Origin of the sequence: Superficieibacter sp. BNK-5, from assembly GCF_047456055.1 — a bacterium.
Classification (GTDB): Bacteria; Pseudomonadota; Gammaproteobacteria; order Enterobacterales; family Enterobacteriaceae; genus Superficieibacter.
Genome location: NZ_CP179893.1, coordinates 1,430,402 through 1,488,072, shown reverse-complemented (window position 1 = coordinate 1,488,072; position 57,671 = coordinate 1,430,402). Strand labels below are relative to the sequence as shown.

Below are 57,671 nucleotides of genomic sequence, written 5' to 3'. Positions count from 1 at the left end.
CCGAAGCGGCGGCGCTGGCAGGCTATAGATGGTTAGGACGCGGCGACAAAAACACCGCTGACGGCGCGGCGGTTAACGCCATGCGCATTATGCTTAATCAGGTCAATATTGACGGGACCATCGTGATTGGCGAAGGCGAAATCGACGAAGCGCCGATGCTCTATATCGGCGAGCGTGTCGGTACCGGCCAGGGTGACGCGGTGGATATCGCGGTTGATCCTATTGAAGGCACCCGGATGACCGCCATGGGCCAGGCGAACGCGCTGGCAGTGCTGGCGGTCGGCGATAAAGGTAGTTTCCTGAACGCGCCGGATATGTATATGGAAAAGCTGATTGTCGGTCCAGGCGCAAAAGGCGCTATCGACCTCAATCTGCCGCTGGCCGATAACCTGCGTAACATCGCCGCCGCGCTTGGCAAACCGTTAAGCGAACTGACCGTGACCATTCTTGCCAAACCACGTCATGACGAGACCATTGCCGAAATGCAAAAACTCGGCGTGCGCGTGTTTGCCATTCCGGATGGCGATGTGGCGGCGTCTATTTTAACCTGTATGCCGGATAGCGAAGTTGACGTGCTGTACGGCATCGGCGGCGCGCCGGAAGGGGTGGTCTCGGCGGCAGTGATCCGCGCGCTGGACGGCGATATGAACGGTCGCCTGCTGGCACGTCATCATGTTAAAGGCGACAGCGAAGAGAACCGTCGCATCGGCGAAAACGAGCTGGCGCGTTGTCAGGCGATGGGGATCGAGGCCGGAAACGTGTTGCGCCTTGACGATATGGCGCGTAACGACAACGTGATCTTCTCCGCCACCGGCATTACCAAAGGCGATTTGCTGGAAGGGATAAGCCGCAAGGGCAATATCGCGACCACCGAAACACTGCTGATCCGCGGTAAATCCCGCACCATTCGCCGCATCAAGTCTATTCACTATCTGGATCGTAAAGATTCCGACGTTCAGCGTCACATCCTCTGAAAATATTTGTCCTGAAGAGCTTTCCAGCCTCACGGGGCTGGAAATGTTAACGCCGAGCGACGAAGATAAGGTAACGAAACCAAGAGGAGATCATCATGGCGGACTGGGTAACAGGCAAAGTAACCAAAGTAGAATACTGGACCGATGCGCTGTTTAGCCTCACCGTTCATGCTCCCGTTCAACCTTTCACCGCCGGACAGTTCACCAAACTAGGACTGGAAATCGATGGCGAGCGCGTACAGCGCGCTTATTCTTACGTCAACGCCCCGCATAATCCCGATCTTGAGTTTTATCTGGTCACCGTACCGGAAGGAAAGCTCAGCCCCCGACTGGCCGCGCTGAAGCCTGGCGATGAGGTTCAGCTTGTCAGCGAGGCGGCTGGTTTCTTCGTGCTGGAAGAGGTGCCCGACTGCCAGACGCTGTGGATGCTGGCAACGGGGACGGCGCTTGGCCCTTACCTTTCCATTTTGCAGGAGGGTAAAGACCTGGAGCGTTTCGAGAATCTGGTGCTGGTACATGCCGTGCGCTATGCGGCAGATCTCAGCTATCTGCCGCTAATGCTGGAGTTACAGCGGCGTTATGAAGGTAAACTCCGTATTCAGACGGTGGTCAGCCGTGAAACCGTCGCCGGTTCGCTGACCGGGCGCGTTCCGGCGTTGATTGAGAGCGGCGCGCTGGAAGAGGCTACTGGATTACCGCTTACTCCTGAAACCAGCCACGTGATGCTGTGCGGCAACCCGCAGATGGTGCGCGATACGCAGCAGATGCTGAAAGATACCCGGCAGATGGCCAAACACCTGCGCCGTCGTCCGGGCCATATGACCGCTGAACATTACTGGTGATCAGCGGAATTTAACATCCTGCGTATCTTTGCCGTACTTATTCTCGCCCTGGGTGCCGATAAACGCGCCCAGCTCGATTAACATCATTACCATCATCAGCGTGGGAATAAAACGTCCCACCATCCACTGCCAGATGCCGGGTAATATCGCCCAGTTGCCCGCTAACAGCATCCACGCCAGAATAAACAACAGCGCCCACAGGCCCGATTTACCGCGGTCGTGCAGACGTTTTATCACCACGGTAGCGGTAGGCCATTGCAGACAAACCAGCGCAAACGCGGCGATTTGCATATCGATCAGGTTGCTGCCTGCGAGGGTGAAAAGGCAAAACATCGCCACCAGCCAGATGACGATCCAAATCCAGAAATCACGGCGTCCAGTGCGCCCTTTAATTGAAAATAACCACTGCTGTAGGGTCATGTATTCTTCCTTATTATGTTATTGCGCGTAGTTTACCCTGAAGTCGTCAGTTTTTGACAAGTACGACGGTTATCGTTTTAATCGAAGCAGATTGGTAAAAAGGCGATGGTAATGAAGAGATGGGGAACACTGCTTTTACTCTGGCTGGCGGGCTTCACCGTGAGCGCATCCGCGTCGGCTGAAGAACCTGTCAGCGTGACCGCGCCCTATTTGCTGGCCGGTTCTCCTGCGTTCGAACAATCCATCAGCCAGTTTCGGGAAAAATTTAACGCAGACAACCCCGCCCTGCCGCTCAATGAATTTCGTGCGATTACAGGCGTGAAAGATCGTGTCAATTTGACGCGCGCCGCCAGTAAGATCAACGAGAATCTTTACGCCTCTACCGCGCTAGAACGCGGTACGCTGAAGATAAAATCCATGCAGATCACCTGGCTTCCCATTCAGGGACCGGAGCAAAAATCAGCTAGAGTCAAAGCTCATGAGTATATGAGCGCCGTATTGCGCGTGTTTATCCCGACAATGACTAAAGCGCAAAGCCAGCAAAAACTGCAAAAACTGCTTACGGCGGGGAAAGGTCAGCATTACTACGCTGAAACCGACGGTGCCATTCGCTATGTCGTGGCAGATAACGGCGAAAAAGGGCTGACCTTCGCCGTTGAACCGATTAAGCTGACGTTATCGGATAGCAACGAAGGCGACAATAAATGACGAAAAGCAAAGCCTTTGGGGTGATCAATCTCTATACTGACTCACAGACCATGCTGCCCTGAGGGGCGGCAATATTCCCTAACTCGCTTACAGCGTGGAGAATTAAAATGCGACATCCTCTAGTGATGGGTAACTGGAAACTGAACGGCAGCCGCCACATGGTAAACGAACTGGTGGCTAACCTGCGTAAAGAGCTGGCTGGCGTGACCGGTTGCGGCGTAGCGATCGCGCCGCCGGAAATGTACATCGACCTGGCAAAACAGGCCGCCGCGGGCAGCCACATTGTGCTGGGCGCGCAGAACGTCGACCTGAACCTGTCCGGCGCATTCACCGGTGAAACCTCTGCCGAAATGCTGAAAGATATCGGCGCAAAATACATCATCATCGGTCACTCAGAGCGTCGTACTTACCATAAAGAATCTGACGAGCTGATCGCGAAGAAATTCGCCGTGCTAAAAGAGCAGGGTCTGACTCCGGTTCTGTGCATCGGTGAAACCGAAGCCGAAAACGAAGCGGGCAAAACGGAAGAAGTTTGTGCTCGTCAGATTGACGCGGTGCTGAAAACTCAGGGCGCAGCGGCATTCGAAGGCGTGGTTATCGCTTACGAACCAGTATGGGCTATCGGTACCGGCAAATCTGCAACGCCTGCGCAGGCGCAGGCGGTTCACAAATTTATCCGTGACCACATTGCCAAAGCTGACGCGAAAGTGGCAGAGCAGGTTATTATTCAGTACGGCGGTTCCGTAAACGCGTCTAACGCGGCTGAACTGTTCACCCAGCCGGACATTGATGGCGCGCTGGTTGGCGGCGCTTCCCTGAAAGCTGACGCTTTTGCGGTGATTGTTAAAGCAGCCGAAGCCGCTAAACAGGCGTAACCGCGGTTGTCGTGCGTGCCGGGTGGCGGCTTCGCCTTACCCGGCCTACGACCGGTGGTAGACCTGCCGGGTGGCGATGCTGACGCATCTTACCCGGCCTACGGCAGGTGCACGTAATCGCACCCTGTAGGCCCGGTAAGCGCAGCGCCACCGGGCAGCGGCTAACGTCACGTTAATGCCGGGTGGCGATGCTAAAGCATCTTACCCGGCCTACGATGGGTGCACGTAATCGTACCCCTGTAGGCCCGGTAAGCGCAGCGCCACCGGGCATTCACATCTACAGTTTCCCCAGCAGGTTAAACCACACGTAATCCAGCGGCACCAGCAGCAGATACGTCACCACCGCCAGCGCCAGACACAGCAGCATTCCTGCGCGAGCCGGGACCTTGCCGAGCGCCATCGCCACCACAATCGGCGACGCCTGGTACGGCAGTAGCGGCGTCGAGTATCCCGCCACCTGAATCATAATCACGCTGAGCAGCGGAAAACCTGTCGCATCAGAAAAGCTCTGCGCCAGTGTGGTATACAGCGCCGGCACACCGTTGGCGGTCATAATAAAATTGAGCGCGGTGGTGATCCCGGTCAGCGCGAGAAAACTGGTGAAAGGCCGCGCCGGATCCAGCGGCATCACGTGCAGTAACGCATCCCCTACCGCGCCGCCAATCCCCGTTTCCGTCACGGTCAGCGCCAGCCCCAGAATGCCACCGACGTAAAAGCAGGTGCGCATATTGACGCCGGAGGCAAACTCTTCGCCGCTGATAAAGCCCACGCGCGGCAGCAGCGTCAAGCAGGCCGCCGCCAGCCCAACCCAGGCGGGGCCAATACCGTGCCAGCTCTCAGTCACCCATAACATCAGCACCACCGCCAGCAGCCAGGCGAGGCGTTTTTCCTCGCCGCTCATTGGCGCAGACGGCATCACTTCACGCGGCGGCTGCGGCTTACCGGGGAACAGCCAGCAGATCAGGCCGATCAGGATAAGCCCCTTAAGAATCCCTAACACCGGGGTGTGCAGCAGCAGATAGGGCACGTAGTTCAGATGGATGCCATACGCGCCTTCCGCCGCGCCGCTCATCACCAGATTTGGCACGTTGGCGGGCAGAATGGTCGCGGAAAGCTGGAAGGTACCAAAGCCGACCGCCAGCGCCAGACCACACCACGCGCGGCTGCCGTCCTGAATGCCCGCGCGAGCTGCCATTGCCGCCACAATCGGCATCAGCAGCGCGATACGTCCCATATTGGACGGCATCACAAACGCCAGCGCATAGCTGAGCAGCACCACGCTCGCCACCATCAGCAGCCAGGAATCGGTCAGCTTCGCCGATAGCGCCCGTGCAGCCCTGTCCGCCAGCCCCGTTTTGCGGATCGCCACGCCCAGCACAAAACCGCTGAACACCAGCCAGAAGGCCGACGAGGCAAAGCCACCGAAAATCACCTCCGGCGGGGCAATTTTGGCGATCATCGCGACGGCAAAAAACAGCAGCGCGGTGATGAACTCCGGCAGCAGCGATGTCGCCCAGAGTAAAATGGTAATGCCAACGACCACGGACGGAAGGAACAGCGGGTGGGTAAGCCAGAGCGACATGCCTGTCTCCTGATGTTTTTTTCAACAAGGATACGGGGACCGGCAGCGCGAGTAAACGCCAGAGTTGGTGGGGCTATCTACGTAACGGACGTTTATTACAGGGATTAATGATAGTGAATTTCGCCGAAGTACTCTGATAATACGTAATATCGGCAGTATTCAAAAGGCCGGTCGGCCCCGGCCATAAAGGTCTGTCTGGCCACAGATAAGATCGGTTTATTGGCGGCTATCTGTAGTTTTTCACATAATTCCGCAGAAGGTAAAATGGCCTCGACTTTTTCAATCGCCGAATCGCTGGTGACCTGCAACAGGGAATAGAGCGAAGTACGCTCCAGCGCATCGGCGGTTAAGGCGAGATCGGGGAAAAAGCTGAGATCGAGATAAATTTTCTCATGGTTAAACGGACGATTGTTCAGATAACGAATGCGCGAAATATAAAAATAATGATGATGCGCAGGGAGACTCAAACCATCCGCCTGGGCATCACGCGCCCGGCGCGGGGCAATCTCCAGAATACGGTTTTCGACGGCGACGCTGGCATCCTGCAAATCACTGGTGATGCCGCGAAACGTATGGCCGTAGCTCACCCCTTCTGGTTCGGCGCAGACTATTGAACCGCTGCCGCGCTGCGAAGTAATAATCCCCGCGTTAATCAGTTCGTTCCAGGCCTGCTTCACGACGATCAGCGAAACATTGTAAGTGCGGGCAATCTCTTTTTGCGTGGGTAACTGGTGACCGACAGGCAGCGCGCCGTTCTGGATCTGCTGGCAGAGGATAAAAAACAACTGCTTATAAAGCGGAGTAAAACTCGTTTTATCAACCTGCAAGCTGTCTACCTCATGTCTCAGCCAACAGGGGACGATCTTTCCGTCCCCGGCAGGATGACGACGCTACCCTGCGATTTGTCTGGCCAGTTCTGTCAAATCGAAATGATTCATACGATCCACGGTTGTTAAATAATCGGCAGGAAAGGCGTTCACACCGTGGAATGCGCCGGATATTGCGCCAACCATCGTGGCGACAGTATCGGTGTCATTGCCGATATTAACGCCGGAGATAATAGCATCAACGGCGGAATCCGGACAACATGCGAACAGACCGAAGGCTGCCGGGACAGCCTCGCTGACGTGCAACCCGGAGCCGATAATATCGGCGATGTCCACGATCGCGGTTTCCCAGTGACGATGCCGCTTACCAATATCAACGGCCAGTTCAATACGCCGGGCAACCGATGGCCCGGCAACCATCATCGCGCCCTGCTCCTGCGCAAGCAGGTATCCCCGTTGCGCGCCATATACTCCCGCCGCAATGATACTGTCGGCGCTGGTCTGCGCTTTTAACGCTTCGCTGGTCGCCGCCGCCATTGCCGCTGCGCCTGACATTGCCAGCACGTTGTTGTGCGTGAAACGGCAAATCTGTAGCGCGCACTGGATCGCTGCGTCAATATCACCGGGATGCAGCACCGCCGCAGGCCAGATTTTCATCGCCGCCCCGTTGGTCGCCTCGGCGTTGCCTTTATTGATGATTTGTACCGACTGCTTTTCCCCCTCCAGCTCGCCCTGCAGTGACGCGCGATTATCGTTAAAAATGGCTTTCATCGCCGCCCGCGTCGTCGGGCCGGTAAAGTTGGCGTAGTAAGGATAATCGAGCCATTGCTGGAAAGCTTCGCGCATCGCCTCATCACTGACGGCACGCTGATGGCGCAATAGCGCCTCCATGATGTACTTCGCCTGGATAAAGTCATCGGTACACATTCCTGCGTCGTTGCAACGTCCGAAGGTATCTGCCGGGGGTTTCTGAAAGGTGGTAACCCACCCGCCAAAGTAGTCCTTAATCTGCTGCTGAGTCCGGACTTCTGTTGCGGCACCCATCGCGTCCGCCGCGGCGGCACCTACCAGACATCCCAGAATTTTATTGTGATCAACGTGCATGATGACTCCTTATTTCACGGTAACGACTTGCGCCAGCGGATGACTGGACAAGAAAGTGTTGAGCTGGTCAGGGAACGGCAGTGCGGTCATCGCACCTTTTGCCGTCACCGCCATTGCGCCGCAGACGTTGGCGGTACCGATCGCCTCAGCCAGTAATGCCTGACGCCAGTTATCAGTCTGCGAGAGCGTAAAAAGCAGGCCGCCGACAAACGCATCGCCCGCGCCGGTGGTGTCCACCACCTCAACGTGCGGCGCGGGAAAGTAATATTCCCCCTCCGGGCAAATCAACAGTGCGCCTTCCTCTCCCAGGGAGATGATGGTGGTCTCGCACCCCAGTTCACGCAGAAAATAACGGGCATCCTGCCAGCGGTTAGCTCCGCTTAACTGGCACAGTTCATCAGCAGAGACTTTGCAGACAGACGCCAGCGCGGCGGACTGGGCAATCAGCGCGGGGATCTCACTGCTGTCCTGCCACATGGTGGTCCGTAAATTGACGTCAAACAGAACGTGGCCGCCGGCCTCGCGCATCCTTCTGGCCCCTTCCAGGCACGCTTCACGCGCGGGATGGTCAGTTAAGCCAATCGAGCTAAAACAGAACCACTCATTCTTGCGAAAGGGCGGCAGGTCCTGCGGCGAAACACAGGTGTCGGCCCCCGGATGGACCAGATAGGTAAAGCTGCGCTCCCCGTCGTCCGCCAGATTGACGATCAGCACCGCGCTGGTGAGCGCCGCGTCCAGTCTGAGGAAAGCGACATCCACGCCATTATCCTCAAAAACCTGCCGCAGAAAATGGCCGGCATCGTCGTCGCCAAGGCAACCGATAAAACCGCACGCGCCTCCCAGACGGGCTACGCAGACAGCAACATTCGCCGACGCGCCGCCGGGACATTTCAGATAGGTATTTTGCGTTTCCGGGACGAGATCAACAGACGCATCGCCAATCACCCAAATCTTATTCATGTGCGCCTCCTTATGCCTGACGCTGCGCCAAATCGCGCTGAATATCGCGGTAATAATGGTTATTAATCAGATACTTTTTCATCAGCAGCCCAACCAGCAGATGAAATATCGCCGGAATGAGCGTCATCATCAGCGCAATACCGGTCAATGAACGGGCGCTCTGCTCAACGTCGGCCTGATAACCAAAATGGCTCAGCAGGAAGCCCAGCACGCCACCCGCGACGCCCATACCAAATTTCTGGAAAAAGAGAATGCCGCCAAAAGCAAGACCGGAAACGCGCAGGCCGGTTTTCTTCTCGCCATAATCCACCGCTTCGGCAATGGAGGACCAGAACACCGGCATTTGCATATCGCAGAAAAAGTTAATGAGGAAATAGAACGCGAATGCCAGCACGAGGTTTTCCCGTCCGACGAAGAAATACATCAGTGCGCTCAGAATAAAGGTGATTAACTGGGTGTAGCGGAACATTTTTATTTTGTCCCAGAACTTCGTCACCCAGGTAGTCGCGATCATCGCCAGAATTGACGCCACCACGCCGGTGGTCAGGAACGGTGAAATCAGGCTATCGCCACCGTTGAGGTAATACTTAGCGTAATACGCTGCGACGGAGCCACGAATAACATAGCCGCACATCAGCAGCAGAATAACCACACCCAGAATAATCCACTGATCGTTACGCAGCAGATATTTGAACTGCTTGCCGACGGAGAGCGAGGTAATTTCCGGCTCGCTGCGTTCGCGGGTGGTCAGAAAACAGAAGATAAATAACACTGCGCCCATTGCGCCCATCAATCCCATTGAGAGTTGATAACCGAGCGCTTTATTGCCCTGCCCCAGCCAGACGGCCAGCATGGGCACAACGATGGTCACCAGAAAAGCGGCGATCTTGGTCATGACGAAGCGATAACCGTTAGCGCTCAAACGCTCGACGGGATCGCTGGTAATCACGCCAATCATGGAAATATAGGGGATGGTGATAGCGGTATACACCAGCGTCATCAAAATATAGGTGCCATACGCCCAGGCCAGCTTAGCCATATAGGCCATGTCAGGCGTGATAAACATCAGGTAGACAGCAAAACCAAACGGCAGGGCAAACCACAGCAGCCACGGACGATAGCGTCCCCAACGCGTATTCAGCTTATCGGTGAGAATGCCCATCGCCGGATCGATAATGGCATCGATCATGCGTACCACAACCAGCAGTACGCCGACATCTGCGGCCTTCAGGCCATAAATATCGGTATAGAAATAAGCTAACAGCAGCTGCATAGCGATAATCACGACGTTTATCGCCATATCCCCCGCGCCGAAGCCGATTTTTTCCACGATAGAAAGTTTCATGTCGATATTCCTTCAGGTGTAAAGGCGAAAACATCTCGAAGAACCCGCAATTTAACATCATGAAATAAAAACGTTTTTATATAGAAACTATCGTATTCACTGTTTACGATGGTTTCAGAGCGAGTATAGCCATCGCCTAAAAGATATAAAGGTATACCTTTATATCTTTTGATCGCGCTCACATAATTTTGTATAAATAACCGTCAATGGCGGAGGCATTTCCAGCCAGCAAAGGGTCAATGGGAAGGAAAGATCAAGAAGGGATAAAACACAGGAAAAAGCCTGTCACTTAACGATAAAGAGACAGGCACTATAGGTAAATTTCAGCGAGGACAGAGGGTTATAACGACGTGGCGTCCCGCCCGCGATCGCCAAACATTGCGCGCCAGCTACGCACATTTTCCGTCAGCCGATCGTCACGAAACAGCGCGCTGCCGGAAACGACCCGGTCGATGCCCTGCGCAATCAGCGGCGGCACCTGTTCACGCGCCAGCGAGCCATCAACGGTGATGATTTTACTTTCCCGCCTGTCGTCCAGCAGTGCCAGCAACCGCGCCAGGCGATCGTGTAAAGCCTCCGCGCTGACTTTGCTGCCGTAGCCCGGATTCACCGCCAGCAGTTGAATGACCTCCACCTCGTTGAGCACAGGCACAATCACCTCCAGCGGCGTTGCCGGACACAGGCTGATACCGCGGATCACCGGCATCTCGCCGCCGGTCACCGGTACGGTCTGCTGACCGAGCCAGCTTAGCGTATGATGCAGGTGAATATCGCCTTCCGCCTGGAGCGTGATGCAGTGCGCGCCTGCTTTTACGCAGGCCTGCGCCGTAGTCCATTGATCCGCCACCATCAGATGCACATCTTTAAGAAACGCCTGCGGCAGTTGTCCCACTGCCCAGGGGCCGACGGTGAACTGCGGGCAAAAATGACCATCCATCAGATCCAGATGCAGCAGCGGCGAGGCCAGGTCTTCAAGCTGTTGCAGATAATGGTGAAGCGAGAGCCACTGCCCGGCAAGGATACCGACGCTGAGCGGATAAGACTTCAGCGTCGCCACGCACTGTTCACGGCTGAGTCCGGCAAACTCGCGGTTCATGGGCGCTCCTCAGGGCATCAGGCCGATAAAAACCGTTTTCTTGCGCGGGCCGCTCATCAGCGGTTCGAGCTGCTCTACGCAGGCTTTGTAATGCGGCGTGGTTTTATGCAGCGCGACGGCCTGCTCATCCACGTAGGCTTCATAGATGTAGAACCGCGTCGGCGTATCCGGATCCTGAAGAACATCAAAACGCAGGTTACCCTCCTCCTGCACAGAACCGAGATGATTCTGGCGAAAGACATCAAGAAACTGTCCGATTTTGTCCTCGTGAACATTAATTTCCACCAGTGTGACGTGCATTATTCTCCTCCTGTATGCCTGTCTGAACGGTTTACTGCCTGGCCTTTTTCACTAAGAAACAGCTCATAAGCCCGTTCTGCCGTCTCATTTTTATGCACAACGGCATGGACCGCTTTGATCATCGCCACCGGATCCTCCGACTGGAAAATATTACGTCCCATATCCACGCCGCTGGCTCCCTGGTCGATGGCCCGCCAGCACATCTCCAGCGCTTCACGCTCGGGCAGTTTTTTGCCGCCAGCGATCACAATCGGCACCGGGCAGCCTGCCGCAATCCGTTCAAAGCCTTTATCGACGTAATAGGTTTTGATGATTTGCGCGCCAATCTCCGCCGCAATACGTGTCGCCAGGGAGAAATAGCGCTGATCGCGGGCCATGTCTTTGCCGACGCCGGTCACCGCCATCGTTGGCATCCCTACCCGCAGTCCCGCATCGATTAACTGAATAATATTTTTGATCGACTGATGCTCATACTCGGTGCCAATATAGACCTGGGCGGCGACGGCGCAGCTATTCAGCCGTACCGCATCGTCCATCGCCACCGCCACCGCTTCATTACTCAGTTCGGTTAAAATCGAATTCGCTCCCGAGGCGCGTAAGACCACCGGTTTATTGGTGGCGGGCGGCACCACGCTGCGCAATATGCCACGGGTACACATCAGAACATCCGTATGTTCAAACAGCGGCGCAATATTAATATCAATCCGTTCCAGCCCGGTGGTTGGACCCTGAAAATACCCGTGGTCAAAGGCTAACATCACCGTTTTACCAGTACGTGGATTAAAAATGCGCGACAGGCGGGACTGCATTCCCCAGTCCAGCGCGCCGCAGCCTTTTAAGGTAAAGGGGGTATTGGTTTGCGGTTTATCAGTATGGAAATCTTTACCGTCTTTGATGTCATCTAAATCAGCCATTATTTACTCCATCGCGAGATCAAAAATCGTATTTATCGATATTGTCTTTGTTGAACACCACGCGCTCCGGTAGCAGCACGATGCCGTTGCCTTTCGCTTCATAGCTGTAGCCCTGCACGCTGTTCGGTGACACTTCCACCTGCCCCACGCCCGGGATATCCAGCTTGTCTCCGGTATTCATCGGCTTGTTTTTCAGCAATGCGTTAGCGATGTGAACCGAGATTTTGCCCTGCTGCACCACATCCCACAGGCCAAACTCTTTGACGGTGCCGCGTTTCACATACGGGCGCATGACGTTCGGCGTACTGAAGCCGACGATGGCGATATTGTCGCGCTTCAGGTTTTCAGCAGCCTGCGCCGCGGCAGGCAGGGCGTTGGCATCAGGAGCGATAATGGCGTCCAGATCGCCATACGCTTTGATGATCCCTTCCGCCGTTTGCAGCGATTTAGTGGCATCGTTATAGCCAAACTGGGTAGTAACGATTTCCCAGCCCGGATGATCTTTGGCGATTTTTGCTTTCGCCTCATTCACCCACTGGTTCTGGTCGGTGACCGTCGGACTGGAGTAAAAGAACGCTACTTTTGCCTTCTCTTTGGTGACCTGATGCGCGGCCATATCCACCAGCATGCCGCCGAGCTGTTTCGGCGTGCCCTGATCGATGTAGTACGAGCGGCATTCCGGTTTGGTATCGGAGTCCCAGGTCAGCACTTTCACGCCGCGCTGCATGGCGCGTTTTAACGCCGGACACAGGCCGTCAGGCGACACAGCAGAAACGATAATCGCGTCATAACCCTGGTTAACGAAGTTATTCACCAGTTGAACCTGGCCGGAAACGCTCGGCTCGGTCGGACCATCGTAAGTCACATCAATACCCAGCTCTTTCCCGGCTTCCTTCGCGCCATTACCGCCGCTGGTGAAAAAGCCAACGCCCACCAGTTTGGGGATAAATGCGATGCGCTCTGCCGCCTGCACCGTGATGGTCGTGGAGGCGAGGCCGAGTGCGACGAGTAAGGTAAGCGTCTTCATGTTTTGTCTTGCCATTTTTCTCTCCATAATTTCAACACGACATCACGCCTGCCGCGCAGTGCGGCGACGTGAGATCCACTCAACGATTTGATGACGGTGCAGGCTGACGGAACGACCCACGACAACAACAATCAATAATGCGCCGGACAGCGCGCTGGAAATCTGGTTCGGCACGCCCGCCATTTGCAGGCCCTGCTGTAGAAAGCCCACCAGTAATACTGCTACGGCAGTGCCGATAATCGACCCCGAACCGCCATAAATATTCGCCCCGCCCAGCACCACCGCCGTTATTGCAGGCATCAGGAAAGACGTACCAAGATCCGAACGGGCAGAGCCAAAGTAAGAAACCAGCAGGACGGCGGCGATGGCAGAGGCAACGCCGGTCATGGCGTAAATGGTATACAGCGTGCGGTTCACCGGCAGCGCGCTGTACTGCGCCACGCGCGCGCTCTGGCCGATCAGAAAAATATTGCGCCCCACGTGGGTGCGGTGCATCAGCAGCCAGAAGAAGACGCCGCATACCAGGAAGAAGATCAGCGGAACAGGCATGCCGAACGGCGCGAGGTTGGCGAAATCGGTAAACGCGGCGGGGAAGCCGCCGATCCCTTCATAACCGGTCGCGCCCGACATCCCGGACAGCAGCAACGCGCTGCCGCCAAACAGATACATGGTGCCGAGGGTGATCACCAGCGGGTTAATGCCGGTGTAGATAATCAATCCGGCATTGATCAGCCCGCATAACGCGCCAAGCAGCAGCGTCAGGATGATGGCCAGCGGTAACGGCACGCCAGCCTGGAATAAGAAGCCCAGCGCGATGGCGCACAAGCCAATGGTCGATCCAAACGAGATGTCCATCCCGCCGCTGACAATCACCATCGTCAGCGGCAGAGCGACAATCCCGACACAAATAAAATCGCTGGTGCTGAACAGCAGGACATTCACGTCCAGCAGCCGCGGGTTAATGAAGCCGAAGGCCAGGATTTCCAGCACCAGTAACACGGCCAGAGCCAGTTCCCAGCTATAGCGTCGCCAGAGAGTCATTGTGCAATCTCCCGTTTTTTATTGTGTTGAGACGGTTTACGCACGGGTTTACGTTGCGGCGGCGCGGACGGCATAAAGCGGGCGTATTTCTGACGCCGCAGGTTTTTTTGCAGCGCGCGACGCAGGCGACCGTCGAACACCAGCACGCCGAGCAGCACCAGACCGGCGATAAAGTCATTCCACCAGGCCGGGATGCGCAGCAGCACCAGCACGCTGTCGATTTGCGTAAGGAAGTAGGCCCCGAGAATGGCCCCGATCACCGACCCGGAACCGCCGAGCAGACTGATCCCGCCCAGCACGCAGGCGGCAATGGCTTTCATCTCCAGCCCGGTGCCGGTCTGATTGGGGATAAAACCAATCTGCGAGGCAAAGACGATCCCGGCCAGCGCCGCCATACAGCCGTTCAGGGAAAAGGCAATAATCCGTACCATTTCGGTACGCACGCCGAGCTGACGCGCCCCCTGCAAATTATCGCCAGTGGCGTAGAAATGGCGGCCAAACGGGGTTTTTGCCAGCAGCCAGGCCATCGCCAGTAGCAGCACAAGCGTGAACCAACCGATAGCGGAAATGCCGAGGAAAGCAGGCGCGGAGAGCTGTTTCAGGCTGGCAGGTAAGCCTTCGATCCACTTGCCGCCGGTCCACAGCAGCATGATGCCGCGATACAGTCCCAGGGTGCCGAGCGTGGCGACAATCGCCGGGATTTTCAGCCACGCCACCAGCACGCCGTTAAAGAACCCCGCCGCCATGCCGAGAAGCAGCGTGGCAAAACAGGCGACCGGCAGGCTATATCCGTCATTCAGCATTAACCCGAGGAGTACCGCGCACATCCCGGTGGTCGATCCCACCGACACGTCGATATTGCGCGTCAGCATGACCATCGTGGCTCCCATCGCCAGCAGCATCAAAATCTGCGCGCTGCTGAAAATCATGGTCAGCGTCTGCATGCTCAAATAGTTGCCGTCCAGCGCGCCGGGGAAAACAAACAGGCAGACAATCGCCAGCAGCGCGGTCGCCTCCCGGTTATTTTGAATAAATTTCAACATGTTGCCTCCTTCGCGTGATGCTCGCCAAAAGCAACGTGCATAATGGTGTCGACGTTAATATCGTCACCGGACAGCGGCGGACCGCCCAGTTCGCCCTGGTGCATGACGTACACGCGGTCGGCCATCTGCTCGATTTCTTCCAGATCGGAGGAGATAAACAGCACCGCCACGTTCTGCTCGGCAATGCTGCGCAGGAGTTGATAAATATCGCTGCGGGCCGCGACGTCCACGCCGCGGGTGGGTTCATCGACAATCAGCAGTTGTGGAGAGGCTTCCAGACATTTGGCAATCAGCACCTTCTGCTGATTGCCGCCGGACAGCGTGCGGGCCGCCTGTTCTGCATCGTTGAGTTTGATATTGAGCGCCCGGTGATAACGCTCAAGAATGGCGTTATCACGCCGGGAATTAGCCCACAGGCCGCGCTGATTATGGGTCAGCGAACCGACATTCCAGGCCAGCGAGGCATCAAGATGTAATCCTGAAGACTGGCGGTCTTCCGGCAAATATACCAGCCCGTGTTGTAAACGCTGGCGCACAGACAACCCGCTGATTTCTTTACCGTTCAGCGTTATCTGTCCCGCCCGTAGTGGGCGGATGCCATAGAGCGTTTCAGCCAGCTCGGTGCGACCCGCGCCCACCAGCCCGGCAAGTCCAAGGATTTCCCCGGCGCGCACCTCCAGGCTGATATGCATAAAGCCTTCGCCGGTCAGATCGTCCAGCGTCAGCACCGTCGCACCCCGCTCGTTCCGTGGCTGGCTGCCGGGAAGTTCCAGCCAGAGCTTCTGGCTGGCGGAAAGGTTTACGCCGGTAGACGCGGGCGTGATAGCCTGAATAATCGCGTCGGTGGTCAGATCCTGCGTTTTCCCGGCCAGTGCGATTTTGCCATCGCGCATGACGCTGACGCGGTCGGCGAGCTGGCGGATCTCAGGCAGTTTATGGGAGATAAACACGATGCCGACGCCCTTTTTCAGTAAATCGCGCAGGCGGACAAACAGCCGATCGGTTTCGGCCGGAGTGAGCGAGGCGGTCGGTTCATCAAGGATTAAAATTTGCGAATCGCGCATCAACCCGCGCATGATCTCAACGATTTGCCGATCCGCCACGTCGAGCGTCCCGGCGATACTGGCGGGATCAAGCTGGCAGCCCAATGCCGTCAGCAACTGCTGCATTTTGTCGACCGACGCCTGACGCCCCCGCAGGCCAAACAGAATATTTTCCTGCACCGACAGGCTGGGGAATAACAGCGGCTCCTGTGGTACCAGGTAAATGCCCATCTGATGCGCTTTGAGCGGCGATAAATGCTGGCACCGCACGCCCGCGATATCGATGGTGCCGCCGTCGGGCGGCACAATACCGGCAATGATTTTCACCAGGGTCGATTTTCCGGCGCCGTTACCGCCAAGCAGCGCATGCACCTCTCCGGCATGGAGCGTAAAGTCGATGCCCTTCAGAACATCAACGCCGGAATAGTGCTTGCGGATGTCCTGCACGCAAAGCAGTGGGGGTGCAGAAAGATGACTGGGTTGCATTTTGCCTCCGCTCGCTCAATGATGAGTGCTGGATTGAACAAATGTTTTTTAGAAAACGAATTGTTCAAAACAGTAGTAGCAAATTGTTTACAAAAACATCACCAGGATCACATTTCATGAATAAATGAACTTTCTTGTGCAAAAAGTTCAGCCACTGTTAAATATTGTGGTGTAAGTCACAGCGAATTGTTGTGGATGACTGAACAATTGTGTTAATGAATTATAAATGTTCAAAGTGAAGCGCTATTATGACGACCAATGACAGCACCTTGATATCGGAATACGGAATGTGTGAAGAGGAGCAGGTCGCACGCATTGCATGGTTTTATTACCACGACGGCCTGACACAAAGTGAAATCAGCGAACGCCTGGGGCTTACGCGGCTGAAAGTGTCGCGACTGCTGGAGAAGGGCCACCAGTCGGGCATTATCCGCGTCCAGATCAACTCGCGTTTTGAAGGGTGTCTGGAGTATGAAGACGCACTACGCAGCCGGTTTTCACTGCGTAACATCCGCGTCCTGCCCGCACTGCCTGACGCCAATATTGGCATGCGGCTGGGGATCGGCGCATCGCATATGCTGATGGAGTCCCTGCAACCGCAGCAACTGCTGGCGGTGGGTTTTGGCGAAGCGACCATGACCACGCTGAAACGGCTGAGCGGGTTTATTTCCGCGCAGCGTATCCGGCTGGTCACGCTATCCGGCGGCGTCGGACCCTATATGACCGGCATCGGCCAACTGGACGCCGCCTGTAGCGTGAGCATTATGCCCGCGCCGCTGCGCGCCTCATCGGCGGAGATTGCCCGGACGCTGCGTAACGAAAACAGCGTCCGGGACGTGATGCTGACGGCGCAGGCGGCGGATGTCGCGGTGGTCGGCATTGGCGCTATCAGTCAAAAAGAAGAGGCGACGATTTTGCGCTCCGGCTATATCACCACTGGCGAACAACTGATGATTGGCCGCAAAGGCGCGGTGGGCGATATTCTCGGTTACTTTTTTGATGCCAACGGCGAGGTTATCCCGGAGATCAAAATTCATCAGGAGTTAATTGGCCTGAGTTTAAACTCACTCTCCACAATCCCAACCATTATCGGCGTCGCGGGTGGCGAAGAGAAAGCAGAATCGATCATCGCCGCCATGAAAGGCAATTATATCAACGCGCTGGTCACCGATCAGGCGACCGCCGCGCGAATGCTTCAACTGATTGAAAAATAATAAACAAATGAACGCTTACCTCTACAAGATGGAGCAGCAACTGACAGGAGTCCAGGTGACGACATAAATAGCCGAGGACAAACACATGGCTCGACTCTGTACCCACGCTGAATCAGGGCATTACCTGATGGCTCTGGACGCCGGTACCGGCAGCGTCAGAGCGGTGATTTTCGATCTACAAGGCAATCAAATCGCTGTTGGGCAGGCGGAATGGCAGCATCTGGCGGTGCCGGACGTGCCCGGCTCGATGGAGTTTGACCTGACAAAAAACTGGCTGCTGGCCTGCCAGTGCATCCGTCAGGCGTTACATAACGCGGACATTTCTCCCGCCGCGATTGTCGCCGTTTCCGCCTGCTCCATGCGCGAAGGGATCGTGATTTACGATGGCGACGGCGAGCCGATCTGGGCCTGCGCTAACGTGGATGCGCGCGCGGCGCATGAGGTCAGCGAGCTGAAAGAGCTGTACGACAACACCTTTGAAGAGAACGTTTACCGCTGCTCCGGGCAGACGCTGGCGCTGAGTGCCATCCCCCGCCTGCTCTGGCTGGCACATCACCGCCCGGATATTTACCGTCGGGCATCGACGGTGACGATGATCAGCGACTGGATGGCGTATATGCTCAGCGGCGAACTGGCGGTTGATCCGTCCAACGCCGGAACCACAGGACTGCTGGATTTAGTCACCCGCGACTGGAAACGCAGCCTGCTGCAAATGGCGGGTCTGCGCTCCGATATTCTGTCGCCGGTGAAAGAGACCGGCACGCCACTGGGGAAAATAACCCGACGCGCCGCGGAACAGAGTGGGTTACTTGCGGGTACGCCGGTCATTGTCGGCGGTGGTGACGTGCAGTTGGGATGCCTCGGCCTCGGCGTCGTCCAGCCCGCGCAAACGGCGGTTCTGGGCGGCACCTTCTGGCAGCAGGTGGTCAACCTCCCCTCTCCGGCGACCGATCCGAATATGAATGTGCGTATCAACCCGCATGTTATTCCGGGAATGGTACAGACCGAATCGATCAGTTTCTTTACCGGCCTGACGATGCGCTGGTTCCGCGACGCCTTCTGCGCGGAAGAGAAGCTGATTGCCGAACGGCTGGGCATTGACGCCTACACGCTGCTTGAAGAAATGGCCAGCCGGGTGCCGCCGGGCGCGCACGGCGTGATGCCCATCTTCTCCGATGTGATGCGTTTTAAGCGCTGGTATCACGCTGCGCCGTCGTTTATCAATCTCTCTATCGATCCTGAAAAATGTAATAAAGCGACGCTGTTTCGCGCGCTGGAAGAGAACGCCGCGATTGTCTCCGCCTGTAATTTACAGCAGATCGCCGATTTCTCGGGCGTACAGGCCGATTCGCTGGTATTCGCTGGCGGCGGCGCGAAAGGCAAATTATGGAGTCAGATCCTGGCCGACGTCACCGGCTTAACGGTACGGGTACCCGTAGTGAAAGAGGCGACGGCGTTAGGCTGCGCCATCGCGGCGGGCGTCGGCGCGGATATCTGGCCCTCGCTGGCGCTGACCGGCGAAAGCCTGGTGCGCTGGGATCGGGAGCATAAACCCGATCCCAAAAATCATGAGGTTTATCAGCAGGCGCGGGAGAAATGGCAGGCAGTCTATCTGGATCAGCGCGGCCTGGTGGATGACGGGCTGACGACATCGTTGTGGAAAGCGCCGGGGCTTTAAGCGGTGTCCGTTATTATTGCCCGCCGTCTGGTCCGGACGACTTCAGGATCGCGCAGTTGTGATCCTGAAGTTCCTCGGCTGACGCCAGATTCAACATCAGCACATTACGCTCGGTCGCCAGCAGTACCAGCGAGCCGTCGCTTTGCTGCGCCATTGCCAGCGCATAACGTCCCATATGCTCCCGTGCGCCGGGCACCTCTTCCGCCAGCATCATAAACGGGCTGCGCTGCGACAGCTCATTTTTCGTCACCCGGCGCGCCAGGTAATCGTGGCCGCGCAGACCACCTTCCAGCGGCAGCCAGCGGGTGCTGATGGTGGTCAGGTTATCGTTCAGGTGCGCACGCACATCGCGGCGCAGGCAGGAGATATGAATGTGGAAGTGGTTTTGCGTGCGCCCGAGGCGGGAATTGATGGCCAGCGAGACTGCCGAATCCGGCACGGGCGAACCGTTCTGTTCGCTCAGCACGTCGCGCTTTTGCCACGCCAGCCAGACGTAATCGGGCGTCTGTGGCTGGAGCAGCAGCGGACTCTCAATACCGTTGATCCGCTGAGTGGGCATCAGCAGGTATTGCAGCGGGCCGTTTTTATCTTTTAACAGCACGTAGCCTGCCCGCAGATCCGCTTCTTTACAGGGGGCCGGGTTATGGTGCTGCTGTTGTCCGGAAACGCATTGCGCGAAAGTGATATGCCTGAGGGCGTCAGGATTGCCAGAGTGCAACCAGTAAAAACCGCCTGCCGCGAGCGCAACTACCGCAATAAGCAGCACAACGATGACACGTTTAACGTTTTTCATTATCCGATCTCTTGATGCTTTTTGCCAAAGGGTACCGCATATTGATGACCAATTAAAAACGGCCCGCAAGGGCCGTTGAGATCGGTGGAAAGTTATGCCGGGCGGCGCTGCGCTTGCACCGGCCTACGAAAGGTATCAGGCGTTAACATCGGGGGCGTTATGCCGGGCGGCGCTGCGCTTACGCCGGCCTACGGGAAGGTGTCAGACGTTAACATCGGGGGCGTTATGCCGGGCGACGCTGCGCTTACGCCGGCCTACGGGAAGGTGTCAGACGTTAACATCGGGGGCGTTATGCCGGGCGGCGCTGCGCTTACGCCGGCCTACGGTGTCAATGTGCTTCTACCGTAGGCCCGGTAAGCGCAGCGCCACCGGGCAGGTTAGGTCACCCGCGCTTAACGCTTGCTAATCTGGTCAAACGTGCCGCCGTTAGAAAAATGCTCCTTTTGCGCTTTAGTCCAGCCGCCGAACTCTTCATCAATCGTGAACAGCTTCAGTTTCGGGAATTCGCTGTCATATTTCTTCGCGACTTCAGGATCGCGCGGACGATAGAAGTTCTTCGCCGCAATTTCCTGTCCTTCCGGCGAGTAGAGATACTTCAGGTACGCTTCCGCTACCGCCTGAGTGCCTTTCTTCTCAACCACTTTATCGACCACGGACACGGTCGGCTCCGCCAGGATGGACTCGCTCGGCGTCACGATTTCAAATTTGTCTTTACCCAGTTCATTCGTTGCCAGCAGCGCCTCGTTCTCCCACGCAATCAGCACGTCGCCGATACCGCGTTCAACAAAGGTATTGGTGGAACCGCGCGCGCCGGAATCCAGCACTTCGACGTTTTTGAACAGCGATTTCACGAACTCCTGTGCTTTAGCCTGATCGCCATTGTTATGGTGCAGGGCGTAGCCCCAGGCCGCCAGGTAGTTCCAGCGTGCGCCGCCGGAGCTTTTCGGGTTCGGGGTGATCACCGAAACGCCCGGTTTAATCAGGTCGTTCCAGTCATGAATTTGTTTTGGGTTGCCTTTGCGCACCAGGAACACAATGGTCGAGGTGTACGGCGCAGAGTTATCCGGCAGACGCTTGATCCAGTTTTTATCAATGCGTCCGCGCTCGGCGATGGCATCAACGTCATAGGCCAGCGCCAGGGTTACCACATCGGCTTCAATCCCGTTAATCACCGACGTCGCCTGTTTGCCTGAGCCGCCGTGCGACTGACGAATCACCACGTTATCGCCGGTCTCTTTTTTCCAGTGGGCGCTAAAAGCTTTGTTGTACTCATCGTACAGCTCGCGCGTTGGATCATAAGACACGTTTAATAGCTGAACATCCTTAGCCAGAACGCTGGTTGACGCCAGCAAAAGAGTTAATCCCACGCCCCACTTATTCATCGCCCACTCTCTGTATGTTGTGTTGTGATGAAGTTAGCGTGCCAGAAAGGCGATCAATGATTAAAGAATAAAAAAAGATTGGCTATAACCGGGAGGAATATAAAAAGGGGAAAACCCTCCCTCCGTAGAGAGAGGGTCTGAAATCAGACTTCTTCCATGCGGCCCAGCAACGCCTGTAGACGATCCTGCCAGCCCTGCTGCTGCTCGCGCAGATGATGATTTTCACGCTCCAGATCTTCACGGTTCTGCTGTGCAGAGTGAACTTCCTGAGACAGGTTGTTGTTCTTCTCTTTCAGCTCTTCGATTTCCATCTGTAACAGAGTGATGGTATCAATCGCCTGCTGTACTTTTGCTTCCAGTTTCTCAAACACTTCTAATGACATCGTCCTACCTCTCCTGAATTGCAAGGCGTTGATGGATATAAATCCTCGTCCCGAACACCGGCGACGCCTTAATGAATTAGCACACTACCATAGCTTCGATTGTATGAAGCCCCGCCCTTACTGTCCAGCGCCAACCCGCGCTGTTTGCGGATTGCGGCAATTTTCAGCCAAAACCTGATGCGTTCGTCGCAAATACCACTTAATTGTTAACCTATGCGTTAATGAAATGATTCAGCTCTCATTATTTTTCTGGCGGAAAAATACACTACATAGCGCGAAAACGCTCATTTTGTTGACGCAACACACACTTTTTAATTTCGATATTTCTCGTTTTTGCTCGTTAACGATAAATTAACATTAAACATACAATGCTGTATGGTCGTCTTCGACCGTTACGCACATAGTGCTTCTCACTTTGCTTTAGGATCGGATTATGAGCCAAACAACCACTCTGAAAGGTCAGTGCATTGCAGAATTCTTAGGCACCGGGCTGCTGATTTTTTTTGGCGTCGGCTGCGTTGCCGCATTGAAAGTCGCGGGCGCGAGCTTTGGCCAATGGGAAATCAGCATCATCTGGGGGCTGGGCGTCGCGATGGCCATCTACCTGACCGCTGGTGTCTCCGGTGCGCATCTCAACCCGGCGGTCACCATCGCCCTCTGGCTGTTCGCCTGTTTTGACGGTCGCAAAGTCGCACCGTTTATCATCGCCCAGTTCGCCGGCGCCTTCTGCTCGGCGGCGCTGGTCTACGGGCTTTACTACAACCTGTTCGCCGATTACGAACTCACGCATCATATGGTGCGCGGCAGCGTCGAAAGCCTTGATCTGGCGGGGATATTTTCTACTTATCCCAATCCACATCTCAATTTTGTGCAGGCCTTCGCAGTTGAAATGGTGATTACCGCTATCCTGATGGGCGTGATTATGGCGCTGGGAGATGACGGTAACGGCATTCCGCGCGGGCCGCTGGCACCGCTGCTGATTGGTCTGCTGATTGCGGTTATCGGCGCATCAATGGGGCCGCTCACCGGCTTCGCCATGAATCCGGCGCGTGATTTAGGCCCGAAAACCTTCGCCTGGTTTGCTGGCTGGGGTGATGTTGCCTTCACCGGCGGGAAAGATATTCCCTACTTCCTGGTGCCGCTTTTCGGACCGATTGTAGGCGCGGCGCTGGGCGCGTTCGGCTATCGTAAGCTGATTGGCCTGCACCTGCCGTGTGATATTCCGGTGGCAAAAGAAGAGAAAGACGCCGCTGCTGCCACGCAAAAAGCTTCGCTGTAATACGACTACGGGACTTATGACTATGACTGACAAAAAATATATCGTTGCGCTCGATCAGGGCACTACCAGCTCCCGCGCCGTCGTGATGGATCACGACGCCAACATCATTAGCGTGTCGCAGCGCGAGTTTGAACAAATTTATCCGAAGCCAGGCTGGGTTGAGCACGACCCGATGGAAATCTGGGCCACCCAAAGCTCCACGCTGGTCGAAGTGCTGGCAAAAGCCGATATCAATTCCGATCAGATCGCGGCCATTGGTATTACCAACCAGCGTGAAACCGCTATCGTCTGGGATCGGGAAACCGGGAAGCCAATCCATAACGCTATCGTCTGGCAGTGCCGCCGCACGGCTGAAATCTGCGAGCAGTTGAAGCGTGACGGCATGGAAGACTACATCCGTAAAACCACCGGACTGGTGATTGACCCGTACTTCTCCGGCACCAAAGTGAAGTGGATCCTCGACCACGTTGAAGGCTCCCGCGAGCGGGCGAAGCGCGGCGAACTGCTGTTCGGCACCGTTGATACCTGGCTTATCTGGAAAATGACTCAGGGCCGCGTTCACGTCACCGACTACACCAATGCTTCGCGCACCATGCTGTTCAATATTCACGAACTGGACTGGGATGACAAAATGCTGGAGGTGCTGGACATCCCGCGCGCCATGCTGCCGCAGGTTCACAAGTCCTCCGAAGTGTATGGCCAGACCAATATCGGCGGTAAAGGCGGCACGCGTATTCCGATCGCCGGGATCGCCGGCGATCAGCAGGCGGCGCTGTTCGGCCAGCTCTGCGTGAAGGAAGGGATGGCGAAAAATACCTACGGCACCGGCTGCTTTATGCTGATGAACACCGGGGAAAAAGCGGTCGCCTCTGAGCATGGTCTGCTGACCACCATCGCCTGCGGCCCGCGCGGCGAGGTCAACTATGCGCTGGAAGGCGCGGTGTTTATGGCAGGCGCATCTATTCAATGGCTGCGCGATGAAATGAAACTGATCAGCGATGCCTTTGACTCCGAATATTTCGCCACTAAAGTGCAGAATACCAACGGCGTCTATGTGGTTCCCGCCTTTACCGGTCTGGGCGCGCCTTACTGGGACCCGTATGCTCGTGGTGCGATCTTCGGCCTGACTCGTGGCGTGAATTCCAATCACATTATCCGCGCGACCCTTGAATCCATCGCTTTCCAGACCCGCGACGTGCTGGAAGCGATGCAGGCGGACTCCGGCATTCGTCTTCACGCGTTGCGCGTGGACGGCGGCGCGGTTGCCAATAATTTCCTGATGCAGTTCCAGTCCGACATTCTGGGCACCCGCGTGGAGCGTCCGGAAGTGCGTGAAGTGACCGCGCTGGGCGCGGCCTATCTGGCCGGTCTGGCGGTAGGCTTCTGGCAGAATCTGGATGAGCTACAGGAAAAAGCGGTGATTGAACGCGAGTTCCGTCCTGGCATCGAAACCACCGAGCGTAACTACCGTTACAGCGGCTGGCGAAAAGCGGTGAAACGCGCGATGGCGTGGGAAGATCACGACGAAGGATAAGATTTTCAAAAGTAACCCCGGTAAGCGTCGCGCCACCGGGGAGAATTTCCGGGTAATGGCTAACGCCTTACCCGGTTACCTGAACTGCAGGCGGTATCAGCTAAACATCGGCATCATCAGGAACAATTTAATCACTAATGCGTTGACGATATCGATAAAAAACGCGCCGACCATCGGCACCACCAGAAATGCCATATGCGACGGCCCAAAACGTTCGGTGATGGCCTGCATGTTGGCGACGGCAGTCGGTGTCGCGCCAAGACCAAAACCGCAGTGTCCGGCAGCCAGCACGGCGGCATCATAGTTTTTCCCCATCATCCGCCAGGTCACAAACACCGCAAAAAGCGCCATTGCCAGCGTTTGTACCGCCAGGATGGCGAGCATCGGCAGCGCCAGCGATGCCAGTTCCCAGAGCTTCAGGCTCATCAACGCCATTGCCAGAAACAGCGACAGGCAGACGTTGCCCAGCACCGAAACCGCGCGTTCAAATACCCGATAAAAACCCATTAACGCCAGGCCGTTGCTGAGCAGCACGCCAATAAACAGCACGCAAACAAAGGTTGGTAGCTCCAGCGCGGTTCCCGCTAACAGTTTCGCAATCACTTTCCCCAACGTCAGACAAATCGCGATCAGCGCGATGGACTCGATTAACACCAGTGAGGTGATCATGCGTCCGACATCGGGCTTTTCGAAGGCGGTCGGGGTGGCTAAATCATCAGGCGTGCCGTCCGGCGTGGGCGAGTGTTTGACCAGAAAACGCGCCACTGGCCCGCCAATCAGCCCGCCCAGCACCAGACCGAAGGTAGCGCAGGCCATCGCCACTTCGGTCGCGCTGGTGAAACCGTAACGCTCGGAGAAGAGTTTGCCCCACGCCGCCCCGGTGCCGTGCCCGCCGGAAAGCGTGATCGACCCGGCAAGCAGCCCCATCAGCGGGTCCAGACCCAGCGCTTTTGCCATACCGATGCCGATGGCGTTTTGCATCACCAGCAGCCCCACCACGGCAATCAGAAAGATGCCCACCACTTTGCCGCCCGCTCGCAGGCTGGCAATGTTAGCGTTAAGGCCAATGGTGGCAAAAAAGGCCAGCATGAGCGGATCTTTCAGACTCATATCAAAGTCGATTTCCCAGCCCATGCTTTTTTTCAGCACCAGCAATGCCAGCGCTACCAGCAGGCCGCCTGCGACCGGTTCAGGAATGGTGTATTTTTCAAAGAAGGGGACCGTATGGACCAGTTTACGCCCTAACAGCAGCACCAGGGTGGCGGCTACCAGCGTCGATAATGTATCAAGGTAGAACATAACTTAAGCTCCTTAATCAACGCATGATCCATTCATACGCGACAAATTTCCCATGTCGTCATGGCCTCATCATGAGGTAAGGGACCGATTGTAAGCAATAATGTGACCAAAGTGACAAAAAAGTGAGAATGAAGCCCTTTCGGCTGTCTGTTAGTACAAAAAGTTATGACGCCGTATAGTGCATAACTTTTTATGGCCGCCCTGCAAGCAACCGTTTGCTTTTACCTGTCAGTCGGCTAAAATCCCCCCTTTTCCACCGCGGGATTGCCTCTGATGTCTGCTCACACCGTCGAATCTGAACACGCGCAACCGATTGCTCCTGTGCAGAATAGCGAATTGATTTACCGCCTCGAAGATCGTCCTCCCCTGCCCCAGACCATGTTTGCCGCCTGCCAGCACCTGCTGGCGATGTTCGTTGCGGTCATCACCCCTGCGCTGCTGATTTGTCAGGCGCTGGGATTACCGGCAGAGGATACCCAGCACATCATCAGCATGTCGCTGTTCGCGTCCGGTGTGGCTTCCATCATTCAGATTAAAGCCTGGGGGCCGGTCGGCTCCGGGCTGCTCTCGATTCAGGGCACCAGCTTCAACTTTGTCGCCCCGCTGATCATGGGCGGCACGGCATTAAAAACCGGCGGTGCGGACGTTCCGACCATGATGGCGGCGCTGTTTGGCACCCTGATGCTGGCAAGCTGTACTGAAATGGTCATCTCCCGCATTCTGCATCTGGCGCGCCGCATTATTACCCCGCTGGTCTCCGGCGTGGTGGTGATGATTATCGGGCTGTCGCTGATTCAGGTTGGCCTGACCTCCATCGGCGGTGGCTTTGCCGCGATGAACGATCACACGTTCGGCGCGCCGAAAAACCTGCTGCTGGCGGGCGTGGTACTGGCGGTCATCATTCTGCTAAACCGTCAGCGCAACCCGTACCTGCGCGTCGCCTCGCTGGTGATTGCGATGGCGGCTGGCTATCTGCTGGCCTGGTTTATGGGCATGCTGCCGGAAGGCAACGCGCCAACCAACAGCCCGCTGATCATGGTGCCGACGCCGCTATATTACGGCCTTGGTATTGACTGGAACCTGCTGTTGCCGCTGATGCTGGTGTTTATGATCACCTCGCTGGAAACTATCGGCGATATCACCGCTACCTCCGACGTCTCCGAGCAGCCAGTCTCCGGCCCGCTGTATATGAAGCGTCTGAAAGGCGGCGTGCTGGCGAACGGTCTGAACTCGTTTGTCTCTGCCGTCTTTAATACCTTCCCCAATTCCTGCTTCGGGCAAAATAACGGCGTGATCCAGTTGACCGGCGTTGCCAGCCGCTATGTCGGTTTTGTGGTGGCGCTGATGCTGATCGTGCTCGGCCTGTTCCCGGCAGTGAGTGGTTTTGTGCAGCATATCCCGGAACCGGTGCTGGGCGGCGCAACGCTGGTAATGTTTGGCACCATCGCCGCCTCCGGCGTGCGCATTGTCTCCCGCGAGCCGCTGAACCGCCGCGCCATCATGATTATCGCCCTGTCGCTGGCCGTCGGTCTTGGCGTCTCTCAGCAGCCGCTGATCCTGCAATTTGCCCCGGACTGGGTGAAAAACCTGCTCTCCTCCGGCATCGCTGCAGGCGGCATTACCGCGATTGTGCTGAACCTGCTTTTCCCGCCAGAGAAAAATTGATCTGCCGCGGCAGCGGGCCTGACCCGCTGCCGCTGTAACGCACTTTCACTATTCCTTCCTTGAGGATTTCCTGTAATTCGGGCATAACTCCCTTATGTTTATTTCTCGGGAAGGATGACCATGAAATTTCTCGGAAAACTGATCGCCTGGATTCTGATTGCCGTACTGGTGGTCATTATCGCGTTCTGGTTCCTTGTTCAGACGCGCTGGGGAGCGAAACAGGTCAGCGGCTGGATTAGCGATAACAGCGACTACCAGCTGACGTTTGACGCCATCGATCACCGCTTCTCATCGCCTTCGCATATTTTATTAAAGAACGTAACGTTTGGCCGCGACGGTAAACCCGCCACGCTGGATGCCAAAACCGTGGATATCGGGCTGAGCAGCCGCCAGTTCACCGATCCGCTACATGCGGACGCGATTATTTTGCAGGACGGCACGCTGAATTTGTCGCCTGCCACCGCGCCATTGCCCATTCGCGCGGACCGTCTTCAGTTAATAAATATGGCGTTTAACAGCCCGGAGACCGGCTGGGATCTCAGCGCCCAGCGCGTCACCGGCGGCGTAAGCCCGTGGCTGCCGGAAGCGGGAAATGTCCTCGGGAGTAAAGCCGATATCATGATGAGCGCCGGCTCGCTGACATTGAACGGCGTACCTGCCAGCAACGTACTGATTCAGGGCAGTATCGATCACAATAACGTTAATCTGAGCACCATTGGCGCGGATCTGGCGCGCGGTTCGCTGACCGGCACCGCGCGGCGTAATGCCGACGGCGGCTGGATCGTCGACAGCCTGCAAATGAACGACATCCGCCTGCAAAGTGATAAAACCCTGGCGGACTTTTTTGCGCCGCTGACGACCGTGCCCTCCCTGCAAATCAACCGTCTGGATGTAACGGACGCACAGCTTCAGGGGCCGGACTGGGCAATTATCGACCTCGATCTCAGCCTGCGCGATCTGACGCTCAGTAAAGAGGACTGGCAAAGCCAGGGCGGTAAGCTGTCTATGAACGCCAGCGAATTTATCTACGGCTCGCTGCATTTGAACGATCCCATTCTCAACGCCGAGTTTTCTCCGCAGGGCGTGGCGCTGCGCCAGTTCACTTCGCGCTGGGAAGGCGGCATGGTCCGCACGTCAGGCAACTGGCTGCGCGACGGTAAAACGCTGGTGCTGGACGACTTTGCGCTCGCCGGGCTGGAATACACCCTGCCGCCTAACTGGAAACAGCTATGGATGACCCAGCTCCCGCCGTGGTTACAGGGCGTGACGATTAACCGCCTGACCGCCAGCCGTAATCTGGTGATTGATATCGACCCGGCGTTTCCGTGGCAGCTTACGGCGCTCGACGGCTACGGCAGCTATTTGCAGGTGGCAAAAAATCGCCAGTGGGGGATCTGGGGCGGCGCAGGCGGGCTGAACGCCGCCGCCGCCACGTTCAACCGGGTGGACGTTCGCCGACCCTCGATCAAGCTTACCGCTAATGGCTCGACGGTGAATATCAGCGAACTGAGCGCCTTTACGGAAAAAGGGCTGCTGGAAGCTACCGCTACGGTGTCGCAGCTTCCACAGCGGCAGCTTAACGTCAGCCTCAACGGGCGCGGCGTGCCGCTGTCTATCCTGCAACAGTGGGGATGGCCCGCGCTGCCGATCTCCGGCGACGGCAATGTGCAACTGACCGCCAGCGGAACGTTACAGGCCGATGCACCGCTGAAACCGTCGGTGAACGGTCAACTGCGGGCGGTGAATATGAGTAAGCAGCAGGTGACGCAGACGATGCGCGGCGGCATGGTGAGCGGCGGAAACGAAGGTTCGGTGCCGGTGAGTCCACCCTCATCCCGGCCCTCTCCCTGAGGGAGAGGGGAAACGCCACCATCGCAGTAGCGTTATAATTTAAACGACCAGACGCTGATACTCATTACACAGCAGCCACTTCACCGGCTCGTTTTCTTCAACGGTGGAGTAGCGTTCGCCTGCCTCAAGAAAATGGTTATCCTGCCTGTCGTCATTCACCATCGAAATTTCCCAGCCGAGCACCAGCGATTTTTCCGCCCAGAAACGGTGGTAAAGCCGCTGGGGAAGGCAAACGCCCTGCCCCGGTTTTAGCACCAGCGTGTCCGTGGGCCGAAGAGTGCGGCGACGCCCGTCCACAGCAACGTCAATGGTCCGCCGCAGGTCCTGTTGATTATCCTCCGTGGACCACGCCAGCTGCATACATAAATCGCCGCCGCCCCGGTTGAGGATATCTTCCATTTTATGCGTATGAAAATGCCAGGGCGTATGCTGATCCTGCTGGATTTGCAGCATTTTTTCGGCGTAGGGTTTCGGATACTGCGCATGATGCAGCGCGCCGTTGCGTAAGGTCAGCAGCGTTAATCCGGTATCGGCAAAATCTCCCCGGCCAAAATCGGTAATATCCCAGCCAAGCTGTAAATCCAGCACTTCCTGCCATTCGTCCAGCGGCTGTTGCCGCCACGCCGCGGCGGTAAAGTAAGCGAAATCAGGTAAACACAGCCGAAAGCTTTCCGCGACCGCGTGCGCCTTATCTATCGCGTAATTTATTGATGAACGCTTCATGTTAGCCTCCTGTGCAGACGCCATCTGAGGCGGGCGAACCCGCCTCGCAGGAATTAATAGAGCGTCGCTTTACCGGTTGAACCAAATAGCTTCATTTTGTAGCGAATAACCTCACGCGCGGCGTTAATCGGTTCCGGGTAAATCACATTCGGATCCCACCAGGTCTCTTTACCCAGAATTTCACGCACTTTCTGGAAGTAGGCATATTTCATATCGCTGGAGATATTGATTTTGCCGACGCCCAGGGTTACCGACTCGGCAATTTCCGCATCCGGGTTCGCGGAGCCGCCGTGCAGTACCAGCGGGATGGACAAGCGGCCAGCGATCTCACGCAGGATGTGCATCTGGAGTTTGGGCTGCATCCCTTTCGGGTAGATCCCATGAGCAGTACCAATCGCCACCGCCAGTGTATCGACGCCGGTTCGGGCGACAAAATCCTCCGCCTGCGCCGGATCGGTATACGTCACTTCAGAAACGCCGCCCTCCACGGACGTGCCGGTTTGCCCGATAGTACCCAGTTCCCCTTCCACGGAGACAGCCACGGCATGCGCCAGTTTGACTACCTCACGGGTCAGCGCCACGTTCTCTTCGTAGGGCAACAGCGAGCCGTCGATCATCACCGACGTGAAGCCGCACTGGATGGCGCGCAGCACGTGCTCTACTGATGCGCCGTGATCGAGGTGCAGCGTGAACGGGACCGGGCTGCGACGGGTGATTTCGCGGACGTAGCCAAAAAAGCTGTCGCCGAGGAAGTCATGCTCGCTGGGATGAACGGAGATAATCGCCGGGGTGTTGGTCGCTTCAGCTTCTTCAACCACGGCACGGATAAAGCAGCTATCCGCCACGTTAAATGCGCCAATGGCAAAACCGTGCTGGCGGGTGGGTTTCAGCAGTTCTTTCATCGAAACTAACATCATCATTCTCCAGTTTCAGAGTGTAGTAAGCCCTGCCAGGGCGTTGACGCGCTGACATATAAGGCGTTACAGGAATGAAATCAGGCTTTGCCGATCGCGCCGGATGCCTGAAGGTAAGGGGTTATGGCCTCTTCGCTGGCCCGCTCCATGACGGCCATCACGTCGGCCAGTTCAGCGGCGCTGTCATGGCACAGCGCATGTAGCAATGCGGCTTTCCCGGTCTCAAAGATTGCCGCACCGACGTTAATTTTCGCCACGCCCAGCGCCGGACAACGTGCGAGCTGATCGAACGGAGTACCGCTGCCGCCGTGAAGCGCCAGAGGGACGCTCGACAGACGGGCGATCTCCGCCAGCCGATCAAAATCGAGGTTCGGCGTCACGCCGGGCGCATACATGCCGTGCGCGGTGCCGACGGAGACCGCCAGCAGATCGATCCCGGTCTGGCGGATAAACGGCTCCACGTCGCCGGGCTGCGTCATCAAATCGACATTGGTGGCATGGTCATAGCGCGGCGCATCCGCCAGATGACCAAGTTCGCCTTCCACGCATACTCCTGCACTGGCGGCCAGCTCGACCACCGCCCGCGTCTGGCGGATATTCTCCGCCAGCGGAAATGCCGAGGCATCAATCATCAACCCGTTAAAACCGGCGCGAAACGCCTGATAAATCAACGCAGGCTCTTTTCCATGATCCAGACTCAACGCCACTGGTACCGCGGCCTCGTCCGCCAGCGCTTTCACCACGGAGGCGGCGACGCTGGCGGGGAAGTGGGAAAGATGCCCCTGATAAAGATTGAGGATAATGGGCGCGCGATGGGTTTCCGCCGCGCGGATCGCCGCCCGGGCGCTTTCCAGATTCATACAGTTAATCGCCAGCAGCGCATAATGCTCACGCCAGGCTTTCGTCACCATACTTTTCATATCGGCAAACATACGGCCTCCGGTTATTCCAGGGTAAAGGTGATCTCTTCGTCTTTCACTTTCTGATCGCTTAACTCGTCAAACTCCTCATCCCGCTCGGTCACCGGTTTCTTCCACAGCGACAGCATGACGCCGCAAATCACGGTGCCGATACCCAGCGCCAGGCAGAACAGCAGTGGATGGGTAAACAGCGGTACCACAAACATGCCGCCGTGCGGCACCGGGCTTTCCACGCCCCATACCATGATCAACCCGCCAGCCACCGCCGAGGCCACCACGCAGGAGCCGACAACCCTCAGCAAATCGCGGGCGGCAATAGGGATCACGCCTTCGGTAATCATGCAAATGCCCATCGGGAAAGCCGCTTTCAGCGCTTCACGCTCGGCGCGGGTATATTTATGGCGGGTCAGCAGAAACGACAGCGTAATGCCGAACGGCGGGATGATAGAGCCGACAAACTTGACGGCCTCCGGCCCGTACACTCCGCTGACGAGCAGGCCATCGGCAAACAGCGACATGGTTTTATTCACCGGACCGCCGAAATCGAACGTCGCCATCGCGCCGAGGATCGCCCCCATCAGAAAACGCGATCCGCCCTGCATCGATTCGAGCATGTGGATCAGCGCATCCTGCAACCAGGCGATTGGCTTACCAATGAGCGTCATCATCAGCAGACCGCCGATAATCGTGCTCAGTACCGGCAGTACCATTATCGGCATCAGCCCCTGCATCGACTGCGGCAACCGGATATAGCGTTTCAGCAGCAGCACGGTATAGCCCACTAAAAATCCGCCGAGCATGCCACCGATAAAACCGGTATGAATTTCACCGCACACAAACCCGACAATCAGACCGGGGGCAAAACCGGGGCGGTCAGCGATGGAATAGGCAATGGCGGCGCTGATCAGCGGAACAATAAGCCCCATACCCCAGCCGCCGATTTGATTCAGCATCCACGGAACCGACCCTGTCTTCTCGCCAACGTTGGTACCGCCTAATATCTGCCCAAGGGCGATGCATATACCCGCCGCGACAATCAACGGGATCATCCAGGAAATTCCCGTCAAAAGATGTTTTTTAATTTCCTGCGACACCGGAATTTTATGTTCACTCATGTGAGATCCCTCCAGAATAAGGATCATGCATTAGCAATTGATTTTTCCACCTTTTCAAGAAATTGAATTGGCGATTTAATAACAACTTCCGTTTTAACGCGAACTATCCTTTTATTTTTGAATCTTTCCTCTCCTTTTATTTTTACATCCACGGCCAGAATCACGACATCTGCGGCAGCAATATCCTCCGCGGGTAATTCATTTTCTGTGCCGATGGTTCCCTGTGTTTCTACTTTGATATTATGGCCCAGCGCTTTCGCGCCTTTAATCAGTTTTTCGCGGGCAATATAGGTATGCGCAATGCCCGCGGTACAGGCGGCGACACAAACAATATTCATGACATGCTCCCGTTAAAATAGTTAGCAAACATCCGATTCAGCGTACTGGCTAAAAAGATCGATAATCCGCTGCGGGCTTTTCTCTTCAAGCAGTTGATTAATAATGTCGTCGTCCGCAAGCGCCCCGGCGACCTGTGACAATAAGCGAATATGGGTGGTATTTTGATCTTCGAGGCGGACGGCAAACAGAATAATGCACCGCACGCTGCTACCATCCAGCGTCTCCCAGGGAATGTCATGCCGCGTGCGGCCAATAGCCAGCGTCGTGTTGACCACCGCGGAGGACTTACCGTGCGGGATCGCAATATGGTTTTCAAAACCGGTCGACCCTTCCGCTTCGCGCTGCCAGACATCCTGAATAAACGTATCACGGCAGGTAATAGCGCCATCTCGCTGTAAGAGATCGGTTAATTCCTCTATCGCCTCCTCTTTATTTTTCGCCTTCATATCTAAAAGAACACGATTCGTATTCAGAATTTTACTTATGTCCATAGTCCTACCTCATGGAGATAAAATTAATTTCCGACGACAACACTTGTCGCATGATGTAATTTTTCGGTAATGACAGCTTCGGTAACGCGTTTAATATCGGCATCATTAAAAAAGGCGGTGACATACACCACCGGCAGATCGACCGCCGGTAAATTGATGGTGGAGATCACCAGCTCAATATCGTCTTTTGCATGAAACGTCTGCAAACCGCTGGCGGAGACCACGCCGACAATCGTCCAGTCCGGAAAGGCGCGCAGGATACGGCTTTTCAGCAGATGCGACGTTCCGATACCGGTAGAACACACCAGCAGAATACGTTTATGTGCGATCTGCCGCTCCATCGCCGCCTGAAAATGCACGGTCAGATAACCGATTTCATCTTCCGACACCGCCGCCTCGCCCCAGGCGCTAAATACCTGATTCACCGCACGCTGCGTCAGTTTCCAGACGTCCTGTAGCTCGCCTTTAATATCTTCCAGAAGCGGGTTACGAATAAAAATGTGATAATTCAGTCGGTTAATTAACGGTTTTATGTGGATCAGCAAACCATCATACAGCGCGGCGTCATCACGGAAATCGCTATCCACCATTGCGGAGAACGTCGCGATGAGCTGACCGGTAATCAGCCGCGCCTCATCGCTGGAATGCATATTGCCAGGGTTACGGATATCGCCCCGCTCCTCGACCACCACGCCGGAGGAAATAATGTATTGATAGATAAACCACACTTCATCTTCAGGCAGCGGATGGGCGATATGTTTCTCTATACGCCGCAGCATCCCCCGGGCAATGGTAAACACGTTTTCATCGAATGGCGGGGTGCTCTCCTCTTTTTTAGGCAGCGCGTTGCCTCGCGTAATGCGGTACATCATAATCAGGATATGGGTAAAGATATTCACGTAATATGGCTCGCCAAGCGACCAGCAGAGCTTCTTTTCCATATCCTGTAACAGCGTCTGAACGAACAGCACATCCTCTTCACCAAAATAGCGTACCAGCGCCTTATAACTGCCCGGATCAAGCCGTGAATGAATAATGGTTCCGGTCTCATTATGATTAATAATGCCATTAATCAGCGAGGCCATCGCCTGACGGACGCTATTTTCACTGCCCTCAATATGCGTTCCGCTTTGACTGCGAATCAGTGATAATCCCAGCGGGGCGATCCATGATTCAATAATTTTTAAATCGTTAACAATGGACGCGCTGCTGATAAAATAGCGTTCGGATAATTTACTGATGGATGTTTCATGTGGCGTTTCATTCAATAACTGCGAGGCTATTTTTACCCGCCGGGAATTATTTAACATCACATCGGCATCATCACCTTCGCCACTCACTGGCAGATCCAGTTGCAAAAAATCGGTAACGTTTTCTGCTAATAACATCACGCCGGAACCTGCGCGTTTATCGATAGTGATTTTACGTTCGGCAAGCCACTGCTCCAGCTCCCGGAGATCGCGCTGAATGGTCTTCTCGGATACATTAAGATATTCCGCGATTTTTAGCAGCGTGACGTATTCTCGTCGTTGCAGGAGAAACTTTAATAATCTGTTTTGTCGAGAGGTAATTGTTTGCATTTTTTTACCCTTATTACATACCAGATTAACCCCACGGAATGCTTTTTTTACGACTTAAGCTCCATAAATATTCTGTAAGCATAAATATAAAAGTCAGTTGATTAAATCACAATACTAAATCGTGTCCGGAATTCCGGACAAAAACAGGAACAGAAGTGAATAAGGAATTTATTTCAGGACAGATCACATTTTCGCGATAAATATGAGTGATAGCGATCACAAATATGAATTATTGTAAAAGGAGAAAGCGTGAGGATGATGATAAATAATCTGCTGCTGCCGGGTGGTCAGCAATCAACAACATCCTCTCTCCCTAACAGAGAGAGGATGGCCGTTTTACAGGGTAATCGTCAGGTCATTGCCGGTCGCGGTCACTACCACGCCCCGATCGCTGGCGCTCTGCGCACCGCCCTGCACGCCGGCGATCTGCGCCACGTTGCGCAGGCACAGCGTCCAGCCGCTTGCCTTACCGTCGCCTTTGACAATAATGGCGCGACCTTCACGCTTCGCCGTCAGCGTAAAGACCACAGAACCGTCCTGCGCCGGAACCTCGCAGGTCGCCGTATGCCCGTCCTCCAGCGCAAATAGCTGGAAAGCGGTCCCGTCATTCCAGGCGTAATCCGGCTTCTGGTCGTTATTACCGAGTGCCAGCAGCGTGTTCTCGCGCACGTAAACCGGCAGACTGAGCACGTCGTGGGTCTGTTTATGCCAGCGGCTGCCTGCAATCTCATCATTGTGCCACAGGTGCGTCCAGCGCCCTTCCGGCAGATAAAACTGTACCTCGCCCGCCTCGCTGAACACCGGAGCCACCATTATGGCATCGCCGAGCATATACTGCCGATCCAGATAGTCGCACGCCGGATCGTCCGGGAACTCCAGCATCATGGCGCGCATCATCGGCGTACCGGACGCATTCGCCGTCGCCGCCTGGCGATACAGGTACGGCATCAGGCGGCATTTAAGCTGAGTAAAGTGGCGCACCACATCGCAGGATTCGTCGTCATAAGCCCACGGCACGCGGTAGGACTTACTGCCGTGCAGGCGGCTATGGCTGGAGAGCAGCCCAAACGCGCACCAGCGTTTGTAAACGTGTGCCGGGGCAGTATTTTCAAAGCCGCCGATATCGTGGCTCCAGAACCCGAACCCGGACAGACCAATTGACAGCCCGCCGCGCAGGCTTTCCGCCATCGACTCATAGTTGGCGTAGCAGTCGCCGCCCCAGTGAACCGGGAACTGCTGCGCACCGACGGAGGCCGAGCGCGCAAACAATACCGCCTCTTTCTCGCCGACGGTCTCTTTGAGCACGTTCCACACCAGTTCGTTGTAAATGTAGGCGTAATGGTTATGCATTTTCTGCGGATCGGCACCGTCATGCCAGACAACATCCGTCGGGATGCGCTCGCCAAAGTCGGTCTTGAAGCAGTCAACGCCCATCGCGATCAGCCCTTTCAGCTTATCGGCGTACCACTGGCAGGCGTCCGGATTGGTGAAGTCGTAAATCGCCAGCCCCGGCTGCCATTTGTCCCACTGCCACAGCGAGCCGTCCGGACGCTTCAGCAGGTAGCCCTTCTCTTTCAGCTCCTTGAATACCGGCGATTTCTGGCCGATGTAGGGGTTGATCCATACGCAGATTTTCAGCCCTTTCGCCTTCAGGCGGCGGATCATCCCTTCCGGGTCCGGAAAGGTCGCCGGATCCCATTCAAAATCACACCACTGGAAGGCTTTCATCCAGAAGCAGTCGAAGTGGAAGACGTGCAGCGGCAGGTTGCGCTCCGCCATGCCGTCGATGAAGCTGTTAACTGTCGCTTCATCATAGTTAGTGGTGAACGAGGTGGTCAGCCACAGCCCGAACGACCACGCGGGCGGCAGCGCCGGACGGCCGGTAAACTGCGTATAGCGGTTGAGTACCTCTTTCGGCGTCGGGCCGTCGATCACAAAATATTCCAGATATTCGCCTTCGACGCTGAACTGCACTTTCGAGACTTTCTCGGAACCCACTTCAAACGAGACGCACTGCGGATGATTGACCAGCACGCCGTAGCCGCGGTTGGTCAGGTAAAACGGGATGTTCTTGTACGACTGCTCGGTGCTGGTGCCGCCGTCACGGTTCCAGGTTTCCACCGTCTGACCATTTTTCACCAGCGCGGTAAAGCGCTCGCCGAGACCATAGACCGTCTCGCCGACGCCCAGATCCAGCCGCTCGAACATGTAGTTGCGCGCGTCGTTGCTGTCCTGAACGTAGCCGTTATTTTTCACCTGGCTGCCGGTAATGCGCCCGCCGTCGCGCAAAAAATCCAGCGCCCAGTTTTCGCCTTTGGTGACGCGCACGCTCAGGCTGCCGCTTTTCAGTTCGGCGAATGCCTCCGTGTTGCGCATTTCTACCTGCACATCCTTCATCACGTTCAGCGGATAATGTGGACCGTTATCCAGCGCCCCCTGGAAATGTTCGATGCGCACGCCGACCACGCCTTCCTGCGGCGAGAAAAAGCGCAGGGTGAACAGCGGCGTATCGAGTTGCCAGGCGCGTTCGCGCACATCGCGCGGGGCGGCGTGGATCACCATCTCGTTGCCCTGCTGCTCGACGTCAAACACCTGGATCGGGTGAATAAGATTCAGCCCCGGTTGAATTAGCCAGTTTCCATCACTGATTTTCATAACATGCTCCTTTAGTGCTGCAATGCTTTGCCCGCTGGCGACTGCGTATCGCGACGCTTGCCCTGCGCGACCTGTTCAAGAATATGATTCATCAACGGCGTTTTCAGGAGGTAGAAGCGTTTGGCGATAATGGCGCTCAGCAGATAACAAAAGGCCGGTACGAGGGTAAACAGGGCGATGATAATAGAGAGCGTGGCGCTGTTCTGGGTTTTGGCGGCGGCATCGTAACCGCCGCCAGCCAGCATCCAGCCGATCATCGCGCCGCCCAGTGCCAGGCCCAGCTTCAGCACGAACAGCGTCCCGGCAAAGCTGATCCCGGTCAGGCGTTTGCCGTTGCACCACTCGCCGTAATCGACGGTATCGGACATCATCACCCACTGGATAGGCGTGACCAGTTGATGCAGCACGCCGATAATGGCGATAAAGCCGAACATCACGATATTGGCGCTCAGCGGCACAAAGAACATCGCCACGCTAAACACGGTCAGCAGCGCGTTAGTGCCCCAGAAGACGCTGACCTTGCACAGACGGTCAGTGATGGGCTTCGCAAGCGCCGAACCAATCAGGTTGCCCACGCAGTAGGTGGTCAGGAACCAGGTAAACAATCCCGGCGCACCCATAATCCAGGTGACGTAGTACATCATGGCACCGCCACGCACGCACACCGCCAGAATGTTGAGGATGGTCAGCAGGCCGACGATACGCCACTGGTCGTTTTTCAGGATATCGCGCAGGTCTTCACTCATCGCAGTTGTTGATGGCGGCGCAACCACACGCTCTTTGGTGGTAAAGAAGCAGAACGCCAGCATCAGGAACGCCACCACCGACAGCACCGCAATCCCGCTCTGAAAACCAAATGCTTTATCGCCACGGCCAAGCAGCTCGACCAGCGGCATCATCAGCACGGTTGAGAGCATCCCACCCGCCGTCGCCAGCACGAAGCGCCAGGATTGCAGCGAGATGCGCTGCGTCGGGTCGTTAGTAATCACGCCGCCCAGCGCGCAGTAGGGGATATTGACGATGGTATACAGCAGCGTCAGCAGGGTATACGTTACCGCCGCGTAAATCATTTTGCCGGTCATGCTGAGATCCGGCGTGCTGTAGGTCAACACGCAGACGATGCCAAACGGCAGCGCGCCGAACAGCACCCACGGGCGGAACTTGCCCCAGCGGCTGCGGGTACGGTCGGCAATCAGCCCCATGCAGGGGTCGGAGATGGCATCCAGCGCGCGGGCCAGCAAAAACATCGTGCCGACAAACCCCGCCGGGATGCCGAAAATATCCGTATAAAAAAACATCATAAACATCATGACGTTATCAAAAACGATATGGCTGGCGGCGTCACCCATGCCGTAGCCAATCTTCTCTTTTACAGAAAGTATCTGACTTTTCATTGTTCATTCCTTGATGCTGTAAGGTACGTGGTACTGCTGAAGAGCTTTTTAAATCATCCTGGCGGGCGGGGGTATTCCGTTTTCTGGTTATCAGATTACGTTTCTTGTTTTCTGTGATCGCGGTAGGGAAAAATCGTAACGTGTGGATTTGTTGAGGATTTATGTCAGATTAGGGATGTTTTGGTAGTAAGGGCGTGAAAAAAGTCACATGGGGGATGTGGAAACCGCAGGAAGTAGCTATAATGCGCCCGCCTCCATGTAGCAATCGAGGCGCGGAAGATCGTCATCTCCGGTGAGGTGGCTGGACTTCAAATCCAGTTGGGACCGCCAGCGGCCCCGGGCAGGTTCGACTCCTGTGATCTTCCGCCAATCATCTTCTCAGCACGTCCGAGAAGAACCTTTAAATTCATAAACTTCAGCAAGTTAACTAGCTTTATTGTCCGTATCAGTCCAAAGGCATCTCCCTAAATCCACGAAAAATATGTATATCGTTGTGTATAATTTTTTATTCACAGATTTAACTTATACACATTCCGCTTACAGACATACAAATCCGACGTGCCAAGGCACAAGAAAAGCCCTACACCCTCAATGATGGGCAAGGCATATCCTTGCTTATAAATCCCGACGGGAGCAAAGGATGGAGGTTCCGCTACCGGTTTGCGGGTAAAGCCCGGTTAATGTCATTCGGATCATACAGTCTCGTCTCGCTTGCTGAGGCTCGCGACAAACGGGATACAGCACGCAAGCAGGTAGCAAATAGCATTGATCCAGTCTAAGAACGCAAAGCGCTAAAGATGGCACAGCAACTCTCAATAGAAAACTTCTTCGAAGCTATATGTTGGGAATGGCACTCAAATAAAGCCGATCGCTAGACAGTCGCCTACCGTGAAGAAATCATTAAGACATTTGAGCAAGATGTTTTCCCGCACATTGGTAAGCGTCCTTTAAGTGAGATTAAACCGCTGGAACTGTTTGAGGTACTACGACGAATAGAGAAGCGTGGAGCGCTGGAGAAGACAAGAAAAGTACGCCAAAGATGCTGTGAGGTTTATCGCTATGCGATTATAACGGGCCGCGCTGAATACAATCCTGCACTGGATTTAGCCATCCCTCTGGCCGTTCCAAAACAAAAGCACCATCCATTTTTATCAGTTGAAGAGCTACCTCATTTTATTAGAGATTTGGAAGCGTATACCGGCAGCATCATCACGAAAAATGCGACGAAGATTGTGGTGCTTACCGGCGTTCGTACCCAAGAAATGCGCTTTGCCACATGGGATGAACTAGATTTAGATAAAGATATATGGGAGATTCCAGCAGAAAGGATGAAAATACGCAGACCTCATATTGTTCCTTTATCTACTCAGGTAGTTGACCTCTTCGCACAGCTCAAACCTATTACCGGTCGTTATCCCTACATTTTTATTGGTAGAAATAATCGTAGTAAACTGATCTCTAAAGAAAGTGTGTCGCAGGTAATTGAATTACTGGGCTACAAAGGACGTGCGACAGGTCACGGATTCAGACACACAATGTCAACGATCTTACATGAACAAGGATTTGAAAGTGCATGGATTGAGATGCAGCTTGCACATGTAGATAAGAACAGCATTCGTGGGACATACAATCATGCACAATATATTGAAAATCGAAAAATAATTTTGCAATGGTATAGTGATCTCCTATTAACAACAGCCATAATATAATTATTATATGCTAACATATTGCATCAGTATTTCGCCGATGCAATATGCATATTATTTACTTAAGTTACCTTGTAATTCTGAAACAATTTCTTTCGAACATATTTCACCAAGTTCTAAGCTATCTCTTTCTAATTTCAATTTATCAAGCATAAATCTATTAGTGAGTTCGAAGCCATCAAAAATGGTATACCAGTTTTTAACGTAGCGCTTCATTCTAGGATCATCCCCAACTAATCCCATATCACCTTTTTGTATATGTGAATTCAATCTACTTTCTATTTCGAAACTATCTTTAGATATTTTACGACCTATAAGCATGAGCTCAAAATGCAAATTTTGACTACTAAACCCCGGATGTCTTTGAATTATTGCCGCATAATCATCAAGCTGTCTTAGATGTTTTATATTTAATGAAATGCTTGGTCTTTTTATCTCAATGATAATGCATTTGTAATATGGGTTACCATTGGAATCAAGGGCTGGGTACTTTCTGGCTAAAAATAGATCTGTCTGCCGTTTTGAACCAGCTAATTCTGTCTCATTCTCAACATCATCTTCATCAATATCATTGATATGTTTAACACGATTCCTTAATTCTAATGCTATTTTGGTAAAAGTATCTTCCTCAGCCCCGATAGTTTCATAGCGTTCACCGAACAACCATGTGTTGTTTTCAATTATTTTTTGAAGATCTGGAGTCTCCCTTATTTCCTTATAATGATGATCCATTAAATAACGAAGCTTGTCCACTACAAGCCTTCTTTTTTGTAGTTCTTCAATCGCGCTAATTATATTATCAAGTTTTGTAATTCTTAATTGATTAGAAAGTTTTGACAAACCCTCTTTACTCAAATCTAAAACGCTTTCAAGTATATTAAATAAATCCTCATTATTATTTGATGAAGATAGTTTATCCAATAGCCTTACAAAAACCTTTCTTTGTTTTGTATTCAAATTATCGAGCATAGCTGGCTCGGCTATATATATATCACGAACGATAGCCTTGATATTATTCAAGCGCCACTCAGCATATTTAGAATCTGAATATTCGCTATAAGAAGGGAATACTCCCTCTTGTTGATAACGCTCTAAAGTTTCGTCAATTTTCTTTTGAAGGAAATCATCATATATCTTTTTTGATAATCCCCAAACAAATTTTATGACATCTTTCCAAACTTTTGAGTCAGCATTATACTTAGCATCTGAAAATATATCATCACCTTTATTACTAAAGTTATCAGCCCAGTTAGAACTGACAAATATAGAAAGGTAGAAATCTTTTTTCTGATTAAATTTACTTGGAACTTCGTGGACTTTTTTACCCTGCGAATTTACCAAATATACATACGATCTTTCTTTAGAGGGTTTTTCATCCCATCGGAGAGCATTGATTGAAAATGAACTTCCATCAAATTCTTTTTCTAATGAGTGGGAATCATGTTCTGGTGCCGTTATAACAAACCCATTATAAGATAACGTTATCTGCTCGTTCAGTGCTAAGTGACAGCAAAACTCACTCTGTAATCGTTTTATTATTTCTTTATCACTTGGTAAATCATTATGAAAATGATTCAAGATGACACATGTGCCACTTTTTTGTCCGATTAATGTTGCATGCTGTTCTTGATACGGAATATTAATATAAGCTTGATAATTTTTAAGATCAGCATCATCAATTTCTATTTTAGCATTTATATCGTTATATTTAGTAAACCATATAGCTTGACGACTGAGCTTATGAAATGCAAGCCTTCCTCTTCCTTGTGAGCCATGTAATTCAATATTATCTTTTTTTAGTGAATCATCAAATCTATTAAAGTTCAAATCAAAGTGATTAAAATCTATACCGTCACCATCATCAAGAATATAAACCGATGACAGGCCGCCTAAATCAGTTCTACGCACCTCAATAGTGACATTCCGAGCTTTGGCATCAAATCCATTCCATGCTAGCTCAACAATACACTGAAATGGCTCGCAATTTTTAAATCTCTTTTTTATGCCAACATCATTTATATTAGTTTCGCCACTTATTATCTGCATGGTAATGTCCTTTTTTGCAATAATGCTGGTATCTGCTCATCTGGTTTATTCATTTCTAATGCAAACACTATATCTTTAAAACCCTTCATACAATATACATGTTACCCGGCAAATGCGGTTAAAGTATACCTGCCATCAAGAAATGTACGAAACTAAAATTACCCAGCTTGCGCGCAATGCTCTCCCCGCCACGCCTGCCCGCTTAAGGGGGCATTGTAAATGCAGGTGCATGAAACGGCGCAGGCCGCGCCGGTGCTGGCGTGGCGGGGGATGAAAAATACGGGGATTTGCATGCAAAATCATTCACCCTGTGAATTTATGACTTTTTTCGGCAAAAATGGCGGGATTTTCAGGTGTTTTTTGACGGACTACGGCGTGGTTAAATCAGCCCGGCGGCGGGCATAAATCATGTGCTGCGTCGGGGTGTATCTTTCCTGACTGTCGGTTCGCGAGGTCGCGTCGGGCCTCAGTCCGATGGCCGTTAAAATCGCTGCATCCTGTTCGCAGTAAGCCGGTTTTTTTCCGCCCGCAAGCCAGAGAGAAAGTGCCTCACGCAGATAAATTACTGACCGGTCGACGGCACGGCCCTGTACGGTGCCGCTCTGTCCCGCCACGGCCATCAGTTCAGGGGCGAAAATGGACGCCAGCGTGTCGCCGTGCTGCTGCATGAATTCATCCAGCTGGTCGCGGATACTGATATGCTGCACGCCTCGTGCGAGCGAATTTAGCGCACGGCGGCCCCGTTAATTTCCCATTTTTTGATGTCGGTAACCTCAAGCAGTTCCTGCAAGCGCCCGCCGGAGTGGTCAGTGCCTGCCGTGGTCTGTTCGCGGTATTCCTGTTCAGCGGCGGCCAGCGCTGCTTTATGATTCAGCCAGGCGGATTTGTTTGTTTCACAGGCGTCATACGCCTGTTTCAGGGTCAGGGTGGTCATGGTGCACTCCGGGATTAGTAAAAACGCTGTTTTCGGGTTTTGTCGGACTCGGTCACAATAAACGTATCTTCCGCAAGGTCGGTGTCCGCCGGAGACTGGATAATTTTGTCCACCGACTCCATCGCCCGGAACGAGGCCGGGCAGACAACGCTCGTACACTGGTAGTAAATCTGCCTCACCTTTTCGGACAGATAGCGACTGGTGCGGGTTTGGGCTGCACTTTTGCAGAAGGGACAGTGCATCATGACATCAGCCCCCATGCTTTCAGGTCAGCATCACGCTCGCGCATCTTTCTGAAGAACTTCTGGCGGGTGTCGAGCCTGTGTGGTGTGCCATGTGCGGCAGGGTTTCAGCCGACAGCCCTGCCCGGAAGAGGACCGGCTCGTCGTTCAGGCGGACATGACCGTTTTAACCGCCTCCTTAAGCCATACCATCACCTCCTGCATCACTTCCTTATCCGGCTCCACATAGCCTGTTGTAAGCTCAGTCTCGCTTTCGGGCACGCCGCCGCGCGCGAATCTTTATCTGACCAGCGCCCCACACGTACCCGTAGCGCCGTTTCAAGTTCATGCCCGGCATACAAGGTCAGTCAGGGTATGTCGATGTGCCCTGCGGTAATTCCACAAGGAAAATGGAAAGCCGAAACACGTCAACATTGCAGTGATAAATTACCGCATCGCCGCAGAGTCAGATGCCAGAGTTTACCCCCTCAATCTCTGGCATAATAAGTGAACTACGGCGTTGTGAGTAAGATGAAAATGGAGGCGGCATGACAGATAAAAACTTATCCCCATCCCCGGCGGGCGAATTTATTCTGTTTGCCAGTGATGACGGCGAAGTGCGCGTTGAATGTCGCTTTGAGCAAGAGACGCTGTGGCTGTCTCAGGCAACCATTGCCAGCCTGTATCAGATCACCCCCCAGGCCGTGACGCAACACATTAAAGCGATCTACGATGAAGGCGAACTTGAACAAAACGCAACCTGTAAGCCTTACTTACAAGTTCAACTTGAAGGGAGTCGCCAGGTAAGCCGCAACAGGCTCCATTACAGCCTGCCCGTTATTCTCGCCGTTGGCTATCGCGTTCGCTCCCAACGAGGCACTCAGTTCCGCCAGTGGGCAACCCAGACGCTCCAGGAATACCTGATCAAAGGTTTTGTGATGGACGATGAGCGGCTAAAAAATCCGCCCGTGGGTTCATCTGCTGTGCCTGACTATTTCGACGAGATGCTTGAACGCATCCGCGATATTCGTGCCAGTGAGCGCCGGGTTTATTTGCGGGTGCGGGAGATTTTTGCCTTAGCCGCCGACTATCAACCCTCACTAAAAGAAACCACACAGTTTTTTCAAACCATCCAGAACAAGCTGCATTTCGCCTGTACCGGTCATACCGCTGCGGAACTCATCCACAAACGTGCTGACGCCAGCAAACCACATATGGGCTTGACCAGCTATAAGGGCGAAGAGGTACGGAAGTGTGATGTGACGGTGGCAAAAAACTACCTTAACCAGGATGAAGTTAGCGAGCTTAACCGCGTGGTTAATATGTGGCTGGATTTTGCCGAAGATCAGGCTCGTCGTCGTCAGCAGGTCTTTCTGCATGACTGGCAGGTTAAGTTGGATCAGTTCCTGCAATTCAACGACCGCGAGGTTCTGCAAGGCGCGGGAACGATCAGTAAGAAAATGGCAGATGAAAAAGCGCAGGCGCAATATGTTAATTTTGCCGAACAACGGCGGCGCTTAAAAGAAGCTGAAGGTGAGAAAGATATTGCCGCTTTGCTACAGTGGGACAAAGAAAAGAAAAGCTAACACCGGCTACTGACGGATGCAAAAGCAGGTTAATGGCCGCAAGCTATTCCTTTGGTTCCACGCCCTTCTTACGTAAAGCCTCACGGCCAGAGTTTTTAAGCCAGTTTCCCAGACTCACACCTTCCTCTGCCGCCGCCGCCTCAAACTGCGCCTTTAACTCTGGCGTTATACGAATTTGAAAGGTTGGAGATAAACCTCTTCCCTTTGGACTCTTATCTCGTCTGGTTTTTTCTGTTGACATGTACGTACGCGAAGTTTAGATTACGTGTATTAAGTACGTACTTAATAGTACGCCGTCCAGACAACGCTCCGATGTGCAGCAACACAACCGGAGCGTCTAACCTCACCAACTATCAAGGAGTTGATTATGGCTGACTCGCATTCTACCTCAGACCTTCCCGCAACCAAACCCGAGCGCACGTTTATTGTGGGCTATCGTCCAAAATGTCTTGATACCAGCACGCCGAGCATCACGCTGTCCGGCAAATGGCTGCGCGAGGCGGGCTTTGAGACTGGCAACCACTACACGCTTAAGGTGATGCCCGGCTGTCTTGTGCTGGTAGCTTTGTCGGATAAAGAAGAAAGCCTGACGAAAGAGCTGGGGCAGACCAAACAAACGCTAAACGATCTGAGAAAAATGCTTCTGCCCGCTGAAACCAGCCCGGTTGGCTAAAACCGCCTTTAAGGCCACCAGCGTAAAACGCAGTTGTTCGGTTTTACCGAACAACTGCTGATAGTTCCCGGCTAAACCGCCAGTTAAATAATGCCTACAGCCTCTCAATAAACCCCTTCAGCTCGCGGTTAAAACGTTCGCTTTCTTCCATAAACGGCGCATGGCCGGAGTCATCGAAAATCACCGACTGAATGCGCGGATTCACGTCCTTCGCCCGCGCCAGCGAGGTCTGCGGATTGACCAGCGCGTCATGCCTGCCGTAAATAAACAGTAAAGGCACGCGGGCGGGCCTGAGTGATTTTTCAAGAGAAACGCTTATTGACGGCACGGCGCGCTGCATCGGCCATGCGGCAAGAGCGGCATTTGCCAGCAGTCGCCCGAATGTCCCGTTGTCCGGCTGTTGATAGAAACAGAGCCGCAGGAAGGCACGCTCACCATCAAGGTGGGTTTTTAAATCACTGGCGGTCATGTCACGGTAAACCTCCGGATGCGCCGTTATTTGCTCAGGAACGAGTTCCACCACGCCGTCGACGTAGACCGCGCCGCTGATGCGGGCATCGCCATAAGCTTCCAGATAGCGCGTGATCACCACGCCTCCCAGTGACCAGCCAACCAATAGCGGCTTATCAGCATGACTGCTCTCAATGACCGCCGCCAGATCATCGCCCCAGCGCCTGCCGTCGCGGTAAGCGCTTTCCTGCTGCGGCTTACCGGAGAGTCCGTGACCACGCAGATCAAAAGTAATCAGCCGGTAGCGTTGCAGTTGTACGTCTTCTGTCTGTTTTTCCCAGTTCAGGTGACTGCCCAGCAGACCATGAATAAAAATAACCGGCCTGCCGTTCGGGTTGCCGCTCTCCTGGACGGCCAGCGTGACGCCGTCAGGCGCGGTAACCGTATAGTTTTTTACCTGCGCAAACAGGGCCGCAGAAAACAGCAGCAGGAAAAGCGGAACGACCGTACGACGAAAAATGAATAACCACATAAAAAGCTCCTCTGGTAAGTGATCCCGCGCTATGCTGAACCCTGACATTAATGTCAGAGTCAAGCGGCATTCACAGAGGTGGGTTATGCAGTTAACCATTGGCGAGCTGGCAACAAAGACGGGCGTCAGCGTGCGTTCGATTCGGCATTACGATAGTCACGGTCTGCTGACTTCGACCCGCGCCTGTAACGGCTACCGCTATTTTCCGCAGGAGGCTGTTGCGCAGGTGCGACAGATCCAGCGGCTGATCGGCACCGGGTTCAGCATCGCGGAAATCCGTAGTTTTCCAGACTGCATGCGGTTAATTGAAGGCGCGGCGTTTTGCCCGGAAACCCAGGCTATTCAGCATAAACGGCTGGCGGAGATCGAACGGCAGATTAGTGACCTGGAATGTCGGCGGGCGCGATTAATGGAAACGTTGCGACAGGGTAAAAACGACTAACCGGCGATTCCCTCTCCGGTTGATTTTTCAGGTTCTGGCGTTTAGATGGACTCGTCGCTCGCCATCCCCCTTTCCCGCCGAAACCGCGCAGGCGTACACCCTGCCCATTTCTGAAACGCCTTGCTGAATGATGCCTCAGAACGGTATCCCGCCAGTTCTGCGATGCTGGCGAGACGGCTGCCGGAGATCAACAAACGGCGGGCCGCCTGGCGCATCCGCCAGTCCGTGACGTAGGTCAGCGGCGGCATTCCCATCACGGTGCGAAAATGCTCAGCAAAGCGCGAGCGCGATTGCCCTGCGGTGGCGGCCATGGCGTCAAGGGACCAGTGGGCTTCCGGACGCTGATGCACTTCCTGAAGGACGCTGGCGATATAGCGGTCGGCCAGCCCCCGCAGCAGCCCTGGCGCGCCGGATCGGGCATCGGTCGCCAGCCAGGCGCGCAACGCATAGATGAACAGAATATCGGTCAGATGGGCAGATACCGTTCCCCTGCCCATGTGGTCGCTGCTGATTTCACGGTCAAGCAGGGAGACAATTTGCGCAAGGGCGTGTTGTTCGGGGCCGGCATTATCCTGGCGCAACAGCAGCACCTTCGGCAGACCGGATAACAGCGGCGTATAGCTGCGATCGCCAAAGTGAAATACGCCGGAAATAATGACCGTTCCGGCGGCATCGCTCTCCTGATGAGGTTAGCCATGAATCTGAAGAACAATACGATTTTAATTACCGGCGGCGGCTCCGGCATCGGGCGTGGTCTGGCAGAAAGACTGCATGCTTCAGGGAATAAGGTGATTATTGCCGGGCGCAGGAAAGCGGCGCTGGATGAGGTGGTAGCACTGAATCCCGGCTTGGCCGCAGTAACGCTGGACCAAAGCGATCCGCAGGCGATCGTGGAATGTGCCCGGCAGACGATCCGCGATTATCCCGCGCTGAATATCATCATCAATAATGCCGGGGTTCAGCGCGTGGAAAATCTGCATCTTGGTCAGGTAGAGCGGGCGGAGGAGCAGGTTACCAGCAATTTTCTCGGCCCCGTCAGGCTTATCGCGGCGTTTATGCCGCACCTGCTGGCGCAGCCTTCTGCGACCATTATCAACGTCACCTCGGCGTTAGGGTTTGTGCCGCAGGCGATGATACCGACCTATTCAGCGACCAAAGCGGCGCTGCATGCTTATACCCTTTCGCTGCGCTATCAGTTGCAAAACACGCCTGTCAGGGTGCTGGAGATTATTCCGCCGTGGGTCCAAACCGCGCTTCAGGGGGAACGGGGTTTTGATGAACGGGCGATGCCGCTGGAGGACTATCTCGATCAAACAATGGCTCTGCTGGCGCAGCCGCCGGAGAGTGGGGAAATCGTGGTGGATGCGGCTAAAAGGCTGCGTTTTGCGGAACAGGCGCAGAAGTTTACGGCTGTGTTTACCGCGCTGAATGACGGGCGAGCGGAGGAATTTGGTAACCCGCCGCGTCGGCCGGATTAAGGCGATTCGCAGGGCGGGAGCTATCGCTCCCGCCTTTTACCTCGTCAGAAATTGTACGTCAGCCCTACCGTATAACGACGACCGTCGAGCACCGTATCATACGTGTCATAGTCGATTTGCTTATCCAGCGCGTTATACACCCCGGCGGAGACCAGCAGGTTTTTGTTAGCGTTGTAACGCAGACCAAGGTCGATTTGCGTATAGGACGGCGTGCCCTGCGCCATTGACGTCCGGCTCAGGTACTCCGAGGTTTTGCCGCGCAGGTTCAGACGGCTCCAGAAGCCGACATCCTGCGTGGCCTGCCAGTCCAGGGTGGTGTTGAACATGTGTTTCGGCATTTTGTTCAGCGGCTGGCCGGAGAACTGACCGCTTTTCTGCTCGGATTCGGTAAAGGTATAGTTCGCCGTCAGGTTAAGGTCGCGCACGATTTTCCAGCCGAAGCTGGATTCCACGCCGCGCATATTTGCTTTGTCGACGTTGACGCGATCGCTGACGAAATCGTAGCTATGGTTGCCAATAGTACAGGCTGGATCGGCACTGCTGTTGCAGCGGCGAACTTCGGTGATCTTGTCTTTAAAATCGGTATTGAACAGGGTGATGCCCGCGTTGAGATTGTCGTTGTTATCCCACAGCAGCGCGATCTCTTCGCTCAGGCTTTTTTCCGGTTTGAGGTCCGGGTTGCCGACGATGATGCCGTCGAGCCGTCCGCCGCCGGTCACCTGTCCCCAACTGGCCGAGGACTGGCGCAGATCCGGCGCGCGATAGCCCGCAGAGACGCCGCCTTTCAGGGTCCACTGTTCAGCAAGATGCCAGACGCCATAGCCGCGCGGGGTCCAGTTGGTGCCGTAGTTTTCGTCCTTGTCCATGCGCAGGCCGCCGGTCAGGGTAAAGCTGTCGGTCATCGCCCACTCATCTTCGGTAAACAGCGCCCAGCTCCAGCGGGTCAGTTTATTCAGACCGTCCGCCGCTTCCAGCTGGTTGCCGTTATCGTTCAGTTTTTCATAGCGATACTGCCCGCCCACCGTCAGGGTGTGATCGCCGAGGAAAATCTGGTTCTGGTTGTTAAACGTGGTGTTGTACGACTTCATTTCACGACCGGGGTTAGTCGATTTTTCCTGCTGGAGATAGCTGGTGGTGTTGAAGTCGTCGTAATAGCCGTTGTGGGTGAGCGCATAAGTCGTGTGCTCATAGCGGCTGTTGCTCGGGCTGTTGGGCGTACAGGTGTTGCCGCGGCAGGTCTCCGCAGCCATCGACTTGCCCGGTGTGCTGTTGCGGTCCTGTAATTCACGCGCCACGTCGAGGTCAAAGTCGTTTTTCTCGTCCGGGGTGAAATTCAGCGTCACGCCGCCGTTACGTAATTTTTGCTCGTTATAGCCGTTGACGATCTGGTCTTCGGCGCGGCGCGACAGCAGGCCGGTAATTTTTGCTCCCAGCAGGCCGTCGATAATCGGGCCGGAGGCATAGGCGTCGGTCTGGAATAAGTCGCCTGAATTATTATCTTCCTGGAACGTTGCATCACCGTGCAGAGAACCAGTCCAGGCCTGCGTATTTGACACCTTTTTGGTAATGATGTTAATTACGCCACCCATCGCATCGGAACCATATAACGATGACATCGGCCCGCGAATAACCTCAATGCGTTCGATGGATTCCAGCGGTGGAAGCCAGCCTTGTTCGATACCGGAATTATCGCTGTTCGGGCGCGTACCGCGGGTGCTAATACGCTTACCGTTAACAAGGAATAAGGTGTACTGGGAAGACATGCCGCGAATGCTAATATCGCTACTGCTGGCACCGCCAGTGACCACGACACCTGGAACATCTTTTAGCGCATCGGTAACATCGCGATAAGCTTTATCTTCTATTTGGGCTTTGGAAATAACGGAAATAGACGCGGGCGCATTCTGGATTTTTTGTTCAAAGCCGGTGGCACTGACCACCATAGTATCCTGATCGGCAGAATAGACGCTGGCTGAGAATGTGGCGAGTGAGACCGCTGCGGCAAGTAAATTAACGCGAGATATTGTCATTTTCATTCCTTAGAATAAAAAGCACTGGCAAAAGAGCGTGCTGTAAAAAAAGTACAAAATTTTTATAAAAAGCATTTATGTAGAGCGAAACGGCGCGATTTTAGGCAACAAAGATGAGAATGTAAACATTAATGAGAATTGTTAGCGTTTGTAACGTGATCCCGATCACGCTTTTCTCGGGGGCGCAAATAACCACTTGTTTTAGAGGTGTTATTATTTAGCAACGGTTCATGGCGTAGCATTATTTAAGGAGAAATAATCTTTTACCCGCGTTTTATTAGGGTGGGCGCCCTGTTTTTTTATTTCTTTAAAAGCAGTCATCCTTCAAATCCCGTGCTTTCTCAAATTTAAAGTAAACTGATAATAATCCACTCGTTATTTGCCCCTGTGAGGCCGCTTTGCGCATCGCAACGATTACTAATTTCGCCTATATTGCCACCGTCGTGTTGACGCTCGCCTCCGGCGTGGCGTTGTTTATGGCCTCCAGTGCGGACAAGGCGGAGCGAGCTGCAGTGAAGCAAAGCCGGGATTTTGATGCGGCAACGGAACAACTGGAGAAAGATGCGTTTGCGCAAACCGATCTTGCCCGCTTATCGGTCATCAAAAAAGCGCCGGAAAATATTCAGGCCTGGAAAGCCGGAATGGCACAGGAGTCCCGGCTGGAGCAGCATGTAGCGAAATTGAATGACATAGGCGCTTCCGCTGAAGAACTTATATTGCTGCGCGACGGTATTACCTTGCTAAAAACGCTGGAAGACGAACAACAAGAGGCGATTACCGCGCTTGAGCAAGGACGAGATACGCAAGCTATTGAACTGTTATTTGGCGAGAATTATGAACAGCAATTATCGCAGGTCGAGTACCGGTTTACCCATTTTGAAAGCCTGATTACTCAGCGAACCGAAGCGACGATTGCCGAAGCGACCCACCTTTCACAACGTCTGCGCACCCTGTCAGAAATCATGGTCGGCCTGACTGCATTGCTGTTTCTGTTCGTACTGGGATTTATCATCAAGCACCGGATTTTACGCCCGGTAGTGACCCTGAGCGATGTGGTTAACCGGCTGGCGACACAGGATTATGCCGTGGAAGCCCCCCTGTATGCGCAGGTCGATGAGATTGGCGATATGGCGCAGGCGATACGCATCTTTCGGGAAAATGGTATGGTCCGGCAACAACTGGAGCAGGAGCGCGATGCCGACTGGGTGACGCGCAACCTACTTGCGCGGATGACGCAGCGCCTCCAGGGATGCGAATCTCACCGCAGCATCATCAAGGTTGTCAGCCTCTTCGCGCCGAAAATCGTGCCGGAGATGGGCGGACGGCTGTATATTCTCGATCCGCAAAACAATACCATGAAGTGTATGGCCAGTTGGCTCTCGCCAGCGGGAGAAGATACCCCTTTTCAGCCAGAGTGTTGTTGGGCGCTCAAGCGCGGACAGTTGCATAGCCCGTCCAGAGACAGTGTGGATATGCCCTGTGAACATTACCCGCCGCAGGTAGCGACAAAAGCGATTTGCGTGCCGCTGATTGCGCAGAATAAAACCATCGGACTGCTGACCTTTGATAATCATATCAATGAGAAAGAGCCGCCGTATATCTACCTTGAACTGATGGCCGAGACGCTCTCGCTGGCACTCGTGAACCAGAAACTGCGCGATACGCTGACCGAAAAAGCGATGTACGATCCGCTGACCGGCCTGCGTAATCGTCATAATCTGGAAGAGTTGCTGCGCGGCCTGATCGAACGCGCCGAGACCAAAAAAAGCTGCGTTAGCTGCCTGATGATCGATATTGATTACTTCAAAAAACTCAATGATACCTGGGGCCACGGCGCGGGCGATAAAGTGCTACGGGAAACCGGACGCATCATCAGTGAGCTGCTGGATGACGCCAGCGTGGCGTTCCGTTACGGGGGAGAAGAGTTTTTAATTCTGCTGCCGGATATCGACGAGGCGCAGGCCAAAAGCATCGCCGGGCAGATCCTGCATAACGTTGGCCAGCACCGGATGTTATATGAACTTCACGATGTCGGGCCGATCTCGGTGTCGATCGGGCTGGCAACCTGGCCGACGCACGCCCGCGAAAGTAATCTGGTCAGGGCGGCGGATCTCGCCCTGTATCTGGCAAAAGAGCGCGGCAGAAATCAGATTGTGGTCGCCAAAAAAGCGTCTTAAAGCTTAAAGGTCGGCCAGTGAATGTCGTTAACGCCATTCAACAGCGGGCGGGCGAACAGGAATCCCTGGAAGCGCCGGATGCCCGCAGATTCCAGCCAGCACCACTCTTCCAGCCGCTCAATGCCTTCAGCGACGATGGTAATTTGCATATCCGAGCAGCATTTAATAATCGAATTAACGATTGCCTGCTTGGGGCCGCTAAGGTGAATATTACTCACAATTTCCCGGTCGATTTTGATTTTGTCGGGCTGGAATTTGGTCAGCAGCGAAAGTCCCGCGTAGCCGGAGCCAAAATCATCAATTGCCAGGCCAATGCCGGCGGCGCGCAGTTTTTTTATCGCGCGAGTAAATTCCCGAACGCCTGAAATCACCTCGTTCTCGGTCACTTCCACAACCACCTGCTCCGGGCTAAGTCCGTACTCCGCAATTTTCTCCAGCAAAAACTCGACGGCACCAGGCACATACACCAGCGACATCGGCAGTAAGTTAATGGCGATCTTATGGTTGCCAATGCCGATCTTCTCAGCCAGCGCAAAAGCGTAAGCTTTGGTTTGCAGATCGACTTCATAGATTTGATCGTCGGGGATCGCTGAGAAAAAGTGTTCCGGACTGCCGCCAGTATTGCTGCGCACCAGCGCTTCCAGCGAACTAATTGTACGCCCCAGCGGCTCGACAATCGGCTGAAGCGCAAACTGGCACATTTGCCCTGGCCACAGCTGCGGTGATGGCGACTGGAAAGGCGGCTTTTTTGGCTCCAGCGCCCAATGGCCTGGATCAAAACGTACTTCGGCTTGCGGTCTGTGCTCGGTAGTCGCGAAACTTTCAATAAACTTGAATACCCGATCGTCAGACGCCAGATAACTTTTCAGTTTCCCGTAGCGCAAAACAGAATCCAGAATGACTTGCGGTGTTTCCAGGCGCATGTCGAACAGCACCATCCCGACATTCGCGAAGCGCCGTCGGGGAGCGTAATCCCGCATCAGCTCTACCACGTTTTGATGTCGGATATCCTGGCTAATTTTAGAAAACAGTGCATCAAGCGTCTCTTCCGGGCCTTCCAGCACCTGTAAAAAGTGTGAACCGTCAAACAGCAGCATGCCCGTGACGTCAACCGCCGCGTTGCTCCGTTTCGCTTTTTCCACCAGCGCATCAAGAGGAAACGTTTCGCAGGATAAATTTAACTGGCTTCGGTAGATAAGCGTCGTAAGCACCGTGAAGCGTCCCTGAGTAATGTTAAAAGGTCATATAACATATTTAACACACAGCCAGAGATGTCACACGGTGAATACGTGATTTCTGAGAATTTAGGTATGGGGGGCGCAGGATCCAGCGAATATTTGCGAGGCATCTTCCTGAATTCAGGTTCGGGCGTTGAACGCTACTCCAGGCAACCCATAATCACTGCTAGTAACAGGGCGGCGAGATAAAAGAGGTAAAGCATGCAGGGCAACACGATTATAATAAACGAATCGAACGATTCAATCGAAAAGGCCAACCTTATGCATAGGCTTACCGCTAACGAAGCGAAAACCCAGTTTGGCGATCTACTGCTTAAAGCGCAGCGTGAACCCGTTCAAATTAGCCGGGACGGTAAGCCCGTTGCGGTAGTGATTTCTATTGAAGACTATGAACACATGGAAGCGCTAAAACGTCAGCTTTTGCAGGAGAAGCTTCACCGCGCCCAACAGGATATTGCAGCCGGTAATACCGTTGATGGAGACGCTTTCTTCTCCCGATAAGGCGAACTAAGATAAATACGGTCCGGACATTCATTCATGAATGTACTTCATCACCTCTTGTTGTTTTTAACGGCTTATCCCCTCGCCTGAAGGCCCTTATCCTTAACGTCTCAGGTATTCGCGTCCCTTGAAAGCAGGAGTTACTATGACGGTTACTATCCTCGGCTACGCCGCGCAGTCAGCAAAAGCGCCGCTGGCCCCTTTTCATTTTGAACGTCGCGATCGCCGTGAAGATGACGTGGTCATCGACATTCTGTACTGCGGCGTTTGCCATTCCGATCTCCACCAGGCGCGTGACGACTGGGGTTTCAGCCAATACCCGGTCGTACCGGGCCATGAAATTGTCGGGCGTGTGGCATCGGTGGGCGACAAGGTGACAAAATTCAAACCCGGCGATTTGGTTGGCGTTGGCTGTATGGTCGATTCCTGTCGCGAGTGTTCCCCTTGTCAGTCCGGACTGGAACAGTATTGCGAAGCGGGCTGCACGCAGACATATAACGGCGTTGATCCCCACGACCATCGCCCTACCTACGGCGGCTATTCCCGCTCCATTACCTGCACCCAGGATTTCGTGTTGCGCATCCCGGAAAGCCTTGATGTGAAAGCGGTCGCGCCGCTGCTCTGCGCCGGGATCACTACCTGGTCGCCGCTGATCCGCTGGGGCGTGACCAAAGGCAGTAAAGTGGCGGTGACCGGGTTAGGCGGTCTGGGGCATATGGCGCTGAAACTGGCGCACGCGCTGGGCGCGGAGGTCACGCTGTTTACTCGCTCGCCTGGCAAAGAGGCCGACGCGCGGCGTCTGGGGGCGCATCATGTGGTGCTCTCCACTGACGCACAGCAGATGGACGCGGTAAAAGGCCAGTTCGATTTAATCATCGACACTGTGCCTTACGCACATGATATCAACCCTTATATGCCGACACTGACCCTCGACGGCACGCTGGTGTTCGTTGGTTTGCTGGGTGATGTCGACCCGACGCTCAATACGCTGCCGCTGATTATGGGACGCCGTTCCGTCTCCGGCTCCTGCATTGGCGGGATTGAAGAAACCCAGCAGATGCTGGATTTTTGTGGCGAGCACAATATTACGTCAGACATTGAGATCATCCGCATGGATGAAATTAATGAAGCCTATGACCGGTTGTTGAAAAGCGATGTGAAATATCGCTTTGTGATCGATATGGCCACGCTGCAAGCATGATCCGTTAAGGCAATCGCATAGCCTCAACGAACAGTGAAAACGCGGTGGTGTGCTGCCGGCGACTGGGGTAGTAGAGATAATATCCCGGAAACGGCTCGCACCACTCATCCAGCACGCGGACCAGCTCGCCGTTGGCGATCTCCCGCGCAACGCTATCCTCCGGAATGTAAACCAGCCCCATTCCGGCGCGGGCGGCTTCGATACGGTGATGCAACGCGTTGATTGTTAACTGACCTTCCACCCTGACCTTCAGCGCTTTTCCGTCGCGTGAAAATTCCCACGGCAGCAGGCCACCCGCCGTCGGCAACCGCATGTTGACGCAGCGATGCTGCTGAAGATCCGCAGGTACCACGGGCGTCCCGCGCTGGCGGAGGTACGCTGGCGAACCGACGACCACCATCCGCATCGGCGGGCTGACGGGAATGGCGATCATATCCTTCGCCACCGCCTCCCCCAGCCGGATACCGGCGTCGAAGCGCTGCGTAACGATATCCATCAGCGCGTTGTCCACGGTGACTTCTACGTTAATGTCCGGCCAGCGGACCATAAAATCTCGCAGCACCGGCCATAGCACGTAATCCACCGCATGCTCGCCCGCGGTGAGACGGATATTGCCCGCCGGAATGTCACGCATGTCTTTCAGGCTGCTGAGTTCATTTT

At 54.4% G+C, this 57,671-nt stretch carries 51 protein-coding genes, 1 tRNA gene and 3 pseudogenes (2 of these 55 running past the window's edge); 19 read left to right on the top strand and 36 right to left on the bottom strand.

The window, feature by feature from the left end:
• Positions 1-974, top strand: partial view of a class II fructose-bisphosphatase gene (gene glpX / locus ACMGGS_RS07140; protein WP_414165557.1) — the 3' portion only. 37 nt of this gene lie to the left of the window's left edge; 974 of the gene's 1,011 nt are visible here — the last part of the coding sequence; the start codon falls outside the window, past its left edge; its stop codon occupies positions 972-974.
• Positions 975-1,069: 95 nt separating this feature from the next.
• On the top strand, positions 1,070-1,816 hold the full coding sequence (gene fpr / locus ACMGGS_RS07135; RefSeq protein WP_176917062.1) for a ferredoxin--NADP(+) reductase: 747 nt from the start codon (positions 1,070-1,072) through the stop codon (positions 1,814-1,816).
• Here the strand turns inward: fpr and ACMGGS_RS07130 are convergent, their stop codons facing one another.
• Positions 1,817-2,236: a DUF805 domain-containing protein gene (locus ACMGGS_RS07130; RefSeq protein WP_414165556.1), complete on the bottom strand. Its 420-nt coding sequence runs from the start codon at positions 2,234-2,236 to the stop codon at positions 1,817-1,819.
• A gap of 111 nt (positions 2,237-2,347) precedes the next feature.
• Between ACMGGS_RS07130 and ACMGGS_RS07125 the strand changes: the two genes are divergently transcribed.
• Both ACMGGS_RS07125 and tpiA read left to right on the top strand, forming a co-directional pair.
• The gene (locus ACMGGS_RS07125) at positions 2,348-2,944 is read left to right on the top strand and encodes a DUF1454 family protein (RefSeq protein ID WP_414165555.1); all 597 of its coding nucleotides are present in this window, start codon (positions 2,348-2,350) and stop codon (positions 2,942-2,944) included.
• 107 nt (positions 2,945-3,051) lie between these two features.
• Complete coding sequence (gene tpiA / locus ACMGGS_RS07120) at positions 3,052-3,819, top strand: triose-phosphate isomerase (RefSeq protein ID WP_414165554.1); 768 nt, start codon at positions 3,052-3,054, stop codon at positions 3,817-3,819.
• 277 nt (positions 3,820-4,096) lie between these two features.
• On the opposite strand, the gene ACMGGS_RS07115 is transcribed toward tpiA, so the two are convergent.
• The 12 genes from ACMGGS_RS07115 to lsrA form a co-directional block, all read right to left on the bottom strand.
• Positions 4,097-5,401: an SLC13 family permease gene (locus ACMGGS_RS07115; RefSeq protein WP_414165553.1), complete on the bottom strand. Its 1,305-nt coding sequence runs from the start codon at positions 5,399-5,401 to the stop codon at positions 4,097-4,099.
• A 104-nt stretch (positions 5,402-5,505) separates the two neighbouring features.
• Positions 5,506-6,228: a GntR family transcriptional regulator gene (locus ACMGGS_RS07110; protein ID WP_414165552.1), complete on the bottom strand. Its 723-nt coding sequence runs from the start codon at positions 6,226-6,228 to the stop codon at positions 5,506-5,508.
• Positions 6,229-6,291: 63 nt separating this feature from the next.
• On the bottom strand, positions 6,292-7,332 hold the full coding sequence (locus ACMGGS_RS07105; RefSeq protein ID WP_414165551.1) for an ADP-ribosylglycohydrolase family protein: 1,041 nt from the start codon (positions 7,330-7,332) through the stop codon (positions 6,292-6,294).
• Between the two features lie 9 nt (positions 7,333-7,341).
• Positions 7,342-8,292 carry an aminoimidazole riboside kinase gene (locus tag ACMGGS_RS07100; RefSeq protein WP_414165550.1) on the bottom strand — a complete coding sequence of 317 codons (951 nt, stop codon included), beginning with the start codon at positions 8,290-8,292 and terminating at the stop codon, positions 7,342-7,344.
• Positions 8,293-8,302: 10 nt separating this feature from the next.
• Positions 8,303-9,637 (bottom strand): MFS transporter, encoded by a 1,335-nt coding sequence (locus ACMGGS_RS07095; RefSeq protein ID WP_414165549.1) that lies wholly within the window; start codon positions 9,635-9,637, stop codon positions 8,303-8,305.
• Between the two features lie 340 nt (positions 9,638-9,977).
• Entirely contained in the window at positions 9,978-10,733 is a 756-nt protein-coding gene (locus tag ACMGGS_RS07090; RefSeq protein ID WP_414165548.1) for an epimerase, read from the bottom strand.
• Between the two features lie 9 nt (positions 10,734-10,742).
• Entirely contained in the window at positions 10,743-11,033 is a 291-nt protein-coding gene (gene lsrG, locus ACMGGS_RS07085; RefSeq protein WP_194207597.1) for a (4S)-4-hydroxy-5-phosphonooxypentane-2,3-dione isomerase, read from the bottom strand.
• Complete coding sequence (lsrF, locus tag ACMGGS_RS07080; RefSeq protein WP_414165547.1) at positions 11,033-11,947, bottom strand: 3-hydroxy-5-phosphonooxypentane-2,4-dione thiolase; 915 nt, start codon at positions 11,945-11,947, stop codon at positions 11,033-11,035. The genes lsrG and lsrF overlap by 1 nt, the downstream gene beginning before the upstream one ends.
• A 19-nt stretch (positions 11,948-11,966) precedes the next feature.
• Complete coding sequence (lsrB, locus tag ACMGGS_RS07075; protein ID WP_414165546.1) at positions 11,967-12,989, bottom strand: autoinducer 2 ABC transporter substrate-binding protein LsrB; 1,023 nt, start codon at positions 12,987-12,989, stop codon at positions 11,967-11,969.
• Positions 12,990-13,016: 27 nt separating this feature from the next.
• On the bottom strand, positions 13,017-14,015 hold the full coding sequence (gene lsrD, locus ACMGGS_RS07070) for an autoinducer 2 ABC transporter permease LsrD (protein WP_414165545.1): 999 nt from the start codon (positions 14,013-14,015) through the stop codon (positions 13,017-13,019).
• A complete protein-coding gene (lsrC, locus tag ACMGGS_RS07065; RefSeq protein ID WP_414165544.1) occupies positions 14,012-15,058 on the bottom strand; it encodes an autoinducer 2 ABC transporter permease LsrC in 1,047 nt (348 codons plus the stop codon). The genes lsrD and lsrC overlap by 4 nt, the downstream gene beginning before the upstream one ends.
• Positions 15,052-16,587, bottom strand: coding sequence for an autoinducer 2 ABC transporter ATP-binding protein LsrA (lsrA, locus tag ACMGGS_RS07060; protein ID WP_414165543.1), 1,536 nt, complete (start codon positions 16,585-16,587; stop codon positions 15,052-15,054). The genes lsrC and lsrA overlap by 7 nt, the downstream gene beginning before the upstream one ends.
• Positions 16,588-16,835: 248 nt before the next feature.
• On the opposite strand from lsrA, the gene lsrR reads away from it, so the two are divergent.
• Positions 16,836-17,801 (top strand): transcriptional regulator LsrR, encoded by a 966-nt coding sequence (gene lsrR / locus ACMGGS_RS07055; protein WP_176917046.1) that lies wholly within the window; start codon positions 16,836-16,838, stop codon positions 17,799-17,801.
• A gap of 85 nt (positions 17,802-17,886) precedes the next feature.
• Positions 17,887-19,479, top strand: coding sequence for an autoinducer-2 kinase (gene lsrK, locus ACMGGS_RS07050; protein ID WP_414165542.1), 1,593 nt, complete (start codon positions 17,887-17,889; stop codon positions 19,477-19,479).
• Between the two features lie 13 nt (positions 19,480-19,492).
• Here the strand turns inward: lsrK and ACMGGS_RS07045 are convergent, their stop codons facing one another.
• The 3 genes from ACMGGS_RS07045 to zapB form a co-directional block, all read right to left on the bottom strand.
• Positions 19,493-20,272 carry a CDP-diacylglycerol diphosphatase gene (locus tag ACMGGS_RS07045; protein WP_414165541.1) on the bottom strand — a complete coding sequence of 260 codons (780 nt, stop codon included), beginning with the start codon at positions 20,270-20,272 and terminating at the stop codon, positions 19,493-19,495.
• Positions 20,273-20,664: 392 nt separating this feature from the next.
• On the bottom strand, positions 20,665-21,654 hold the full coding sequence (locus ACMGGS_RS07040) for a sulfate ABC transporter substrate-binding protein (RefSeq protein ID WP_414165540.1): 990 nt from the start codon (positions 21,652-21,654) through the stop codon (positions 20,665-20,667).
• 143 nt (positions 21,655-21,797) lie between these two features.
• A complete protein-coding gene (gene zapB, locus ACMGGS_RS07035; protein ID WP_103676369.1) occupies positions 21,798-22,037 on the bottom strand; it encodes a septal ring assembly protein ZapB in 240 nt (79 codons plus the stop codon).
• A 433-nt stretch (positions 22,038-22,470) separates the two neighbouring features.
• Here zapB and ACMGGS_RS07030 point away from each other — a divergent pair, with 433 nt between their 5' ends.
• Both ACMGGS_RS07030 and glpK read left to right on the top strand, forming a co-directional pair.
• Positions 22,471-23,316, top strand: a complete 846-nt coding sequence (locus tag ACMGGS_RS07030; RefSeq protein ID WP_194207607.1) for an MIP/aquaporin family protein — start codon at positions 22,471-22,473, stop codon at positions 23,314-23,316.
• Positions 23,317-23,338: 22 nt separating this feature from the next.
• A complete protein-coding gene (gene glpK, locus ACMGGS_RS07025) occupies positions 23,339-24,850 on the top strand; it encodes a glycerol kinase GlpK (RefSeq protein ID WP_414165539.1) in 1,512 nt (503 codons plus the stop codon).
• A 96-nt stretch (positions 24,851-24,946) separates the two neighbouring features.
• Here glpK and gltS read toward each other — a convergent pair whose 3' ends face one another.
• On the bottom strand, positions 24,947-26,149 hold the full coding sequence (gene gltS, locus ACMGGS_RS07020; protein ID WP_414165538.1) for a sodium/glutamate symporter: 1,203 nt from the start codon (positions 26,147-26,149) through the stop codon (positions 24,947-24,949).
• Between the two features lie 273 nt (positions 26,150-26,422).
• Here gltS and xanP point away from each other — a divergent pair, with 273 nt between their 5' ends.
• Together xanP and ACMGGS_RS07010 are read left to right on the top strand one after the other, a co-directional pair.
• Complete coding sequence (gene xanP, locus ACMGGS_RS07015) at positions 26,423-27,814, top strand: xanthine/proton symporter XanP (protein ID WP_414165537.1); 1,392 nt, start codon at positions 26,423-26,425, stop codon at positions 27,812-27,814.
• 120 nt (positions 27,815-27,934) lie between these two features.
• Positions 27,935-29,665 (top strand): AsmA family protein, encoded by a 1,731-nt coding sequence (locus ACMGGS_RS07010; RefSeq protein WP_414165536.1) that lies wholly within the window; start codon positions 27,935-27,937, stop codon positions 29,663-29,665.
• 39 nt (positions 29,666-29,704) lie between these two features.
• Here ACMGGS_RS07010 and ACMGGS_RS07005 read toward each other — a convergent pair whose 3' ends face one another.
• The 9 genes from ACMGGS_RS07005 to ACMGGS_RS06965 form a co-directional block, all read right to left on the bottom strand.
• Positions 29,705-30,388, bottom strand: coding sequence for a D-lyxose/D-mannose family sugar isomerase (locus ACMGGS_RS07005; RefSeq protein WP_414165535.1), 684 nt, complete (start codon positions 30,386-30,388; stop codon positions 29,705-29,707).
• 53 nt (positions 30,389-30,441) lie between these two features.
• Positions 30,442-31,302: a ketose-bisphosphate aldolase gene (locus ACMGGS_RS07000; protein ID WP_414166217.1), complete on the bottom strand. Its 861-nt coding sequence runs from the start codon at positions 31,300-31,302 to the stop codon at positions 30,442-30,444.
• 80 nt (positions 31,303-31,382) lie between these two features.
• Positions 31,383-32,234 carry a class II fructose-bisphosphate aldolase gene (locus ACMGGS_RS06995; protein WP_414165534.1) on the bottom strand — a complete coding sequence of 284 codons (852 nt, stop codon included), beginning with the start codon at positions 32,232-32,234 and terminating at the stop codon, positions 31,383-31,385.
• Between the two features lie 11 nt (positions 32,235-32,245).
• Entirely contained in the window at positions 32,246-33,337 is a 1,092-nt protein-coding gene (locus ACMGGS_RS06990; protein WP_176917034.1) for a PTS fructose transporter subunit IIC, read from the bottom strand.
• A gap of 23 nt (positions 33,338-33,360) precedes the next feature.
• On the bottom strand, positions 33,361-33,675 hold the full coding sequence (locus ACMGGS_RS06985) for a PTS fructose transporter subunit IIB (RefSeq protein WP_176917033.1): 315 nt from the start codon (positions 33,673-33,675) through the stop codon (positions 33,361-33,363).
• Positions 33,676-33,696: 21 nt separating this feature from the next.
• Complete coding sequence (locus tag ACMGGS_RS06980; protein WP_176917032.1) at positions 33,697-34,167, bottom strand: PTS sugar transporter subunit IIA; 471 nt, start codon at positions 34,165-34,167, stop codon at positions 33,697-33,699.
• A 23-nt stretch (positions 34,168-34,190) separates the two neighbouring features.
• Positions 34,191-35,747: a BglG family transcription antiterminator gene (locus ACMGGS_RS06975; RefSeq protein WP_176917031.1), complete on the bottom strand. Its 1,557-nt coding sequence runs from the start codon at positions 35,745-35,747 to the stop codon at positions 34,191-34,193.
• 336 nt (positions 35,748-36,083) lie between these two features.
• On the bottom strand, positions 36,084-38,402 hold the full coding sequence (gene yicI / locus ACMGGS_RS06970) for an alpha-xylosidase (protein WP_414165533.1): 2,319 nt from the start codon (positions 38,400-38,402) through the stop codon (positions 36,084-36,086).
• Between the two features lie 11 nt (positions 38,403-38,413).
• Complete coding sequence (locus ACMGGS_RS06965; RefSeq protein WP_414165532.1) at positions 38,414-39,796, bottom strand: glycoside-pentoside-hexuronide family transporter; 1,383 nt, start codon at positions 39,794-39,796, stop codon at positions 38,414-38,416.
• Between the two features lie 274 nt (positions 39,797-40,070).
• Here ACMGGS_RS06965 and ACMGGS_RS06960 point away from each other — a divergent pair.
• Both ACMGGS_RS06960 and ACMGGS_RS06955 read left to right on the top strand, forming a co-directional pair.
• Positions 40,071-40,165, top strand: a tRNA-Sec gene (locus tag ACMGGS_RS06960).
• Positions 40,166-40,326: 161 nt separating this feature from the next.
• A pseudogene (locus ACMGGS_RS06955) lies at positions 40,327-41,505 on the top strand (tyrosine-type recombinase/integrase).
• 51 nt (positions 41,506-41,556) lie between these two features.
• Here the strand turns inward: ACMGGS_RS06955 and ACMGGS_RS06950 are convergent.
• The 3 genes and pseudogenes from ACMGGS_RS06950 to ACMGGS_RS06940 form a co-directional block, all read right to left on the bottom strand.
• Positions 41,557-43,548: an ATP-binding protein gene (locus tag ACMGGS_RS06950; protein ID WP_414165531.1), complete on the bottom strand. Its 1,992-nt coding sequence runs from the start codon at positions 43,546-43,548 to the stop codon at positions 41,557-41,559.
• A 368-nt stretch (positions 43,549-43,916) separates the two neighbouring features.
• Positions 43,917-44,482: pseudogene (locus ACMGGS_RS06945) on the bottom strand (phage polarity suppression protein).
• Between the two features lie 14 nt (positions 44,483-44,496).
• Positions 44,497-44,727, bottom strand: coding sequence for an ogr/Delta-like zinc finger family protein (locus ACMGGS_RS06940; RefSeq protein ID WP_414165530.1), 231 nt, complete (start codon positions 44,725-44,727; stop codon positions 44,497-44,499).
• A 524-nt stretch (positions 44,728-45,251) separates the two neighbouring features.
• Here ACMGGS_RS06940 and ACMGGS_RS06935 point away from each other — a divergent pair.
• Positions 45,252-46,289: a virulence RhuM family protein gene (locus tag ACMGGS_RS06935; RefSeq protein WP_414165529.1), complete on the top strand. Its 1,038-nt coding sequence runs from the start codon at positions 45,252-45,254 to the stop codon at positions 46,287-46,289.
• A gap of 43 nt (positions 46,290-46,332) precedes the next feature.
• Here ACMGGS_RS06935 and ACMGGS_RS06930 read toward each other — a convergent pair whose 3' ends face one another.
• On the bottom strand, positions 46,333-46,530 hold the full coding sequence (locus tag ACMGGS_RS06930; protein WP_194207622.1) for a toxin-antitoxin system HicB family antitoxin: 198 nt from the start codon (positions 46,528-46,530) through the stop codon (positions 46,333-46,335).
• A 126-nt stretch (positions 46,531-46,656) separates the two neighbouring features.
• Between ACMGGS_RS06930 and ACMGGS_RS06925 the strand changes: the two genes are divergently transcribed.
• Positions 46,657-46,962 carry a SymE family type I addiction module toxin gene (locus ACMGGS_RS06925; RefSeq protein ID WP_414165528.1) on the top strand — a complete coding sequence of 102 codons (306 nt, stop codon included), beginning with the start codon at positions 46,657-46,659 and terminating at the stop codon, positions 46,960-46,962.
• Between the two features lie 94 nt (positions 46,963-47,056).
• Here the strand turns inward: ACMGGS_RS06925 and ACMGGS_RS06920 are convergent, their stop codons facing one another.
• A complete protein-coding gene (locus ACMGGS_RS06920) occupies positions 47,057-47,944 on the bottom strand; it encodes an alpha/beta fold hydrolase (protein ID WP_414165527.1) in 888 nt (295 codons plus the stop codon).
• An 85-nt stretch (positions 47,945-48,029) separates the two neighbouring features.
• Between ACMGGS_RS06920 and ACMGGS_RS06915 the strand changes: the two genes are divergently transcribed.
• The gene (locus tag ACMGGS_RS06915) at positions 48,030-48,386 is read left to right on the top strand and encodes a MerR family transcriptional regulator (protein WP_414165526.1); all 357 of its coding nucleotides are present in this window, start codon (positions 48,030-48,032) and stop codon (positions 48,384-48,386) included.
• 41 nt (positions 48,387-48,427) lie between these two features.
• On the opposite strand, the gene ACMGGS_RS06910 is transcribed toward ACMGGS_RS06915, so the two are convergent.
• Complete coding sequence (locus ACMGGS_RS06910) at positions 48,428-48,697, bottom strand: helix-turn-helix transcriptional regulator (RefSeq protein WP_414166216.1); 270 nt, start codon at positions 48,695-48,697, stop codon at positions 48,428-48,430.
• 126 nt (positions 48,698-48,823) lie between these two features.
• A pseudogene (locus tag ACMGGS_RS06905) lies at positions 48,824-49,045 on the bottom strand (cupin domain-containing protein); the annotation flags it as partial.
• A 36-nt stretch (positions 49,046-49,081) separates the two neighbouring features.
• On the opposite strand from ACMGGS_RS06905, the gene ACMGGS_RS06900 reads away from it, so the two are divergent.
• Entirely contained in the window at positions 49,082-49,864 is a 783-nt protein-coding gene (locus tag ACMGGS_RS06900) for an SDR family oxidoreductase (protein WP_414165525.1), read from the top strand.
• A 44-nt stretch (positions 49,865-49,908) separates the two neighbouring features.
• Here ACMGGS_RS06900 and ACMGGS_RS06895 read toward each other — a convergent pair whose 3' ends face one another.
• On the bottom strand, positions 49,909-51,894 hold the full coding sequence (locus ACMGGS_RS06895; protein WP_414165524.1) for a ligand-gated channel protein: 1,986 nt from the start codon (positions 51,892-51,894) through the stop codon (positions 49,909-49,911).
• A 398-nt stretch (positions 51,895-52,292) separates the two neighbouring features.
• On the opposite strand from ACMGGS_RS06895, the gene ACMGGS_RS06890 reads away from it, so the two are divergent.
• Positions 52,293-54,071, top strand: coding sequence for a diguanylate cyclase (locus tag ACMGGS_RS06890; RefSeq protein WP_414165523.1), 1,779 nt, complete (start codon positions 52,293-52,295; stop codon positions 54,069-54,071).
• On the opposite strand, the gene ACMGGS_RS06885 is transcribed toward ACMGGS_RS06890, so the two are convergent.
• Positions 54,068-55,282 carry a diguanylate phosphodiesterase gene (locus tag ACMGGS_RS06885; protein WP_414165522.1) on the bottom strand — a complete coding sequence of 405 codons (1,215 nt, stop codon included), beginning with the start codon at positions 55,280-55,282 and terminating at the stop codon, positions 54,068-54,070. The genes ACMGGS_RS06890 and ACMGGS_RS06885 overlap by 4 nt on opposite strands.
• 288 nt (positions 55,283-55,570) lie before the next feature.
• On the opposite strand from ACMGGS_RS06885, the gene ACMGGS_RS06880 reads away from it, so the two are divergent.
• Entirely contained in the window at positions 55,571-55,810 is a 240-nt protein-coding gene (locus ACMGGS_RS06880; RefSeq protein ID WP_414165521.1) for a type II toxin-antitoxin system Phd/YefM family antitoxin, read from the top strand.
• A 145-nt stretch (positions 55,811-55,955) separates the two neighbouring features.
• On the top strand, positions 55,956-57,011 hold the full coding sequence (locus tag ACMGGS_RS06875) for an NAD(P)-dependent alcohol dehydrogenase (protein WP_276160657.1): 1,056 nt from the start codon (positions 55,956-55,958) through the stop codon (positions 57,009-57,011).
• A gap of 4 nt (positions 57,012-57,015) precedes the next feature.
• On the opposite strand, the gene ACMGGS_RS06870 is transcribed toward ACMGGS_RS06875, so the two are convergent.
• A protein-coding gene (locus ACMGGS_RS06870; protein WP_414166215.1) for a LysR family transcriptional regulator crosses the window boundary here: on the bottom strand, positions 57,016-57,671 show its 3' portion. The gene runs 235 nt beyond the window's last position; only the last 656 of its 891 coding nucleotides appear in the window; its start codon lies beyond the right edge, outside the window; it ends in the stop codon at positions 57,016-57,018.

Excerpts from the sequence above, each read along its gene's own strand:
- fpr (WP_176917062.1), top strand. The coding sequence starts at position 1,070 with ATGGCGGACTGGGTAACAGGCAAAGTAACCAAAGTAGAATACTGGACC.
- ACMGGS_RS07130 (WP_414165556.1), bottom strand. The coding sequence starts at position 2,236 with ATGACCCTACAGCAGTGGTTATTTTCAATTAAAGGGCGCACTGGACGC.
- ACMGGS_RS07125 (WP_414165555.1), top strand. The coding sequence starts at position 2,348 with ATGAAGAGATGGGGAACACTGCTTTTACTCTGGCTGGCGGGCTTCACC.
- tpiA (WP_414165554.1), top strand. The coding sequence starts at position 3,052 with ATGCGACATCCTCTAGTGATGGGTAACTGGAAACTGAACGGCAGCCGC.
- ACMGGS_RS07115 (WP_414165553.1), bottom strand. The coding sequence starts at position 5,401 with ATGTCGCTCTGGCTTACCCACCCGCTGTTCCTTCCGTCCGTGGTCGTT.
- ACMGGS_RS07105 (WP_414165551.1), bottom strand. The coding sequence starts at position 7,332 with ATGCACGTTGATCACAATAAAATTCTGGGATGTCTGGTAGGTGCCGCC.
- ACMGGS_RS07100 (WP_414165550.1), bottom strand. The coding sequence starts at position 8,292 with ATGAATAAGATTTGGGTGATTGGCGATGCGTCTGTTGATCTCGTCCCG.
- ACMGGS_RS07095 (WP_414165549.1), bottom strand. The coding sequence starts at position 9,637 with ATGAAACTTTCTATCGTGGAAAAAATCGGCTTCGGCGCGGGGGATATG.
- ACMGGS_RS07090 (WP_414165548.1), bottom strand. The coding sequence starts at position 10,733 with ATGAACCGCGAGTTTGCCGGACTCAGCCGTGAACAGTGCGTGGCGACG.
- lsrG (WP_194207597.1), bottom strand. The coding sequence starts at position 11,033 with ATGCACGTCACACTGGTGGAAATTAATGTTCACGAGGACAAAATCGGA.
- lsrF (WP_414165547.1), bottom strand. The coding sequence starts at position 11,947 with ATGGCTGATTTAGATGACATCAAAGACGGTAAAGATTTCCATACTGAT.
- lsrB (WP_414165546.1), bottom strand. The coding sequence starts at position 12,989 with ATGGCAAGACAAAACATGAAGACGCTTACCTTACTCGTCGCACTCGGC.
- lsrD (WP_414165545.1), bottom strand. The coding sequence starts at position 14,015 with ATGACTCTCTGGCGACGCTATAGCTGGGAACTGGCTCTGGCCGTGTTA.
- lsrC (WP_414165544.1), bottom strand. The coding sequence starts at position 15,058 with ATGTTGAAATTTATTCAAAATAACCGGGAGGCGACCGCGCTGCTGGCG.
- lsrA (WP_414165543.1), bottom strand. The coding sequence starts at position 16,587 with ATGCAACCCAGTCATCTTTCTGCACCCCCACTGCTTTGCGTGCAGGAC.
- lsrR (WP_176917046.1), top strand. The coding sequence starts at position 16,836 with ATGACGACCAATGACAGCACCTTGATATCGGAATACGGAATGTGTGAA.
- lsrK (WP_414165542.1), top strand. The coding sequence starts at position 17,887 with ATGGCTCGACTCTGTACCCACGCTGAATCAGGGCATTACCTGATGGCT.
- ACMGGS_RS07045 (WP_414165541.1), bottom strand. The coding sequence starts at position 20,272 with ATGAAAAACGTTAAACGTGTCATCGTTGTGCTGCTTATTGCGGTAGTT.
- ACMGGS_RS07040 (WP_414165540.1), bottom strand. The coding sequence starts at position 21,654 with ATGAATAAGTGGGGCGTGGGATTAACTCTTTTGCTGGCGTCAACCAGC.
- zapB (WP_103676369.1), bottom strand. The coding sequence starts at position 22,037 with ATGTCATTAGAAGTGTTTGAGAAACTGGAAGCAAAAGTACAGCAGGCG.
- ACMGGS_RS07030 (WP_194207607.1), top strand. The coding sequence starts at position 22,471 with ATGAGCCAAACAACCACTCTGAAAGGTCAGTGCATTGCAGAATTCTTA.
- glpK (WP_414165539.1), top strand. The coding sequence starts at position 23,339 with ATGACTGACAAAAAATATATCGTTGCGCTCGATCAGGGCACTACCAGC.
- gltS (WP_414165538.1), bottom strand. The coding sequence starts at position 26,149 with ATGTTCTACCTTGATACATTATCGACGCTGGTAGCCGCCACCCTGGTG.
- xanP (WP_414165537.1), top strand. The coding sequence starts at position 26,423 with ATGTCTGCTCACACCGTCGAATCTGAACACGCGCAACCGATTGCTCCT.
- ACMGGS_RS07010 (WP_414165536.1), top strand. The coding sequence starts at position 27,935 with ATGAAATTTCTCGGAAAACTGATCGCCTGGATTCTGATTGCCGTACTG.
- ACMGGS_RS07005 (WP_414165535.1), bottom strand. The coding sequence starts at position 30,388 with ATGAAGCGTTCATCAATAAATTACGCGATAGATAAGGCGCACGCGGTC.
- ACMGGS_RS07000 (WP_414166217.1), bottom strand. The coding sequence starts at position 31,302 with ATGTTAGTTTCGATGAAAGAACTGCTGAAACCCACCCGCCAGCACGGT.
- ACMGGS_RS06995 (WP_414165534.1), bottom strand. The coding sequence starts at position 32,234 with ATGTTTGCCGATATGAAAAGTATGGTGACGAAAGCCTGGCGTGAGCAT.
- ACMGGS_RS06990 (WP_176917034.1), bottom strand. The coding sequence starts at position 33,337 with ATGAGTGAACATAAAATTCCGGTGTCGCAGGAAATTAAAAAACATCTT.
- ACMGGS_RS06985 (WP_176917033.1), bottom strand. The coding sequence starts at position 33,675 with ATGAATATTGTTTGTGTCGCCGCCTGTACCGCGGGCATTGCGCATACC.
- ACMGGS_RS06980 (WP_176917032.1), bottom strand. The coding sequence starts at position 34,167 with ATGGACATAAGTAAAATTCTGAATACGAATCGTGTTCTTTTAGATATG.
- ACMGGS_RS06975 (WP_176917031.1), bottom strand. The coding sequence starts at position 35,747 with ATGCAAACAATTACCTCTCGACAAAACAGATTATTAAAGTTTCTCCTG.
- yicI (WP_414165533.1), bottom strand. The coding sequence starts at position 38,402 with ATGAAAATCAGTGATGGAAACTGGCTAATTCAACCGGGGCTGAATCTT.
- ACMGGS_RS06965 (WP_414165532.1), bottom strand. The coding sequence starts at position 39,796 with ATGAAAAGTCAGATACTTTCTGTAAAAGAGAAGATTGGCTACGGCATG.
- ACMGGS_RS06950 (WP_414165531.1), bottom strand. The coding sequence starts at position 43,548 with ATGCAGATAATAAGTGGCGAAACTAATATAAATGATGTTGGCATAAAA.
- ACMGGS_RS06940 (WP_414165530.1), bottom strand. The coding sequence starts at position 44,727 with ATGATGCACTGTCCCTTCTGCAAAAGTGCAGCCCAAACCCGCACCAGT.
- ACMGGS_RS06935 (WP_414165529.1), top strand. The coding sequence starts at position 45,252 with ATGACAGATAAAAACTTATCCCCATCCCCGGCGGGCGAATTTATTCTG.
- ACMGGS_RS06930 (WP_194207622.1), bottom strand. The coding sequence starts at position 46,530 with ATGTCAACAGAAAAAACCAGACGAGATAAGAGTCCAAAGGGAAGAGGT.
- ACMGGS_RS06925 (WP_414165528.1), top strand. The coding sequence starts at position 46,657 with ATGGCTGACTCGCATTCTACCTCAGACCTTCCCGCAACCAAACCCGAG.
- ACMGGS_RS06920 (WP_414165527.1), bottom strand. The coding sequence starts at position 47,944 with ATGTGGTTATTCATTTTTCGTCGTACGGTCGTTCCGCTTTTCCTGCTG.
- ACMGGS_RS06915 (WP_414165526.1), top strand. The coding sequence starts at position 48,030 with ATGCAGTTAACCATTGGCGAGCTGGCAACAAAGACGGGCGTCAGCGTG.
- ACMGGS_RS06910 (WP_414166216.1), bottom strand. The coding sequence starts at position 48,697 with ATGGCCGCCACCGCAGGGCAATCGCGCTCGCGCTTTGCTGAGCATTTT.
- ACMGGS_RS06900 (WP_414165525.1), top strand. The coding sequence starts at position 49,082 with ATGAATCTGAAGAACAATACGATTTTAATTACCGGCGGCGGCTCCGGC.
- ACMGGS_RS06895 (WP_414165524.1), bottom strand. The coding sequence starts at position 51,894 with ATGACAATATCTCGCGTTAATTTACTTGCCGCAGCGGTCTCACTCGCC.
- ACMGGS_RS06880 (WP_414165521.1), top strand. The coding sequence starts at position 55,571 with ATGCATAGGCTTACCGCTAACGAAGCGAAAACCCAGTTTGGCGATCTA.
- ACMGGS_RS06875 (WP_276160657.1), top strand. The coding sequence starts at position 55,956 with ATGACGGTTACTATCCTCGGCTACGCCGCGCAGTCAGCAAAAGCGCCG.